This is a genomic window from Lactobacillus sp. UMNPBX16, assembly GCF_002553775.1.
Classification (GTDB): Bacteria; Bacillota; Bacilli; order Lactobacillales; family Lactobacillaceae; genus Lactobacillus; species Lactobacillus crispatus.
On sequence record NZ_PCYU01000027.1, the window covers coordinates 1 to 57671 of the forward strand.

General features: G+C 37.5%; 57 protein-coding genes, 1 other RNA gene and 2 pseudogenes (1 of these 60 running past the window's edge). 11 read left to right on the forward strand and 49 right to left on the reverse strand.

Features of this window, described 5'->3' with window-relative positions; genetic code table 11:
• The first annotated feature begins 156 nt into the window (after nucleotides 1–156).
• Nucleotides 157–1149 (forward strand): NAD(P)/FAD-dependent oxidoreductase, encoded by a 993-nt coding sequence (locus CP367_RS06525; RefSeq protein WP_089146248.1) that lies wholly within the window; start codon nucleotides 157–159, stop codon nucleotides 1147–1149.
• Nucleotides 1150–1158: 9 nt separating this feature from the next.
• Nucleotides 1159–1809, forward strand: a complete 651-nt coding sequence (locus tag CP367_RS06530) for a VTT domain-containing protein (protein WP_005724245.1) — start codon at nucleotides 1159–1161, stop codon at nucleotides 1807–1809.
• Between the two features lie 11 nt (nucleotides 1810–1820).
• Here CP367_RS06530 and CP367_RS06535 read toward each other — a convergent pair whose 3' ends face one another.
• From CP367_RS06535 to CP367_RS06555, 5 genes are read right to left on the reverse strand one after another with little or no spacing between them, the layout of a single operon-like run.
• On the reverse strand, nucleotides 1821–2429 hold the full coding sequence (locus CP367_RS06535) for a TIGR01906 family membrane protein (RefSeq protein ID WP_005721551.1): 609 nt from the start codon (nucleotides 2427–2429) through the stop codon (nucleotides 1821–1823).
• On the reverse strand, nucleotides 2426–3196 hold the full coding sequence (locus CP367_RS06540; RefSeq protein WP_005720504.1) for a TIGR01457 family HAD-type hydrolase: 771 nt from the start codon (nucleotides 3194–3196) through the stop codon (nucleotides 2426–2428). Before CP367_RS06540 ends, CP367_RS06535 begins: the two co-directional genes overlap by 4 nt.
• Nucleotides 3196–3786 carry a YutD family protein gene (locus CP367_RS06545; protein ID WP_005720505.1) on the reverse strand — a complete coding sequence of 197 codons (591 nt, stop codon included), beginning with the start codon at nucleotides 3784–3786 and terminating at the stop codon, nucleotides 3196–3198. Before CP367_RS06545 ends, CP367_RS06540 begins: the two co-directional genes overlap by 1 nt.
• On the reverse strand, nucleotides 3779–5161 hold the full coding sequence (locus CP367_RS06550; protein WP_089146247.1) for a bifunctional UDP-sugar hydrolase/5'-nucleotidase: 1383 nt from the start codon (nucleotides 5159–5161) through the stop codon (nucleotides 3779–3781). The genes CP367_RS06545 and CP367_RS06550 overlap by 8 nt, the downstream gene beginning before the upstream one ends.
• Before the next feature lie 15 nt (nucleotides 5162–5176).
• Complete coding sequence (locus tag CP367_RS06555; RefSeq protein ID WP_005720507.1) at nucleotides 5177–5497, reverse strand: hypothetical protein; 321 nt, start codon at nucleotides 5495–5497, stop codon at nucleotides 5177–5179.
• A 113-nt stretch (nucleotides 5498–5610) separates the two neighbouring features.
• On the opposite strand from CP367_RS06555, the gene CP367_RS06560 reads away from it, so the two are divergent.
• Nucleotides 5611–6981 (forward strand): glycerophosphodiester phosphodiesterase, encoded by a 1371-nt coding sequence (locus CP367_RS06560; RefSeq protein ID WP_089146246.1) that lies wholly within the window; start codon nucleotides 5611–5613, stop codon nucleotides 6979–6981.
• A 41-nt stretch (nucleotides 6982–7022) separates the two neighbouring features.
• Here the strand turns inward: CP367_RS06560 and CP367_RS06565 are convergent, their stop codons facing one another.
• A complete protein-coding gene (locus tag CP367_RS06565) occupies nucleotides 7023–8024 on the reverse strand; it encodes a substrate-binding domain-containing protein (protein WP_013085886.1) in 1002 nt (333 codons plus the stop codon).
• Nucleotides 8025–8174: 150 nt separating this feature from the next.
• Here CP367_RS06565 and CP367_RS06570 point away from each other — a divergent pair, with 150 nt between their 5' ends.
• Nucleotides 8175–9281 carry a Xaa-Pro peptidase family protein gene (locus CP367_RS06570; RefSeq protein ID WP_089147815.1) on the forward strand — a complete coding sequence of 369 codons (1107 nt, stop codon included), beginning with the start codon at nucleotides 8175–8177 and terminating at the stop codon, nucleotides 9279–9281.
• A gap of 58 nt (nucleotides 9282–9339) precedes the next feature.
• Here CP367_RS06570 and CP367_RS06575 read toward each other — a convergent pair whose 3' ends face one another.
• Complete coding sequence (locus tag CP367_RS06575; protein WP_005720511.1) at nucleotides 9340–9708, reverse strand: hypothetical protein; 369 nt, start codon at nucleotides 9706–9708, stop codon at nucleotides 9340–9342.
• A 17-nt stretch (nucleotides 9709–9725) separates the two neighbouring features.
• On the reverse strand, nucleotides 9726–10151 hold the full coding sequence (locus CP367_RS06580; RefSeq protein ID WP_005720512.1) for a DUF948 domain-containing protein: 426 nt from the start codon (nucleotides 10149–10151) through the stop codon (nucleotides 9726–9728).
• Nucleotides 10152–10259: 108 nt separating this feature from the next.
• Between CP367_RS06580 and CP367_RS06585 the strand changes: the two genes are divergently transcribed.
• Nucleotides 10260–11105 carry a mechanosensitive ion channel family protein gene (locus tag CP367_RS06585; RefSeq protein ID WP_065989992.1) on the forward strand — a complete coding sequence of 282 codons (846 nt, stop codon included), beginning with the start codon at nucleotides 10260–10262 and terminating at the stop codon, nucleotides 11103–11105.
• Nucleotides 11106–11160: 55 nt separating this feature from the next.
• On the opposite strand, the gene CP367_RS06590 is transcribed toward CP367_RS06585, so the two are convergent.
• A complete protein-coding gene (locus CP367_RS06590; RefSeq protein WP_089147816.1) occupies nucleotides 11161–11781 on the reverse strand; it encodes an XTP/dITP diphosphatase in 621 nt (206 codons plus the stop codon).
• The gene (murI, locus tag CP367_RS06595; RefSeq protein ID WP_065990000.1) at nucleotides 11781–12587 is read right to left on the reverse strand and encodes a glutamate racemase; all 807 of its coding nucleotides are present in this window, start codon (nucleotides 12585–12587) and stop codon (nucleotides 11781–11783) included. Before murI ends, CP367_RS06590 begins: the two co-directional genes overlap by 1 nt.
• A gap of 76 nt (nucleotides 12588–12663) precedes the next feature.
• Between murI and CP367_RS06600 the strand changes: the two genes are divergently transcribed.
• Entirely contained in the window at nucleotides 12664–13086 is a 423-nt protein-coding gene (locus tag CP367_RS06600; RefSeq protein ID WP_005720527.1) for a YslB family protein, read from the forward strand.
• Between the two features lie 86 nt (nucleotides 13087–13172).
• The gene (gene mscL / locus CP367_RS06605) at nucleotides 13173–13547 is read left to right on the forward strand and encodes a large-conductance mechanosensitive channel protein MscL (RefSeq protein WP_005720528.1); all 375 of its coding nucleotides are present in this window, start codon (nucleotides 13173–13175) and stop codon (nucleotides 13545–13547) included.
• 53 nt (nucleotides 13548–13600) lie between these two features.
• Here the strand turns inward: mscL and trxA are convergent, their stop codons facing one another.
• From trxA to CP367_RS06705, 20 genes are all read right to left on the reverse strand, one after another.
• Nucleotides 13601–13912, reverse strand: a complete 312-nt coding sequence (gene trxA, locus CP367_RS06610; RefSeq protein WP_005720529.1) for a thioredoxin — start codon at nucleotides 13910–13912, stop codon at nucleotides 13601–13603.
• Between the two features lie 82 nt (nucleotides 13913–13994).
• On the reverse strand, nucleotides 13995–16352 hold the full coding sequence (locus CP367_RS06615; RefSeq protein WP_005728601.1) for an endonuclease MutS2: 2358 nt from the start codon (nucleotides 16350–16352) through the stop codon (nucleotides 13995–13997).
• A gap of 57 nt (nucleotides 16353–16409) precedes the next feature.
• Nucleotides 16410–16721, reverse strand: coding sequence for a DUF1292 domain-containing protein (locus tag CP367_RS06620; protein WP_005720531.1), 312 nt, complete (start codon nucleotides 16719–16721; stop codon nucleotides 16410–16412).
• Nucleotide 16722: 1 nt separating this feature from the next.
• Nucleotides 16723–17151: a Holliday junction resolvase RuvX gene (gene ruvX / locus CP367_RS06625; RefSeq protein ID WP_005720532.1), complete on the reverse strand. Its 429-nt coding sequence runs from the start codon at nucleotides 17149–17151 to the stop codon at nucleotides 16723–16725.
• Nucleotides 17151–17408, reverse strand: a complete 258-nt coding sequence (locus tag CP367_RS06630; RefSeq protein WP_003549189.1) for an IreB family regulatory phosphoprotein — start codon at nucleotides 17406–17408, stop codon at nucleotides 17151–17153. The genes ruvX and CP367_RS06630 overlap by 1 nt, the downstream gene beginning before the upstream one ends.
• Nucleotides 17409–17468: 60 nt before the next feature.
• Entirely contained in the window at nucleotides 17469–20108 is a 2640-nt protein-coding gene (gene alaS / locus CP367_RS06635; protein WP_089147817.1) for an alanine--tRNA ligase, read from the reverse strand.
• A 242-nt stretch (nucleotides 20109–20350) separates the two neighbouring features.
• Nucleotides 20351–21712, reverse strand: coding sequence for a DEAD/DEAH box helicase (locus CP367_RS06640; protein WP_089147818.1), 1362 nt, complete (start codon nucleotides 21710–21712; stop codon nucleotides 20351–20353).
• Entirely contained in the window at nucleotides 21705–22661 is a 957-nt protein-coding gene (locus CP367_RS06645) for a bifunctional oligoribonuclease/PAP phosphatase NrnA (protein WP_023488881.1), read from the reverse strand. Before CP367_RS06645 ends, CP367_RS06640 begins: the two co-directional genes overlap by 8 nt.
• 63 nt (nucleotides 22662–22724) lie before the next feature.
• Nucleotides 22725–23843 (reverse strand): DNA polymerase IV, encoded by a 1119-nt coding sequence (gene dinB, locus CP367_RS06650; protein WP_173636644.1) that lies wholly within the window; start codon nucleotides 23841–23843, stop codon nucleotides 22725–22727.
• Nucleotides 23836–25287, reverse strand: coding sequence for a glucose-6-phosphate dehydrogenase (zwf, locus tag CP367_RS06655; protein WP_089147819.1), 1452 nt, complete (start codon nucleotides 25285–25287; stop codon nucleotides 23836–23838). The genes dinB and zwf overlap by 8 nt, the downstream gene beginning before the upstream one ends.
• A gap of 103 nt (nucleotides 25288–25390) precedes the next feature.
• Nucleotides 25391–25783, reverse strand: a complete 393-nt coding sequence (yajC, locus tag CP367_RS06660; protein WP_013085872.1) for a preprotein translocase subunit YajC — start codon at nucleotides 25781–25783, stop codon at nucleotides 25391–25393.
• 59 nt (nucleotides 25784–25842) lie between these two features.
• Entirely contained in the window at nucleotides 25843–26862 is a 1020-nt protein-coding gene (ruvB, locus tag CP367_RS06665) for a Holliday junction branch migration DNA helicase RuvB (protein WP_180707121.1), read from the reverse strand.
• Between the two features lie 39 nt (nucleotides 26863–26901).
• A complete protein-coding gene (gene ruvA, locus CP367_RS06670) occupies nucleotides 26902–27489 on the reverse strand; it encodes a Holliday junction branch migration protein RuvA (RefSeq protein WP_005720553.1) in 588 nt (195 codons plus the stop codon).
• Nucleotides 27489–29414: a DNA mismatch repair endonuclease MutL gene (mutL, locus tag CP367_RS06675; RefSeq protein ID WP_089147821.1), complete on the reverse strand. Its 1926-nt coding sequence runs from the start codon at nucleotides 29412–29414 to the stop codon at nucleotides 27489–27491. The genes ruvA and mutL overlap by 1 nt, the downstream gene beginning before the upstream one ends.
• Nucleotides 29414–31990 (reverse strand): DNA mismatch repair protein MutS, encoded by a 2577-nt coding sequence (gene mutS, locus CP367_RS06680; RefSeq protein WP_089147831.1) that lies wholly within the window; start codon nucleotides 31988–31990, stop codon nucleotides 29414–29416. Before mutS ends, mutL begins: the two co-directional genes overlap by 1 nt.
• A 258-nt stretch (nucleotides 31991–32248) precedes the next feature.
• Nucleotides 32249–33874 (reverse strand): chaperonin GroEL, encoded by a 1626-nt coding sequence (gene groL / locus CP367_RS06685; protein WP_005720558.1) that lies wholly within the window; start codon nucleotides 33872–33874, stop codon nucleotides 32249–32251.
• Between the two features lie 53 nt (nucleotides 33875–33927).
• Complete coding sequence (groES, locus tag CP367_RS06690; protein WP_005720560.1) at nucleotides 33928–34212, reverse strand: co-chaperone GroES; 285 nt, start codon at nucleotides 34210–34212, stop codon at nucleotides 33928–33930.
• Nucleotides 34213–34393: 181 nt separating this feature from the next.
• Nucleotides 34394–34909, reverse strand: a complete 516-nt coding sequence (locus tag CP367_RS06695) for a hypothetical protein (RefSeq protein WP_089147822.1) — start codon at nucleotides 34907–34909, stop codon at nucleotides 34394–34396.
• A 45-nt stretch (nucleotides 34910–34954) separates the two neighbouring features.
• Entirely contained in the window at nucleotides 34955–35923 is a 969-nt protein-coding gene (locus tag CP367_RS06700; RefSeq protein ID WP_005728606.1) for an NlpC/P60 family protein, read from the reverse strand.
• Between the two features lie 155 nt (nucleotides 35924–36078).
• Entirely contained in the window at nucleotides 36079–38028 is a 1950-nt protein-coding gene (locus tag CP367_RS06705; RefSeq protein ID WP_005720565.1) for a sucrose-specific PTS transporter subunit IIBC, read from the reverse strand.
• A gap of 211 nt (nucleotides 38029–38239) precedes the next feature.
• On the opposite strand from CP367_RS06705, the gene CP367_RS06710 reads away from it, so the two are divergent.
• Nucleotides 38240–39697, forward strand: a complete 1458-nt coding sequence (locus CP367_RS06710) for a sucrose-6-phosphate hydrolase (RefSeq protein ID WP_005720567.1) — start codon at nucleotides 38240–38242, stop codon at nucleotides 39695–39697.
• Between the two features lie 15 nt (nucleotides 39698–39712).
• On the forward strand, nucleotides 39713–40699 hold the full coding sequence (locus tag CP367_RS06715; RefSeq protein ID WP_089147823.1) for a LacI family DNA-binding transcriptional regulator: 987 nt from the start codon (nucleotides 39713–39715) through the stop codon (nucleotides 40697–40699).
• A 37-nt stretch (nucleotides 40700–40736) separates the two neighbouring features.
• On the opposite strand, the gene CP367_RS06720 is transcribed toward CP367_RS06715, so the two are convergent.
• Complete coding sequence (locus tag CP367_RS06720; protein WP_005720571.1) at nucleotides 40737–41372, reverse strand: redox-sensing transcriptional repressor Rex; 636 nt, start codon at nucleotides 41370–41372, stop codon at nucleotides 40737–40739.
• Between the two features lie 175 nt (nucleotides 41373–41547).
• Between CP367_RS06720 and CP367_RS06725 the strand changes: the two genes are divergently transcribed.
• Nucleotides 41548–43470 carry an ABC-F family ATP-binding cassette domain-containing protein gene (locus tag CP367_RS06725; protein WP_061204449.1) on the forward strand — a complete coding sequence of 641 codons (1923 nt, stop codon included), beginning with the start codon at nucleotides 41548–41550 and terminating at the stop codon, nucleotides 43468–43470.
• A 47-nt stretch (nucleotides 43471–43517) separates the two neighbouring features.
• Here CP367_RS06725 and CP367_RS06730 read toward each other — a convergent pair.
• Nucleotides 43518–44688 (reverse strand): annotated as a pseudogene (locus CP367_RS06730) (IS3 family transposase).
• Between the two features lie 266 nt (nucleotides 44689–44954).
• Here CP367_RS06730 and CP367_RS06735 point away from each other — a divergent pair.
• Nucleotides 44955–46181: an IS110 family transposase gene (locus tag CP367_RS06735; RefSeq protein ID WP_089147824.1), complete on the forward strand. Its 1227-nt coding sequence runs from the start codon at nucleotides 44955–44957 to the stop codon at nucleotides 46179–46181.
• Nucleotides 46182–46420: 239 nt separating this feature from the next.
• Here CP367_RS06735 and tsaD read toward each other — a convergent pair whose 3' ends face one another.
• The 17 genes and pseudogenes from tsaD to tadA form a co-directional block, all read right to left on the reverse strand.
• Nucleotides 46421–47470 (reverse strand): tRNA (adenosine(37)-N6)-threonylcarbamoyltransferase complex transferase subunit TsaD, encoded by a 1050-nt coding sequence (gene tsaD / locus CP367_RS06740; protein WP_089147825.1) that lies wholly within the window; start codon nucleotides 47468–47470, stop codon nucleotides 46421–46423.
• Nucleotides 47467–48039, reverse strand: coding sequence for a ribosomal protein S18-alanine N-acetyltransferase (gene rimI / locus CP367_RS06745; protein WP_089147826.1), 573 nt, complete (start codon nucleotides 48037–48039; stop codon nucleotides 47467–47469). The genes tsaD and rimI overlap by 4 nt, the downstream gene beginning before the upstream one ends.
• A complete protein-coding gene (tsaB, locus tag CP367_RS06750) occupies nucleotides 48023–48757 on the reverse strand; it encodes a tRNA (adenosine(37)-N6)-threonylcarbamoyltransferase complex dimerization subunit type 1 TsaB (protein ID WP_089147827.1) in 735 nt (244 codons plus the stop codon). The genes rimI and tsaB overlap by 17 nt, the downstream gene beginning before the upstream one ends.
• A gap of 29 nt (nucleotides 48758–48786) precedes the next feature.
• Nucleotides 48787–49305: a folate family ECF transporter S component gene (locus CP367_RS06755; protein ID WP_013085856.1), complete on the reverse strand. Its 519-nt coding sequence runs from the start codon at nucleotides 49303–49305 to the stop codon at nucleotides 48787–48789.
• A 55-nt stretch (nucleotides 49306–49360) separates the two neighbouring features.
• Entirely contained in the window at nucleotides 49361–50095 is a 735-nt protein-coding gene (locus CP367_RS06760) for an acyl-[acyl-carrier-protein] thioesterase (RefSeq protein WP_089147828.1), read from the reverse strand.
• 2 nt (nucleotides 50096–50097) lie between these two features.
• Nucleotides 50098–50949 (reverse strand): 16S rRNA (cytidine(1402)-2'-O)-methyltransferase, encoded by an 852-nt coding sequence (rsmI, locus tag CP367_RS06765; protein WP_013085854.1) that lies wholly within the window; start codon nucleotides 50947–50949, stop codon nucleotides 50098–50100.
• On the reverse strand, nucleotides 50949–51299 hold the full coding sequence (gene yabA / locus CP367_RS06770; protein ID WP_005721578.1) for a DNA replication initiation control protein YabA: 351 nt from the start codon (nucleotides 51297–51299) through the stop codon (nucleotides 50949–50951). The genes rsmI and yabA overlap by 1 nt, the downstream gene beginning before the upstream one ends.
• 9 nt (nucleotides 51300–51308) lie before the next feature.
• On the reverse strand, nucleotides 51309–52166 hold the full coding sequence (locus CP367_RS06775) for a DNA polymerase III subunit delta (protein WP_013085853.1): 858 nt from the start codon (nucleotides 52164–52166) through the stop codon (nucleotides 51309–51311).
• Nucleotides 52166–52486, reverse strand: coding sequence for a cyclic-di-AMP receptor (locus CP367_RS06780; protein ID WP_005728615.1), 321 nt, complete (start codon nucleotides 52484–52486; stop codon nucleotides 52166–52168). Before CP367_RS06780 ends, CP367_RS06775 begins: the two co-directional genes overlap by 1 nt.
• A 12-nt stretch (nucleotides 52487–52498) precedes the next feature.
• A complete protein-coding gene (gene tmk / locus CP367_RS06785; protein ID WP_005728616.1) occupies nucleotides 52499–53137 on the reverse strand; it encodes a dTMP kinase in 639 nt (212 codons plus the stop codon).
• 102 nt (nucleotides 53138–53239) lie between these two features.
• Nucleotides 53240–53479, reverse strand: coding sequence for a YaaL family protein (locus tag CP367_RS06790; protein ID WP_005720594.1), 240 nt, complete (start codon nucleotides 53477–53479; stop codon nucleotides 53240–53242).
• Nucleotides 53479–54078 carry a recombination mediator RecR gene (recR, locus tag CP367_RS06795; RefSeq protein ID WP_005728617.1) on the reverse strand — a complete coding sequence of 200 codons (600 nt, stop codon included), beginning with the start codon at nucleotides 54076–54078 and terminating at the stop codon, nucleotides 53479–53481. The genes CP367_RS06790 and recR overlap by 1 nt, the downstream gene beginning before the upstream one ends.
• The gene (locus CP367_RS06800) at nucleotides 54079–54414 is read right to left on the reverse strand and encodes a YbaB/EbfC family nucleoid-associated protein (protein ID WP_005720596.1); all 336 of its coding nucleotides are present in this window, start codon (nucleotides 54412–54414) and stop codon (nucleotides 54079–54081) included.
• 15 nt (nucleotides 54415–54429) lie between these two features.
• Nucleotides 54430–55118 (reverse strand): annotated as a pseudogene (locus CP367_RS11195) (GT-D fold domain-containing glycosyltransferase).
• A gap of 70 nt (nucleotides 55119–55188) precedes the next feature.
• Complete coding sequence (gene dnaX / locus CP367_RS06815) at nucleotides 55189–56994, reverse strand: DNA polymerase III subunit gamma/tau (RefSeq protein WP_089147829.1); 1806 nt, start codon at nucleotides 56992–56994, stop codon at nucleotides 55189–55191.
• A 56-nt stretch (nucleotides 56995–57050) separates the two neighbouring features.
• Nucleotides 57051–57148, reverse strand: an RNA gene (gene ffs / locus CP367_RS06820) — signal recognition particle sRNA small type.
• A 51-nt stretch (nucleotides 57149–57199) separates the two neighbouring features.
• A protein-coding gene (gene tadA, locus CP367_RS06825; RefSeq protein WP_005728621.1) for a tRNA adenosine(34) deaminase TadA crosses the window boundary here: on the reverse strand, nucleotides 57200–57671 show its 3' portion. It continues 29 nt past the right edge of the window; only the last 472 of its 501 coding nucleotides appear in the window; the start codon falls outside the window, past its right edge — the gene reads right to left on this strand; the stop codon is at nucleotides 57200–57202.

Here is a 57671-nt window from a genome sequence, read left to right on the forward strand (position 1 = left end):
CTCGAAGCGACTTTATTAATATATAATACTTGAATATTAATTGCAAGTATTTTTTTAATAAAGAATTATGCTCGCTCTTAAAAAGGCGACTTCAATAATATACCTTAAAATTCATTTTTTGACAAGCTTATTTTTAAATGAATATTTACAAAATTCATGTTAAAGTTGATACATCACTACTTTGAGGAGGTCATTAAAATTAAAAAATTTGATTTAACTATTATCGGTGGCGGACCTGTTGGCCTATTTGCCGCGCGATTTGCCCATCTTCATGGACTCAAGACCGTACTGTTTGATTCATTATCTGAAACAGGCGGACAGCCACAAATGCTTTATCCTTTTAAGAAAATCAAAGATATTCCTGCTTACGACTCTATTACAGGAACTGAACTAATCGACAATTTACGACATAATTTAACGGATACAACTATTTTTACTAACCATAAAGTTGAAAATGTCACTAAACAAAAAGACGGCTTTATTATCGATGATATAGTTGCATCCCGCAGCATATTGATTACCACTGGCGCCGGTGCCTTTAAACCTAAAGCTTTACCATTATCTATGGATGATGATACTCAAAAAAGGATTCATTACTTTATTAAAGATCCCCAAAAATTTGTCGGACAAACAGTTGGCGTCTTTGGTGGCGGCGATTCAGCATTAGACCTGGCACTAGAATTAGCTAATTATGCCAATGTCAAAATCATTCATCGCCGTAATCAATTTCGCGGTCTTGAATCTAATGTCAAAAAACTTAAGTCTTTAAAAAATGTTGAAATTTTAACTCCCTATCTTCCTAAACAAATCAATTTGGTTGATAATCAACTGAACGTTAATTTAAAAGAAATGGGAAAAGATAGTTTAACTAATATCAAGTTAGACCAAGCAGTCGTTGCATATGGCTTTAAAGCTAATAATCACTTTGTCAAAAAATGGGGAATCGATTTAGCTGGCGCACAAATTAAGGTGAATTCAACAATGCAAACTAATATCGCCAGTGTTTATGCAGCTGGCGATGTTGTTACCTATCCTGGACGCGTCCCTTTAATCGCTCTCGGTTTTGGCGAAGCCCAGATTGCAATCACCGCGATTATGCGTGATCTTTTCCCTGAAAAAACTTTGACAATTCATTCAACTAGTTTTTAGGAGTTCCAGATGAGTTTAATCGATTTTATTTTGCACATTGATGACCATTTAATCACGATTGTTAACCAATTCGGTGGTTGGTCCTATTTAATCTTATTCGCTATCATTTTTATTGAAACAGGCTTAGTCGTTTTTCCATTTCTTCCAGGCGATTCGTTGATTTTTGCTGCGAGTGCAATGGCTGCTAATCCTAAGTATGGCTTAAATATTTGGCTAGTTTATCTTATAGTAGCATTCGCCGCCATAATCGGTGACAGTATCAACTATGAAATTGGTGCCTGGTCAACTAGAGCTGGTGAAAAACATAGCTGGTTCAATAAATTAATTAATCAAAATAATCGGTTGGCCGCTGAAAAGTTCTTTGAGCGCCACGGACCAATTACGATCGTTATAGGTAGATTTATACCATTTATTCGTACTTTTGTCCCATTCATTTCCGGCGGCAGTAAGATGCATTATGGTAAATTTATCACCTACAACATCTTGGGTGGCTTGCTTTGGACAGGATTGTTCACAATCATCGGTTTCTTCTTTGGCAATATTCCATTTGTAAAGGACCATTTTTCAATGATCGTAATTGCTATCATTTTAGTATCAGTTGTGCCAATCGCAATTGTCGCAATCAAGAAAAAAATATCACTCAAAAAAGAGTTCCACTAAGGAACTCTTTTTTACTTACGTAATAATTTTTCAGCAAAATATAATTCATAAATAACCCCAGCAACGGCAAAACAAGAAGCAAAGAAGCCTTCCGTTAGCACATTGATAATTGGGTCAGTATTAGGATCAAACAGCCAATCACTATTGTTAAACAAAATATGGTGAAAAATCACAAAGAAACTGTCGAAATTGGTTACTGCAAATGGAAAAATAATAATTGGCAATAATAGCAAAATAAGGGCTACTGATTTATCCAAATTAAGCAGTAGCTTTTTCTTTTGTCGTTTAAAAACAAAGTGCACTATGATGCAGATAATAAAAACTAATAGAGTCAGAATAAATAAATGCTTACATTCCGCAAAATGTTCTGCCGCATTAGCAGATGTAGGGAAATTATCCATTTTAAGCTGCTTTTTAAAGGGCCAGAGCAAATAAAACATCAGCTGGTTATAATTATGCATTACCTTAAACAAAGACATGTGAACCGTCTCATATGTCTTTTGTACGATCATAAAAATAAACAATAATGGCCAACTAGCCACAATTGCCCCAATTACACTGCTAGAAACAGCAAACAAAAAATGATAAATCAGCGAAAAAATATTGTTTTTAGTAATCATAATTCAAATTCATCTAGGTTATTAACTAAAATTGTTGGTTGACGTTTATCTGCAATATCCACTTTGGTCGTCACACCTGTCAAAGTCAACAACTGATCTACTCCACTATTAAAGCCAGCTTTAATATCGGTATCGTAATTATCACCTACCAAAAGTGCCTCATCTTTGCTATAGCCAACTTTATCCAAAGCCATTTTTACAATAATTGATTCAGGCTTACCAATATACAGTGGCTCTACTCCACTTGCTGCAGCAACGAATGCACATTGTGAACCATTGCCTGGAATTAGCTCATCCTCTGCTGGTAAATTCATATCGGCATTAGTCCCAATAAAAGTGGCTCCACGTCTAATCGCCCGTGAAGCTACTCGTACTTTATGATAAGTCAGATCTGTATCCATACCGACAATTACATAATCGGGATTTTCTTCATTAAGCTCAAACTCTGGATGTTGCAATAATTCACGCCAGAGACCAATCTGCCCAATAATATACAAGCCGATCTTTTCCTTGTGTTCTCTTTGTAAAATATAGCTAGCTGTGGCCATACTTGGCGTATAAACATGGTCCGTATCAGTTTCGATACCGTGTCCCTTTAGTTTATCAACTACCATTTGCGGTGTTCTGGTCGTATTGTTGGTTAAAAACAAATAGTCTTTCCCTGCTTGAACTAAACGATGAACAAATCTTACTCCTGATTCAACTGTTTCCTTACCACGATAAACAGTTCCATCTAAGTCAATTAAAAATACCCGGTAATCTTTCACTAGTTTCCCTTTCTCTTTTTAATAATAAATGAATGATGCCGTCCAAATTCTTTTTTCACTGCAATTGATTGTTTTTTCTTAAATTTAGTTTGATGAACACGCCGCTTCTTAAACGGATTATTTTCATTTTTATTCTTCCGATAATTTCGACGTCGTGCATGATAACGCTCATTTTTACCAAAATCGCGCTCGCGTCGTTCACGTGATCGCCGTATTTTAGTACGTTGATGCTGATAATAATGTACTGGATGCGTTAATTCCAAGATAAAATAAGGTCCGCCGGGATTACAATATTCCGTTAAATAATCCACGATCGCCATTTCTTTTTTATCAATTGCGGTTCTAGCACCGTCTTTATAAAAGCCTTTCAAGCGTAAATGTTCACTAGAAACGTCCCCCACCAGATAATCATACTGGTCAAGATAAGGATCATATTTTTTACGCAAAGATTCTAAATCAAGTGCGTCTCGCTCATTGACAATGATGCTATAAAGCTGCGCACCAATCTTAATGCTCTTACCATCTTGCACCACGTCAGCAAGTGGGTGTCTAATTGGCTGTTCTTGTTCAAATTTATTTTCTTCAGTCATCTTTTTCACTTCTCGCTGTTAAAGGATATTTTTCAGCCAAATATTTACCAACAACTTCACGTAAAAATTGTGGGAATAAAAACTCATTTTCACCGACAATAGCCAAAGTTGGGAAAAATGGAACTAAGACATAATGATCCAAACAGGCAATTTTATATTCTTTTTGTGGATCAATTTCATGCCCATTGACGTAAACTACACGTCTACGCATATCAACCTTGATCCCTTTGTAATACATCTGACCAAAAATTTTTCCTCGAAAACTCATCCCTTGCAGTGGAAAATGGTCTAGGTAATGCCGATTCTTTTCAATTTCCATCACTAGTCGCCACAAATCATAACCTTTCAAGGTTGAACGAACAACGTGCATTGGATGCGGTAAGGCATTTTGTAAATCATATTGAGTAATTATTCCACTCTTAAACGGGGTCAAGAATAGGCCTGAGCTTAAAATGGCTAAATCTGTTTTAGCAAAATCAGCAATCGCATCAAGAGAAACTTGAACGGCTGCTACTTTATCATCCGCAAATTTTTCAGGTAAATTAGCCACTTTTCGTTCTGATAAAAGTCGCTTACCTTCATCATAGTAGCCCTGAATTACTGCCTTATCTTCCGGTTCTTCTGGCATCGAAGCAGTAGAAATAGTGCGAGGTACTACCTTAATCACGTGATGATCTTCAAGTTCTAGATGAATATCACCCACATAGTTTCCCCATTTACCTGTTTGCGTAATCCAAGTATGCCCCACTTTTTCACCATGTTCAATCAGATCATGGCTGTGGCCTCCTACAATTAAATTAATTTGAGGATAATGTTTAGCTAACCAGCGATCCATTTTTAATCCAACATGAGTCAATAAAATTAAGACATCATACTTGCCTTCAATTTGAGCTAATTCGTGATCCATACTGTCACCTAACATCTTGACATGCCAATGATTAGGACCATAAGTCATTGGATAAGCTGCAGTCAGGCCAATTAAAGCAATTCGCGTCTTTTTCTTAGTAGTTAAAAACATATGGCCGACTGCCCATTTAGGCATTGATTCATCTTCTTCACGCAAATTTGCTAAAACTGTCGGAAAGTCCGCATGATCAAATAAATGTTCCAATACCCAATGTGGATTAGAAATTCCCTCATTATTGCCAATCGTAATTGCATCATAGTTAAACCCATTCATCAATTTGATGTTGGCTTGACCTTCCGTAGCATCAGTTAAAGGATGAGACCGATCCATAAAGTCTCCTGCATCGAAAGTGTAGATATCATCAACCGATTGATCAACCTGCGCTTTTTTCAAGTAACGTCCGATTTTAGGGAAATGTTCAAAATGTGAATGAAGATCATTGGTATGTAAAATTCGCAGTTGTTCCATTTTTTATGCCACTTTCTAACCAATTCGATTGGCTTTTAAGATCATATTATATGCGTCTAAAATTTTTCCCTTGGGTTTATCCCATTCTACCCATTTTGGATTTTTCCAATCACTTTCATTAGTCAAAGTCTGCAAGTCATAAGTATCATTGATATATTTTTCATAAGCAATCAGTGCCTTAGTTCGAGGAATATTCAGCTGCAGTATTTTGACTTTTTTAATTAAGCCATGATCTGCAGCTAATTCTGCAATTCCATTTTGGTCAATATTAGAGATTTCATAATATCGACTGCCATCATTTCTGGTAACTTCTTCAATTAAGTCCAATTGTTCCATTAAATCTCATCCTTTAGATTTCAATCATACCGATTACTGATAAAAGAATAGTACTATAAATAGAAAAAAATGTGTAACCATGCTATTGTTAAGTATGCGATAGAGGTGTACACATGAAATTTAAAAGCCGACTCGTTTGGGTTCTTTTTTTTAGCTTAGTCTTTTTCATAAATAGTGGTTTTACAGTTGTAGGGCACCGTGGTGATCCCATCAAATATCCTGAAGAAACAATTCAGGCTGACGATTCCGCCTTTAATTCTGGTGCTGATTACGTTGAACTCGATCTCCAGCTCTCAAAGGATGGAGTTCCGGTCATTGCACATGATGATGACCTCTTCCGAGTTACTCATACACATGCAATTGTATCACAAAATAATTTTACAGCACTTAAACAACTGCAATATGACAATGGCGAACACGTTATGTCACTCAGTGAGCTTTTTAAGCATTATCAAAATAAACCAAACACTAAATTTGTCTTAGAGACTAAAATTGATCATGGATTAAATCCGTCCTATGAGTTAGAGGATAGAAGCGCACAAATAGTTAAAAAATACCATATGCAGAAAAGAATCATGATTCATTCATTTTCCGCTGCTAGTCTCTTTCACTTTAGAAAAATTATGCCTGAAGCTTATCTAATTTTGATCGTTGGCAGCCTGAAACGCATTAATTTCAGTAATTTACCTCAAGTTAATGCTATCAATGCTTCTTCTGATATTGTGCAAGAGCATCCCTTTTTAATTCACTGGCTTCACAAATTACATAAGCAACTGTTTGTCTGGGCCGAAATGGACGAATCGCCTGCCCTATGGCATTGGCTAATTAATCGGAATGTTGATGGCGTGGTTACCAACTATCCCGCTACTGGTTTTAAATATAAATTAGCCAAAAGTGGCACTAAAAAGTACGCTATTAATAGAACTGGAATTTATTTTGGTAAAACTAAAGCCGCTACAATGATGAATCCGTATGTTCGCATCAAAGAAAAGAAGTACGTGCAACCAGGTCAAAAAGTCAATGTCACTTATGGCGTCCGTGTAGATGATCGCTTATTTTATCAAATTGCTGAAAAAACTTTTATTTCGGCAGAATTCGTTAATTTTGACTTAACAAAGCGAGATATTGCTCCTTATCAAAATAAGAAAATTATCGCTAAACCTAACCAAAAAGTTACAATTTATCGTTATCCTGATAACCAAGCCAAAACGCAGCAAAAATTACCCGCAAATCAATTATTAAAAATTCAAAATTTTAATGGTAGTCCTAAAAACATGTGGATTTATACCAAACTAGGTTGGGTTAAGGCAAAAGATATCTTGTTCTATGGCTTCTTTAGTCAAGACGATTTCAGAGATTATCAGTCTTTACCACGGGTCAGTCAGTACACTAATCTCGTGCTTTTGCCCTATAATCCTAATCAAGCAATTGCGCCAACCACTTTTACACAAAAGCTTCAACAGATTAACAAAATTATCTACTAAAACAAAAAGACCAGTAAACTGGTCTTTTTTGCTTCACTTAATTATTGATTTAAAGTACTTTGCTTTTTAACTAATTCATATGGCAAAACAATATGAGTATCATCTACTTCTTCATTGTTCATCAACTTAGTCAACATTCTCATTGCTACGGCACCCATATCATAAAGTGGCTGCTTAATCGTAGTCAAAGCTGGACGAACAACAGAAGCTAACTGCGTAGCACTGGCGGTCACGATTTCCAAATCTTCTGGCACTTTCTTACCTGCATCCATCGCAGAATTCAAAATACCAACTGATGAAATATCGCGAGTAACAATTACACCATCAACGCCATCTTTAACTAATTGTGGGTATAAATTATAACCATCTGAATAGTCTTTAATATCAGTATAGATTCGAGGAGTGCCCAAATCATTTTCTTCCATGAATTCTTCATAAGCAGGGATTCTGTTTTCGCTGTTAACTACAGCATCTTGATCACCAACTACGATTCCCAAATGCTTCTTACCATCATGGTACATCAAATTTAATGCTTCAGTATCAGCCTTCTTATAGTCAATTGTGACAGAAGCAAAATCATCACGATTATCTTTAGTACCTGCTAAAACCACAGGAGTATCAGTCCGCTTAAAGGCATCAGCTGCTTCATCTGATAAACGGTTAGACATATAAATTACACCGTCAACTTGCTTATTCAGCAAACTTTGAATAACTTGGTCTTCCTTCATCAAGCGGTTTTCAATACTAGTAATAATGATGTTGTATTTATATAAAAGTGCAATATCATCAATACCCTTAGATAATTCTGCAAAGTATAAATTAGTTAAATCTGGGACAATTAACCCTACTGTAGTAGTCCGCTTAGAAGCTAAACCTTGAGCTACAGCGTTTGGTTGATAGTGCAGTCTTTTAATAACTTCGAGAACACGGTCACGTGTCTCTTTTCTAACATTACTATTACCATTCACAACACGAGAAACCGTAGCCATTGAAACCTTAGCTTCTCGAGCGACGTCATAGATTGTAACTTCTTGTTTATGCATCTCTTATCTCTCAGTCCTTCCAAAAAATTCTTCACTTAAAGATATCACGATGCTGCATAAAATGCAAACGTTTACAGATTTTCTTTCATTTTTTCATTAAGAAATCATGATATACTACAGTCAACATAATTTGCAAGAAAAGAGGACAATATGAACTTAGATAAATTACAACAATGGTTGCAAGACTCCAATAATGATCTTGCTTACATTTCTAATCCAATCACCATTTCCTACTTTACTGGTTACTCAATGGAACCACATGAGAGAATCTTTGCTTTAATTGTTTTAAAGGATGCAGAACCATTTATTTTCTGCCCGGCTTTAAACGTAGAAGAAGCAAAAGCATCTGCATGGGATGGCGATGTTATCGGCTATCTTGATTCTGAGAATCCTTGGAGCATCATCGCAGATAATGTCAAAAAGAGAACTCACGATACCCATAATTGGGCAATTGAAAAAGATGATTTGTCTGTTGCCCACTACCAGCTCTTACGTGGTGAATTTCCTAACGCTAGTTTCACTAACGATGTTTCACCTTTTATTGAAAAACTTCGTCTTTACAAGACACCTGAAGAAATCAAGAAGTTGCAAGGCGCTGGTGCAGAAGCAGACTTCGCTTTTAAGATTGGCTTTGACGCAATTAGAACTGGCGTCACCGAAAGAAGCATCGCTGGTCAAATTGATTACCAACTAAAAATTCAAAAAGGTGTTATGCATGAAAGTTTTGAAACCATCGTACAAGCTGGTAAAAACGCCGCTAATCCTCACCTTGGTCCAACTATGAACACTGTTCAACCAAATGAATTAGTTTTATTCGACTTAGGTACCATGCACGATGGTTACGCATCAGATTCTAGTCGAACTGTTGCTTACGGTGAACCTACTGCTAAGCAACGCGAAATTTATGAAGTTGATCGTGAAGCTCAACAAGCCGCAATCGAAGCTGCTAAGCCAGGAATCACCGCTGAAGAATTAGATAGCGTGGCTCGTGACATCATTACTAAGGCTGGCTATGGTGAATACTTCATTCACCGCCTAGGTCACGGCATTGGTAAAAACGTTCATGAATATCCATCAATCGTACAAGGTAACGACTTAGTTCTTGAAGAAGGAATGTGCTTCTCCATTGAACCAGGTATCTACATCCCTGGCTTTGCTGGTGTCAGAATTGAAGATTGTGGTGTCGTTACTAAGGACGGCTTTGAAACCTTTACTCACACTGACAAGGACTTAAAAGTTTTGCCACTTAAAGACTAATTTTGTCATAAAAAAGGAGCTGATCATCACGACCAGCTCCTTTTCTTTTTGACTTTAATTAAGCTTGTGGTTTTTCTGAAGTAGATGCTGCATCAGTATCATCTTTTTCAGCATTGTTCAAATCGTTAACTGACTCTTCAGCATTTTCACTGTCATCGTCATCTTTATTTGAGTCATCGATTACGATGTCGTCAAAATCCTTCAATTCTGAATCATCTTCAACATTCTTAGGGAATGATGCTAATTGATTCTTAACGATTTCAGTACCATTGTCATACTTCTTCTTCAAATCTTGAAGCTTGTCATTATCTTTAATCTTGTTCTTAACGTCATCAACTTGTTCATCACTAACAAGAAGTGAACCTGCGAGAAAACCTGCTGCACATCCTGCAACGGCACCTAATAAGAAACTTGCGAATTTTTTCATGGTGAATTCCTCCTTTATTAATTTTCACCTCTGCGACGCTTGCGTCTTGCAAATGCCGTCGCAGCTATTGAAGAAATAAGACCCGTACGGCTTAAATGATTGCTGCTAAAGCGTTTAGCGATCTTTTTAGATGAATCGTTTAATTCTGATACGCTTTCGCCTAAATCTGCAGCAGCTTTAACAACTGGATCTAACGTCTTCATTTTACCATTAACATCGGTCATTAGGTCATTAGTTTTATCTAACAAATCCGAAGTTTGATCCATCAAGCCATCCATATCTTCAGAAATTTTCTTCATTGACTCGTTAGTTGTTTGAATAGTTGCACTAGTTTCTTTCAACAACTTCGCGGTCCGAATTAGCATTGGAATCGTAAATAATACTAAAATTAAGAATGCAATCGCCGCAATTAAGCCTGCTAAAGCACCATAAGAAATTGTCATTTTCTACCTCCATCAACATCTAAAAAAAGTTTAGCATGAATATCCTTTATTCTCAATTAATGTCTTGTTATTCTTAATTATACCCGTAAGCAATAGAAAGGACACCAAATGAAGATTCCTACTCACATAAATATACAGAAAATTGAAATTGATTGGAGTAAAATTAGCCAAAATTTATTGTCAATTATTTGGCAATTAGCTATTACTTCACTCATTTTTTACCTTTTATCCCATTTTGGTCATAAAATAATTAATAATTACTTAGCCAAGCATAACACAGTTAAGAATAAAAGAACTCGAACTATCACAGCTTTGATTAACAGCGTTTTTCAATATACCCTTATCTTCTTCTATTTATTCGGTATTCTCTCTATTCTAGGTGTACCAGTTGGCACCTTGTTAGCCAGTGCTGGAATTTTTTCCCTAGCTTTAGGAATGGGCGCACAAGGCTTTGTTAGTGATTTGGTCAACGGTTTCTTTATTCTAAGTGAAGACCAATTTGATGTTGGAGATTTAGTTCAGATTGGCACTAATGTTGGTACCGTCGTGCAACTAGGCCTCAGAACTACTCGTCTCAAGGGTTCAGATGGCTCAATTATTTTCATCCCTAACCGCAACATTACCATTGTGCAAAACCTAGCCCATGGCGGTGTAGCACTAGACATTAATTTGGATCTTGATACCAAAAACGATATTGATGAAGTTAACAAGTTAATCAAAGAATGCAATCGCAAGATTCAGCCAGAAAAAAAGACGATTGTTTCTGGACCTACTATCGTTGGTGTGACTGAGCAAACAGGAAAGAAATTTGTTTATTCAATTCACTTTCAAGTTAAACCTGGTAAACAAGCCGCTGTGAGAAATTTGTATTTAAGTAAATATATTCAAATTTTACGAGAAAATAATATTGTTTTTGCAAGTACAGAACGACCTGCAAAAACTACTGCAAAATAAGTAAAAAATAGCTCAGTTCAAATCATACGAATGACCCGAACTGAGCTATTTTTATCTAATCAAATTGTTCTAACCAACTTGGCAATTCCTTCAATAACTTTTGTACAGCTCGCCCACGATGAGAGATCTCATTCTTTTCATCAGTAGTCATCTGTGCAAAAGTTTTTTCTTTTTCCGGAATATAAAACAATGGATCATAGCCAAAACCATCTTCACCACGTGGTGCGGCCAAAATACGACCACTGCAAGTACCTGACACAACCAAGTCTTTATCAAATTCACCTGGCATTGAAACCACAATCGTAGTCCAAAACTTGGCCGTTCTTTTTTCATCTGGCACACCGCCTAAATTAGCTAATAACTTTGCGTTATTCTTTGCATCATTATGAGCTTCGCCAGCATAGCGAGCACTTCTAACACCTGGTTCGCCATCCAAAGCATCAACCATTAAACCTGAATCATCGGCAATCGTAGGCAACTTGCTAAACTCAGCTAATTCATGGGCCTTAATCTTGGCATTAGCTTCAAACGTATGGCCACTTTCAATCGGATGAGGCGGATTGTCTAAGTCAGCATTCGTCTTAATCTCGACATTTACCCCAGCTTGTTTAAAGGCTTCTTTTAGTTCTTTTGCTTTACCTTGATTACCAGTCGCAAATAAAATTTCTTTAACCATTATTCATTCTCCGTATCCACATGCTTAGATGTTAAAGTTGCATCATCCATGAATGTCCTTGCTAAATGATCAAAACTAGTTGGATCGCCTGTAGTGTAATATTCATGACTGACTTTTTCATTACCATCACTAAACAAACCATCGCGCCGCATCACATTAAACGTATACTGTGCAACTTGATCTGCAGGATCCAAGATAGTAACATTTTTATCATTAATTGCTTCTTTAAATTCTTTCTGAATCAATGGATAATGCGTACAGCCCATAATTAAAGTGTCAAAGTCTTTTCCTTGTAAGGGGGTCAAACTCTCTTTAACTACTTTTAAGTTGGTTTCATGATCTTTTTGAGCCTCCACAAGTGGTGCAAGTTTAGGGGCAGCTAATTCCGTTACCTGAATTTCTGGATCACGGAAACGGATCTCTTTAGCATAAGCATGTGATTCTGCTGTTGCTTTAGTTGAAACTACCGCAACTTTTTTATTCTTAGTTGTCCGTGAAGCGGCCAAACTCCCCGACTGAATAACTCCGATAATTTGTGGATCGATTTCTGCTTGAATCGTACTCATAGCCATTGCTGTCGCAGTATTGCAGGCAAAAATTATCAGCTTAACATTTTTATCTAACAAAAATTGGACTGATTTTCTAACTAGTTCAATAATCTCTTCTTTAGTTCGATCGCCATACGGCATATGAGCGTTATCACCAATAAAAACAGTTGATTCATTAGGCAATTTTTCAATTACTTTTTTTGCAACAGATAGGCCACCTAGCCCTGAATCCAATAATCCAATCGGACGATTATCCATAATAAAACCCTCTTAAAATCAAAAATTTATTTTCTACTTCTACTAGTTTACGGTAAAATAAAAAAGAATAAAAGGGATGAACAAGTTTATGACAGAAAACACAGAAAACACAAACGAGCACGTATATTTTATTAACCAACTTTACCGCGATTTCCTTTTGCCAACTATTTTAGGCGATGATGACGCCTCAATCCTTTATTGGGCTGGCAAGAGAATCGCGCGAAAATATGATTTAAGTGATTATGATGATTTAGTTGAATTCTTCAACATGGCTGAATTTGGTAAGCTAGAAAAAGTTAAAGAAAGACGATCATTTACTACTTACGAATTAAGTGGCCAAACTGTCACTGATCGTTTGAATAGCGCCAGCAAGGAATTCTCCCTTGAAGGCGGAATGATCGCGGAAGCATTTCAAAAATCAACTGGTCGAACCACCGAATGTGAAATTAATATTTTAGATAAAGAAAAGAAAGTTCAATTTATCGCTCGCTTCGGTTAAAAGCAAATTGATAGACTATAAATAACCACTCATATATACTTTAGTTAAAATCGCATTTATATATATATTAGATATAGGAGTAGAGCATGATTAAAGAATTTAAAGAGTTTATTTCACGTGGCAATGTAATGGACATGGCAGTTGGTGTAATCATTGGTGCTGCCTTCACTGCTATCGTACAATCTTTAGTAAAAAACTTGATCAACCCCCTACTTGGGATCTTTGCCGGCAAAATTGATTTTTCTAACCTCGTTTTTAAGGTTGGGGATGCTACATTTAAATATGGCAGCTTCATCAATTCTGTCATTAACTTCTTGATCATTTCATTTGTGGTATTTTTAATGATCAAGGCTTTAAATAGAGTAATGCCCAAGAAAGAAAAAGAAGCTGGTCCAACTGAGGCCGACTATTTAGAAGAAATTCGTGACTTGCTAAAAAAGCAAGTAAATCAAAATAAGTGATATATCAAAAAAGCTTGAGGCAACATCGTCTCAAGCTTTTTTTGATTTTTAAATTAATCAGTATATTGATCCAAAATTTGGTTTAACTTTTCTTTTGGAGTGTAACCAGTAATTCGGTCTACAATATTGCCATCCTTCTTTACGATTAAAGTAGGAATAGCCATAATACCCAAATTCTTAGCTGTATCTTGATTTTGGTCAACATCCATCTTGTAGAAGTTAACGTCTTGACGTTCTTCAGATAATTGATCAATTACTGGTGATTGCATCTTACATGGACCACACCAAGTTGCCCAAAAGTCTACTAATGCTACACCATTCTTAGTTTCTTCTTCAAAATTTTGATCATTAATTGCTTCAACCATAATTATTACCTCACATTTTTTCAATTCATTTATTTATATTATAAGTATATTCTATTATACTTACTTTTTGCAAGTAAGACGCTTACTTTAATTGTACAATTGTTGCACCATTGCCACCTTCATTAGCTGGTGCATAATTAAAGTTCTTTACATGATTGCTGCTGCGGAGATATTGCCAAACACCTTTTCTAATCGCACCAGTACCAATACCGTGAATAATCGTAACCGTATCAAGTCCTGCCAGTAAAACAGAATCAATATATCGGTCCAAATTAGTCATTGCTTCATCATAGCGTTGGCCTCGCAAATCCAGCTCGCTATGAGCATTACTTCTTCTAACCGCACTGGTTGCTCTAACAGTTTGTCTAGGCTTAGTACTTTCGCCCTTTTCAATCCTCTCAATATCGCGATCACTAACCTTAACTTTGATAATTCCCATCTGAACCTCATATTCATGTTCAGATAACTTCTTAGTAATCGTACCTGTCTGACCATATGAGAGGACCTTTACTCGATCGCCTACACTTACATGGTGACGACGTTTTTCACGCTGTAAGACCTTATTATGAGCCAAATTATTAGCCTGACGCTCTAAACTGTTGAGTTCGCCTTTAGCTTCAATAATCTTATTTTCCTTGACGCCCATGTTCTTTTGTTTTTCAAGTTGGGCAATAATCTCATCAGCTTTTTTACGGCGTTTGGCAACAACTTCATTAGCTCGCTCTTGTGCAAAATCAAGCTGTTTTTGTACACGTTGGTTATACCAATCAAGTGCTTGTTGCAACTTTTGCTCTAATTTTTGGCTCCGATCCAAACTGGTTTGCAGACGATTACGAGCCACAGTAGCTGCCTTGGTTTGCGTATTCAACTTGGTGATCATCTTATTAATATCAGAATCTTCATCTGACATTAAGTTCTGGGCATTTTTGACAACATCTTCACGCATCCCTAGCTTGCGGGCAATGGCAAAGGCATTACTATGACCAGGAATACCAATCTGCAAATGATAAGTTGGCGACAAGGTCTTTAAGTCAAATTCCATTGAGGCATTAGTCGTCCGTGGCCGATTATAACCATAAAGCTTCAATTCAGGATAGTGCGTTGTCACCATGATCTTAGCATCTTTTTTACGCAAAAAGTCTAAGATACTAATTGCCAAACTAGCACCCTCTTCTGGATCAGTCCCTGCACCAATTTCATCAATTAAAACTAAGGTCTCAGAATCAACATTCTTCATGATCGCAATAATGTCATTGATATGTGATGAAAAAGTACTTAACGATTGTTCAATTGACTGTTCATCGCCAATATCAGCATAAACTTGCTTAAAGACGCCAACCTTGCTACCTTCTTCAGCCGGGATAAATAATCCAGACTGTGCCATCAATTGAAGCAATCCTGCTGTTTTTAAGGTAATTGTCTTACCACCGGTGTTAGGCCCCGTGATCAGCATAGTATCAAATTCACCACCTAAACGAATGTCATTAGGTACTACCTTTTCTGGGTCAATCAATGGGTGACGCGCTTTTAATAAGTTCAAAGAATGGTCTTGTGTCAGACGAGGCTCACTTGCCTTCATTTCTTTTGCTAACTTGGCTTTAGCCTGCAAGAAATCTAGTTCAGTTAATGCAGCCGCAATATTATTCAAACTAGTAATTTCTTCACGAGCCAAATTAGATAAGTGCTTCAAAATATTACGAATTTCTTGTTTTTCTTGAGCAATTAAATTCTGTTGGCGGTTATTAAGGTTTAAAACGGCTTCCGGCTCTATAAACAGTGTTTGACCACTGGCACTTTGATCATGAACTACCCCACCAAATTTTGCCCGATATTCTTGCTTAACTGGAATAACATAGCGGTCATCACGAATAGTCACAATTTGCTCAGATAAATACTTACTACTATTGCCCTTAGTATAAGCATCCATCTTATTCTTAATTTCCTCTTCATTAGAACGTATATCATGACGCAAACGAGCTAGTTCATGTGAGGCTGTATCTAATACCTCACCATCATAATCAACTGATTTCTTTAATTCTCTAAATAAAAGATCCGGCACATCTAATTGATCTAAAATTTCATCAATTGCAGTTAAATCCAGTTTGTTTGGATCTATTTCTGCCAAAAAGTCATTAATTTCATGAGCTAAACTTAATACTAATAATAAATTACCTAATTCCTTAGCATTTAAATTAGCTTTCACGCTTAAACGTTTAGTACTTGGACGTACGTCCTGAAAGTCCGTTAAAGGAAGTTGTCCCTTAATTCGTAGCAAATTAGTCAAAGCTAAAGTCTGCTTTAACTCATTTTGTACTTGTTCAAAATCACCACTAGGTAATAATTCCTCCGCTTCTTTTTTAGCGGGACCAGTAATCGCTAATTTACTCAAGCGCTTAGTAATTTCGCCAAATTCTAAAATCTCTAATATTTTCTTGTTCATTTTTATCTTTTTTCTAAAACTAACAAAAAGGACCAGCCACAGCCAGTCCTCTTTTTATTATTTACCACTCAAGCGGTCATCATCTAAGAAAGTATTTAAAACTCCCTGGACCATGTCCCACTCATCATCAGATTCAATCTCATGCAAATCGCTACTTGTTACATCGCCGGCATCATCGGCATCATAACTGAAAGCTTGCACCTCAATATCTTCATCATCGCCAACAGCGGCTGGATAAAGAAGCACGTAAGATTTGTCATAATCATCTGAATGAAAAGTAAATAATATCTCATACAATTCTTCATTACCTTGATCATCAATCAAAGTAATTTGACGATCTTGATCGTCACCATTAACTTGTGCTGCCATTTTAATCCTTTCGGTGTAAATCTAAATAATTTTGCAAGATGAGCACCGCTGCCATCTGATCAATTACTTGTTTACGCTTCTTGCGATCATGGATCCCTGCATCCTCAACAAGTACTCGTCGTGATTCAATTGTTGTCAATCTCTCATCAGAATAATGTACAGGTAAACCAAACTTTTCCTCTAGTCGTTTGCCGTATGCCTTACTTCTAGCTACGGAACTACCAGAAGTACCATCCATATTCTTAGGTAAACCTAATACGAAACCGTCAACTTCATATTGTCTGACTAGCTTCTTCAATGGACGCATACCAAAGTTATATCTGCTTTCATCAATCTGGATAGTCTCCAACTTCTGGGCAGTAATTCCTAGCTCATCGCTAATTGCTACTCCCACAGTTTTAGAACCTACATCTAAACCTAATAAACGCATTATTTATTCTTACCAAGATAACTCTTAACAAGTTCTTCAATAATCTCGTCACGTTCGTGCTTAAGAATCAAATTACGGGCATCGTTATGCCGTGGAATATAAGCAGGATCGCCAGAAAGTAAGTAACCTACAATCTGGTTAATAGGATTATAGCCCTTTTCTTCAAGCGCATTGTAAACATCTTGCAGAGTATCATAAACATTTTTTCCTTTGTTCTGATTAAAGTCAAAATGCATAGTCTTATCTAGCGAACTCATATTTATTCCTCCTGTCAACAATTTTACTTGAAAAAAAGCTTAAACACAATTAATTAATTCTTAGTTCTTAGAAATTTCGTCAATAACTGCCTTAATAGCATCATTCAAGCCTTCTGGATTCTTACCACCGGCTTGAGCCATGTTTGGACGGCCGCCACCGCCACCTCCAAAGATTGGGGCAGCGATCTTGATTAAGTTACCTGCTTTAAGGCCCTTGTCTAATGCCTTTTGGCCTAAGGCAATAATCATATTAGCCTTGCCAGCATTTTCAGCAGCTAAAACTAAAACATCAGACTTGTTGCCGCTCTTCCAGCTATCAGCAAGTTCACGCAAGTCATTCATCCCATTAACATCTGCAGTAGCAGCAATGACAGTCAAGTCACCAGCTTGTTTAACGTCATTAAAGATTTGACCAGCCTTAGCAGCATTGATCTTCTTGTTCAAAGTTTCAACTTGCTTTTGAGCATCGTGCAAATCACTTTCAAGTGAATCAATCTTATCGACAATGTTATCTGGCTTGGTTGCCTTAACTTCTTCTTGAATATCATCAAGTAAGTCTGAACGGTTTGCCAAGTATTCATAAGCCTTCTTAGAAGTTACAGCTTCAATTCTACGCATACCAGCACCGACAGCTGATTCTGAAGTAATCTTGAAGATTCCAATTTGGTTAGTATTGTCCACGTGAGTACCACCACAGAATTCACTTGAGAAGTCACCCATTTGAACAACACGAACCTTATCACCGTACTTGCTATCAAAGAGGGCTAAAGCACCCATCTTTTCACCCTCTTCAGGGGTAGTGATAGTAGTCTTAACTTGAATAGCTTCCCAAATCTTTTGGTTAACCAATTCTTCAACGGTCTTAAGCTCACGCTTGGTCATTGGTTCCATTGCAGTAAAGTCAAATCTTAAGTAGTCAGGATCAACTAATGAACCAGCTTGGTGAGTGTGTTCACCTAAGACTTGACGAAGAGCAGCGTGAAGAAGGTGAGTTGCTGAGTGAGAGTGACGTAACCCTTCACGACGTTCCTTATCTAACTTCAATACGTATTCTTGACCCTTTTCAACTGGCAAAATAAGGTCAACAAAGTGTAAGTTTTGGTCGTTAGGTGCGTGTTGGACGTCAGTAACTTCAGCTACTAATTCGCCATTTTGGTTATAAATCTTACCATGATCAGCAACTTGACCACCACGTTCTGCGTAAAATGGAGTCTTGTCAAAGACCAAAGTAGCATGTTCGCCATCGGCCTTATCAACCAACTTATCATCAACAACAATGTCAACTAGCTTTGCATGTGGTTCTTCGTAAGTATCACGTTCAAAGACTGACTTATCCTTAATGTTCATTAAAGTTACATCTTGACGTCCCATTGATTGAAGGTCACCACGAGCTTTACGTGCACGCTCTTTTTGAGCAGCCATTTCTGCGTCAAAGCCCTTCTTGTCAACCTTAAGGCCAGCATCTTGTGCTGATTCAAAAGTCAATTCATATGGGAAGCCGTAAGTATCGAACATCTTGAAGGCATCTTTACCTGAAATGGTCTTATCCTTAGAATTCTTTGCCTTGTCGATTAAGTCGTCAAGCAAAGTCAAACCAGTATCAAGAGTTGATTGAAATCTTTCTTCTTCGTTTTGGATAACGTTTTCGATAAAGCCGCGTTGATCCATAACTTCTGGGTAGTGACTTTCCATGATTTTTCCAACAACTGGAACCAACTTGTAAAGGAAGGCACCCTTAATTCCTAAGCGTTGACCATTCAAGTCTGCGCGACGGATCAAACGACGAAGAACATAACCACGGCCCGAGTTTGAAGGAAGCGCACCATCAGCAATCGCAAAACTTACGGCACGAACGTGGTCAGCGATAATCTTGAAAGCAGTAGTGTCTTCCTTGTTAACGCCGTACTTCTTGTCATCAGTCATTTCTTCAGTGGCGTGAATAATTGGCAAGAACAAGTCGGTTTCGAAGTTTGTTGGAGCATCTTGCAAAATTGAAAGAACACGTTCTAGTCCCATACCAGTATCGATGTTCTTATGTGGTTGATCGACATATTTGCCATTTGGCAAGTGGTTGTATTGTGAAAATACGATGTTCCAAATTTCAAGGTAACGGGCATTTTCACCACCAGGAAAGTTTTCTGGATCGTCTTCAGCTACGTCGTTGTTTTCTTGACCACGGTCATAGAAGATTTCAGTATCTGGACCACATGGACCTTCACCAATATCCCAGAAGTTGTCTTCTAATTTAACAATATGGTCAGCTGGCATCCCTGCCTTTACCCAAACATTAAATGAGTCTTCATCTTTTGGATAAACAGTACAGTAAAGCTTTTCCTTTGGCAAGCCAAGCCAATCAGGACTAGTTAAGAATTCCCATGCCCAAGGAATAGCTTCATCTCTAAAGTAGTCACCAACTGAGAAGTTACCAAGCATTTCAAAGAAAGTTTGGTGACGTGCAGTCTTACCAACATTTTCAATATCGTTGGTTCTGATTGACTTTTGAGATGAAGTAATTCTGTGATTCTTTGGTACAACTGAGCCATCAAAGTACTTCTTCATGGTAGCAACACCTGAGTTAATCCAAAGAAGAGTTGGGTCATCTTGTGGGATTAATGATGCACTTGGCATAATCATGTGACCATGATCCTTGAAGAAGTCTAAAAACATTTGGCGAAACTCTGAACTATTTAGTTTCTTCATTAAAATAAATCTCCCTAAAAATAAATAAAAAACACTATTGCTTTCTTCAAGGACGCTCCACGCGCGGTACCACCTTGATTGCAACAGTGTTTGTTACCTCTTGATATTCTTAATTATGAAACTTAAAGGAGCATTTTTTGACTATTATTAAGCCATTCTCATCTAACTGGCTCTCTCTTTGAAATAATTGATCAAAAAACATATCTTAAGCTGAAATAATTGTACTACAAAATCCGCTTCTGTCAAAGCCCTTGTTCACGCTTGCGCTTTCTTAAACGTTTTGCCTTACGAACCTCATGACGCTGTTCCAACTTACGTTTTTGACGATTATCCTCTTGAATCGCACGCTTAATCTTCTTCTTGTAACCTGGCTTACGCTTTCTCTTCTCTTTTTTAACGTAACCCACCAGCTTGGTATCAAGCTTACGATTCTTGCTTTGACGATTTTCACGACTGCGATAGTGTTTACGTGGCATTAATTCACCATTTTTAATTTCAACGAAGTCAAAATGAACACCCATCTTTTCCAATTCTTCAATTCGGTTCATTTCTTCTTCACGAATTAAAGTTATCGCATGACCAGATAAGCCATTACGCCCCGTCCGGCCAATCCGGTGAATCACGAACTCAATATCACGTGGTATTTCATAATTGACAACCAGACTAACACCATCAATATCTAAGCCACGAGCAGCTAGGTCACTAGCTACCACATATTGATACTGTCCTTGCTCAACCTGACGCAGAGTACGCTTTCTTTCACGTTCAGTTACCCCACCGTGAATTTTAGCTACCTTCAAACCCTGATCTTGCAAATAATTAGTCAACTCATCGACCTTTTGCTTAGTGTTAGCAAAAACCAACGCCAAATATGGTTGTCCCATAGTTAACAATTTGTACAAGACATTCTTGCGATCCTTTGAGCCAATATCAAGCAAATCGTTTTTAATCGTTGGCGCAATAACACTAGGATTATCAATAACGATCTCATCAGGATGAGCCATATATTTGCGTAAAAAGTTAGACAATTTAACTGGAATAGTTGCTGAAAAGGCAGCAATTTGGACATCCTTCGGCAATTTAGCAGCAACTTGATCAATGTCGTTCAAAAAGCCCATGTCCAAGGTCATGTCAGCTTCGTCGATAACAAAAGTTTTTACTTGATCAACTGCAAAAACCTTCTTTTGAACAAAGTCTAACAAACGTCCTGGAGTTGCAATCACCAATTGTGGAGTATTATTTTGATACTTTTCTAATTGACGTTCACGATCAGTTCCGCCCGCAAGATGTGCAATTGAAAAATGCATCCCTGCCGCATCACGGAGCTGCCGTGCTACTTGATAAAGCTGATCGGCTAATTCACGACTAGGCAAAGTAACGATTGCTTGAACATAGCGTTTATCTTCTTCAATTTCATTAAAAATTGGTACTAAATAAGCATGCGTTTTTCCTGAACCAGTTGCTGCTTGCACTACTACACTCAAGTCAGACAACATAGCAGGAATAACTTTCTCCTGCACCTTAGTTGGCTTTTCAAAATGGATCTTCTTTAAACCAGCCTGAATAGTTGGTTTAATTCTTGAATCTATAAAAATATTATTCATGATCTTCTTTAAACTTCTTAGTTACTTCAACGACTTCCGCAAATACCTGCTTTACTTCGTCCATATCCTTAGCGTTAGCACCACTAGCTAATGCATGACCACCACCATCATGCTTAGCAGCTAATTCATTGATTACAGGACCCTTTGAACGGTAATGTACGCGGAAAGTACCATCTGGTTTTTCAACAAAAACATTCCAAGCAAGCACATCTTTAATACGTCCTGGAGTAGATACAGCAACATTTGCTTGATCATCAGTCAAACCTAACTTCTTCAAGTCTGACTGCATCAAAATTGTATAAGCTGCACCAACGGGATCAATTTCCATCTTGTCCATTGCCAAGGCTTGCAATTTTGCCTCATCAAAAGTTACATCAGCAATATTACGAGCGATTTCAGTAATGTTAATTCCAGTAGAAGCTAATTGAGCAGCCACCTTAAAAGTATGCTCTGAAGTTTCTGGATACATGAAACGACCGGTATCGCCTACAATTCCAGCATAAAGTGGGTAAGCAACTTCCTTGGTAATCTTAAAGCCCTCTTCATTCAAGAAGTCTACAATGATTTGGCATGCTGCTGGAGCATCTGGATCTACGTAACTCATATCAGCATATGGATCAACATCTGGGTGGTGGTCAATCTTAATTAAAAAGTCACCCTTATCATACAACTTATTAGAAATTCTTGGTGTATTAGCGGTATCAGTAGTAATTACCAAAGCACCTTCGTAATCAGTTGCCTTGACTTGATCCATGTGGTTAATCCAAGCTAAGTCGCCTTCATCGTTTTCCCCAGCACAAAGAATGCGCTTGTCCGGGAATTTTTCCATTAATGCTCTAGCTAAACCAGCTTGTGAACCAATTGCGTCTGGATCAGGACTAGTGTGGCGGTGCAAGATAATTGTAGGATATTGCAAGATTTTTTCATAAATGTCATCAAAACTACTCATTTTTAATCTCCTCATCTTGTAAAAATATCTGTATCTAGTTTACCAGAAAAATAGCTTTATTTATTAGTCGAACAAACTGATTGATTGATATTTTTTCTTTTCAAAGTCAGTTACAGTGACTCCCAATAAACGAATTCCATCATCTAAAAAGGAACTTGTTGCTTCGAACAAGTCACGAGCCACATCATAAAAATCTAAGTGACTATCAGAAGGTGTTTTCAACTTTTTTCTCTTGGTTACCGTATCAAAATTATTATTTCTTACTTTAATAACAACAGTACCTGCCTTAAAATTGCGTTTTTTTAATGCTGCTTCCAAATGATTGCAATAGTTACGAATATTGGTTAGGGCTTCATCCTCAGTATAAATTGCAGGCTCGTAAGTCCGCTCCATGCCAATTGATTTTCGATTAGCCTCTGAGTCTGTAACAACAGGTCTTAAATCTATTCCACGTGCATGTTGGGCTAAAATATACCCCATTTTCTTAAATTTTTTAATTAAGGTTAAAACCTCAACTTTTTGTAAATCTGCCCCAGTATAAACACCCATCTGATGCAGCTCTTCTTGCGTCTTCGGTCCAATACCAGGAAACTTCTCAATCTTTTGCATTGCTAAAAAGTTCTGCACTTCACTAGGCAAAATTACGGTTCGACCAAACGGTTTGGCGTATTCTGATCCCATTTTAGCTAAAAACTTATTATAGGAAACGCCAAAAGACGAGTTTAAGCCTACTTCTTGCCGAATCCTTTTCTGTAAATCTAAAGCAATTTGAACTGCAGACTCCTGCTCTATCTTTGGATGTGTCACGTCTAGATAAGCTTCATCTAAAGCCACTGATTCAACCTGATCTGTCACATCATGCATAAAAGAATGGATTTTAGCTGACACTGCACGATATTTATCAAATCGTGGTCTAGTAAAAACTATTAGCTCCTTGGGAACCAAACGTACTGCTTGAATTGCGGCCATAGCTGAGTGAACGCCATACTTACGAGCTACATAATTGCAAGTAGCCACTACTCCATGTCCACCATTTTGTCGTGGATCTTGCCCAACAATCAATGCCTTATTTTTCCATTCGGGATGCTCCTGCATTTCAACCGAAGCGTAAAAAGCATCCATGTCCAGATGAATAATCCGACGATGGATGTCATTTTGCGGTAATAAATTTTCTTTATTCATAAATCCAATGTTCAGTTGGTGACTCAAAGATTGTATTAGCTTCCTTTGGCCCCATTCTGTATGGCAAATATTGTGCAATGGCTGGATTGCCTGCTTCATTTTCCTTCTGCCAAGCATCTTCAACTGCATCGATAAATTCCCAATAACGCTTCAATTCGCTCCAGTGCGTAAAGTTAGTTGAATCATTGACAAAAACATCATGAAGCAATCTTTCATAACCATCAGGTACCTTAGCCATTTCGGCTTTTGAAAATTCATAAGTTAAGTTTTCACGGCGAATTCCTGGTTGGTCAATTCGTTTGCCATTAATAGTAAAGTAAATTTCACTAGTTGGGTCAATCACGATCGTAATATTGTTAGAATGATCTTGCCCATATGGATTATTAATATGCTTTAAAACAATGTCAATCCGGTTCTTCTTTTCTTTGAATTCCTTACCCGTTCTAAAGTAAATTGGTACGCCAGCAATTGGTCCCTCATTAAACTTAACTTTACCTGCAACGAAGGTTTCAGTAGTTGACTCTGGATCAACATTTGGCTCTTGCTTATAAGCAAAAGTAGTATCACTACCCAAATATTGACCACGAACAAAGTATTTCTTGACATCATCTGGCGTAGGAATAATTAAACTCTTAAGCAAATCTTGCTTGGCTTGGTGAACACTAGCAGAAGAAAGATCCTTCGGTTCTGGCATTGCTAGCAGAGTAATAATTTGAAAAATATGGTTTTGTACCATATCACGTAAAGCACCTGAAGTATCATAGTAACCTCCACGTGCTTCCACGCCAAGACGTTCTGCCAAGGTAACTTGGATATTCTTAATATACTTGCTGCACCAAATATTTTGAACCATTGGGTTAGTAAAACGCATTGGCATGATATTTTGAACCATTTCTTTACCTAAATAGTGGTCAATTCTAAAAATATCATTTTCATCAAATGAAGCCGTGATTTGCTTATTTAATTCCTCTGCTGAAGCCAAATCATGACCAAATGGCTTTTCAACTACAATTCGATTAAAGCCACTACCAGTCAAGTCTTGGTCATTAATATGCGTTGCTATTGTGCCAAAGAATCTTGGTGCCATAGCCATGTAGAAGAGACGATTGCCTTGTGCACTATAACGATCATCGAGCTCTTGTGCCAAGTTTTTCAAAATCTCATAGTGTTCCACATTAGTTACATCATGTGATTGATAATAAAAATGACTTGCAAAAGCTTTCAACTCATTTTCATCAACAGTATCGTGCGTTTCATGAATAGCATCACTAACCTGCTCACGCAAATACTCATGTGACCAAGGACGACGAGCAGTTCCAATTACTGCAAAGTTGTCGTGAATTAAGCCTTGTTCATACAAATTAAACAAAGCTGGATAAAGCTTGCGATGAGCCAAATCACCACTACCACCAAAAATAATCATTACAACGGGAATATTCTTCATTTCAGATCCCTTTCTTTGAACTAAAATTGTCACTTCTATTTTACAACAAGGATTTTTTTAGCAAAACAAAAAGCGCCTAAAATGACGCTCTTAAGTAATATGATTACTTATCCTCTTTTTTAGTTTCGTCTGCTTTTTCTTCCGGCTTTTCTGCTGGAGCTTCAGCCTTAGTTTCAGCTGCAGGAGTTGCTGGTGCAGCAACTGGAATCACACGACGGACAGCCATTCTTTCAAAAGTTAAGTAAATGCCATCTGCATCAACCACGATAGTCTTATCACTGTTGATCTTGTCAACCTTACCATGCAAACCATCAACTAAGATGACTTCGTCACCCTTCTTCAATTTGTCCATCATTTGCATTCTTTGTTGTTGTTGCTTCTTTTGAGGACGAATCATACCAAAGTAAGTGAAAGCGATCAAAATAATAAATAAACCGATCATCATCCAGTTGCTACTTGCTGCAGCACCGGCATTTGCTAAAAATAAAATGTTCAAAATTTCCACCTCATTAAAATTATTTTCTAGATATTATAACCATTATACAGAAAATGGGACTATTTATCACCTGGAATTGGTAATCCTAACTGTAAATATGCTTTATCCGTCACCATTCTGCCACGCGGCGTGAGTAAAATAAAACCATGCTGCAACAAATATGGCTCATATAGTGACTCAATCGTTTCCATATCTTCACCAACATTAGCTGCCAAAGTCCGAATACCAACAGGACCACCATTATATCCTTCGATCATCGTTCTCAATAATCTGCGGTCTGTCTGATCAAGTCCCTCATCGTCAACCTGCAATTGTTTTAACGCGCCTTCAGTAGTCTCGAGCGAAATTGTTTTTTCTCCCTTAACTTCCGCAAAATCACGCACCCGCTTAAGTAAGCGATTGGCAACACGAGGTGTACCACGCGAGCGTCGTGCCAATTCATGGGCCGCCTCAGGCGCAATTGAAGTGTGAAAAACATCACTTGAACGCAAAACAATTTGTTCTAGCTCATCGATAGTGTAATACTGCATGTGCTCTACGATGCCAAAGCGATCACGCAAAGGTGCTGACAATTGCCCAGCCAAAGTCGTTGCCCCAATTAGAGTAAATGGTGGCAGCGGCACGTGAACTGCATGAGTAGTCTGCCCCTCGCCAATCACAATATCGATATAGTAGTCTTCCATTGCAGAGTAGAGTACTTCTTCTACTGGTTTAGCTAAACGGTGAATTTCATCAATGAACAAAACATCCCCAGGATCTAAGTCGGACAAAAGTGCCACCAAGTCGCCTGACTTTTCAATGGCCGGACCACTTGTACTCTTTAAATGAACTCCCAATTCATTGGCAATTACGAAAGCCAAAGTTGTCTTTCCTAACCCCGGTGGTCCATAAAGCAAAACGTGATCTAATGCTTCATCACGTTGGCGCGCCGCCTTAATATAAATGCTCATTTCTTTTTTGACCCGCTTTTGACCTAAGTACTGGTCGAGCGTTTGCGGCCGCAAAGAAAGTTCCATTTGTTGTTCTTCAGGATTCTCAATATCACCTGAAGTTACTTGATCTTTTGCCACCAGTTTCACTTCCTTAAAAAATAATCATCTGTTCTATTATACCAAGATCTACTTTTTAAGCAGTAATGCTAAGCCCTTTTTAATATATTGATCTGCAGTATTTGCAGCAACTTTCTCCAGTTTAGGCGTGATCCGATCCACTTCTTTTTGGGTATAACCCAAAGCAATTAAAGCAAGCAGTGCATCATTTAATGCTGGCGGCACATTCTCACCATTGTCTGGACGATCAAGCCGAGCAACATAATCACCTAATTTACCCTTCAAATCAAGCACAATTTGTGAAGCCGTCTTTTTACCCACACCTGGAAAACGAGTTAGGTACTTAACTTCACCTTGTTCAATCGCTTCCGCCAAAGAATTACTATCCTCAGCTGCCATGATTGCCATTGCACTCTTAGGACCAATCCCGCTAACACTAAGTAGTTTTAAGAACAAGCCCTTATCATCTTGACTTTGAAAACCATATAAAGTAATGCCAGTATCACGCACCACTTGCTCAATAAAGACCTTAGCTTTTTGGCCTTGAGTATAGGCAAAAGGTGTAGGACTATAGACCTTGTAGCCAACGCCCCCGACATCAACTACAACATAGCTTGGTGTAACCACAGTAATCACACCTTCAAAATATTCGTACATTATTCATCCTTCTTAAACATTTTTCTCAATTCATTTTGGCTCATTCTAACCAAAATTATCCGTCCATCTGCATCATGATATGGATCAGTACACTTGCGTAAATCAAGTAAAATTTGCTCAGCTTCAGCTGCAGATAATTTAATCTTGCCAGTAATTTCTCGCTTAGCTTGCATTGCTGCTATCCGGCTAAACAGGTTCTTTGCCTTTCCTTTATCCACATTCAAATAACCATCTAAAATCTTCCGAATTGAATCTTCGACATTATCGTGAATCCAAGTTGGATACGAACGAACAATAAAACTATTTTGTCCAAAATCTTCCAAATAGATTCCAACCTGCTTAATCTGTTCTACTTGATCCTTAATTTGCATAAAATCAAGATTACCAAATTCTAAAATAATTGGTGTTAACAAACCTTGTTGTACTACTTTTTTGGCAGTTATCATGTGAAAAATTTGCTCAAATTTTAACCTTCGTCTAGCAGCAACCTGATCAATTAAAAATAGGTCGCCATTATGTTGGGCAAGTAAATAAGTATCGGTCTGTCCAACATAAACCAAGCGAGGCAGATTATTAGCTAAAGTTTCATCCCCACTTGAAATGACTTCCTGATTAGTCCTAGTTGTAGGAAATGGCGTTAGTGCTTGCTGCAGAGCAACATTTTGTTTCCAAGTCTTAGTAACGATATATTGATCATCTTCACGTGGCTGATTAAGATCAACATATTTCTTTTCACTATCCTGCTTTACCGCCTCATTTTGAATATTATCTTCTGAATCATCAGATTCAATCGTTAAAAATTTTGGCTTTTCTTGTTCGCGAATTTCCGGTTCTTTTTTACGAGCTGTATTTACAACATCTTGATTTAAGTTAAAACTAAGCTGATCAACTAGCGTATCACGTTTATTTTCCAAATTAGCAAAAGCGCTAATTTGTTCAACTTTTTCCACAAGTGTATTACTAATTGCACTGGTGATTAAACGACCCAGTTCTTTTTCCTTGGATAAACGAACTTCCTGCTTAGTGGGATGCACGTTAACGTCCACTAACAAAGGATCTACTTTAATTGCTAACACAATAATCGGATAATGCCGCGCTGCTAATTTTGAGCCATAGCCATCCAGAATCGCAGTATTTAATTGAAAATTTTTAATATAGCGGCCGTTTAAGAGAATCGAAATAAAATTGCGTGTAGAACGTGTTAATTCCGGTTTAGACATCAGACCTGTAATCTTAAAATCGCTGTCTTTTGCCTCAAATTTTTCCATTTTTTCTGCGATATGACGGCCATACACGTTGGCAACTGTTTGCTTTAAATTATTATTTCCTGGCGTTCTTAATAAAATTTTGCCAGTATTTGACAAAGTGAAAGACACATGTGGATAACCTAACGCAAGTCGATTAATAATATCCACAATCTTCATAATTTCAGTTCTTGGACTACGCAAATACTTTAATCTGGCTGGCGTGTTAAAGAACAAATCCTTGACTGTAATTTTTGTTCCCTTACGAGCCGCTGCATCTTCTTGGCCTTTTTTATTGCCTCCACTATAGTTAGCTCGAATACCAATTGCGTTTTCAGTTGCAGTCAGAATTTCCACATGGCTAACAGCAGAAATCGAAGCTAATGCTTCTCCGCGGAAGCCTAAAGTGGAAACTTTAAATAAATCGTGTTCATTGGCAATCTTGCTTGTCGCATGTCGGGTAAAGGCTAGATCAACTTGATCACGTGCAATCCCCGTCCCATTGTCTTGAACTACAATCTGTTTCAAACCAGTATCTACAAAATCAACGCGAATTCGAGTAGCACCAGCATCTAACGAGTTTTCTACTAATTCCTTAACTACGCTAGCTGGGCGCTCAATTACTTCTCCGGCTGCAATCTGATTAGTTAAAGTTTCCGATAACTCATGAATTTTGCTCATTAATCGTCATCCTTTAAATCTTTTTGCCAATCAGCTACCATTTGCATAACCTGCAACGGTGTCTTATCTGCTAAATAAAGATTAGAAATATCATCAAGTATATCTTGTTGTGCATCAGTTATTGCGGGCTTGTCATTTTGTGTTTCAGTTTCTTCAACACTGTTTTCCACAGGCTCTGCAAATAAATCTAATTGCTGCGAAACTGGTGCTAGTTCACTGCCTTGTGCTTCAAGCCGCTTTAATAATTTAGTTGCCTCTCGCAAAACGTTGCGCGGCAAACCTGCTAATTGAGCTACATGAATTCCGTAACTTTGATCAGCAGGTCCAGGTAGGATTTTATGCAAGAAGATTAACTTGCCATTTTCTTCGGTAGCACCAACGTGAATATTTTTCAGATGATCCAGAGTCTCATCCATCACTGTCAATTCATGATAGTGCGTAGCAAATAATGCCTTAGCACCCACTTTGTCGTGTAAGTACTTAACAATTGCACCAGCTAAAGCCATTCCATCGTAAGTAGCCGTACCACGACCAATTTCGTCAAAGAGAACCAAACTGCGCTTAGTAGCATACTGCAAGGCTTCATTAGCTTCACTCATCTCTACCATAAAGGTACTTTGACCTGAAATTAAGTCATCAGCTGCTCCGATTCTTGTAAAAATTTGATCAAAAATTGGCAAATCAGCACTATCAGCTGGCACAAAGGAACCTACTTGAGCCATGATCGCAATCAAAGCCATTTGTCTCATATAGGTACTCTTACCAGACATGTTAGGACCTGTAATTAAATAAATGTTGGTTCCTTCATCCATTTTGACATCGTTAGGAATATATGAACCAGCCGTCATTACTTTTTCCACAACTGGATGACGGCCGTTAGTCACATTAATATCTTGATTATCTGCGTGAAAAGTTGGCCGGCAATAATTATTTTGTTCAGCTACTGTCGCAAAACCACAATAAACATCCAGCGCTGCTAGTTGCCCACCTAATTTTTGTAAAGCAGGGATATACTTCTTAACGTCCTCACGCAGCTTAACAAATAAATCATATTCCAAGTCAGTTGACCGTGTCTGTGCCTCAAGAATTAGATTCTCATGTTCCTTGAGTTCCGGTGTGATATAACGCTCAGCGTTAGTCAAAGTTTGTTTACGCGTATAACGATCAAGTGGCACCTTAGACTTGTTACCGTTAGAAACCTGAATATAATAGCCAAAGACCTTGTTATAACCGACCTTTAAGTTATCAATACCTGTCTTTTGCCGCTCATCTGCTTCCATCTCAGCCAACCATTTTTTTCCATTGTTCATGGCATCCCGATAGCGATCAAGCTGCGGATCAACCCCACCTTGAATCAGGCCACCTTCAGTAGTCAACACAGGTGGATCCTTCACGATAGTGGAAGTAATCATTTCGGCAACGCCCTTTAATGGATCAATTTTTTTAGCAAAATCGACCAAGATATCTGAATCTGATTGCTCTAAAGCATCTAAAATAACTGGAACGGCCTGCAAAGAACGTGATAATTGTAGTAATTCGCGCGCATTAACGTTACCAAAAGCAATTCGACCAGTTAAACGTTCCAAGTCGTAAACACCCTTTAAGGCATCAACTGCATTTTCTCGTGTAAAGTAGCCATCAAGCAAGGCCTGCACCATTTCTTCACGATGGTTAATTTCATCCATGTTTAATAATGGACGAGCTAGCCACTGCTTAAGCAAGCGTCCACCCATGGCAGTGTGTGTTTTATCCAAAACCCAGAAAAGTGAACCCATTTTTTTGCCAGTTTTGGCAGAAGCAACCAATTCCAAATTATTCTGCACAGTATGTGACATCTGCAAATATTGATTTACTTCATAGCTTTTGGCAATCTGCAAGTGCGCTAAACTTCTCTTTTGAGTTGAAAGCAAATAGCCAACTAACTGACGGGTAGCCTCTTTTTCAGCCCCATTAGTCAAATTCTGTTCAACATAAGAAATTTCAGCATGTTCACCTTCAATTGGTGTAGGTGCTGAAACCGTAATATTTGCCTTGTGCATAAAGTCCTTGTTTTGTTCAGATAATGACCCGTTATACACAACTTCACGAGTACGAAGTGACAAGAGCTCATTGGAAACAGCATCGAAACTCTTTAAATGAGTAGCATAAATTTCACCAGTGGATAAATCACTGTAGGCTAAACCAAAGCCACTCTTAGTGGTAATTACTGATGTTAAGTAATTTGAATCTTTAGCATCATTTGGGCCTTCATTCATCATGGTTCCCGGCGTCACTAATTGAATAATTCCCCGTTTAACCATGCCTTTGGCCTTTTTAGGATCCTCAAGTTGTTCACAAAGTGCTACTTTATAACCCTTTTCAACTAAAGTATTTACATAAGTATCCACAGCCATATGAGGCACACCTGCCATTGGAATTGGATTCTTAGTTCTATTTGATCGGTGCGTTAAAGTCAATTCAAGAATCTGTGCACCTTTAACTGCGTCATCTTCAAACAGTTCGTAAAAGTCTCCGACGCGATAAAAAAGAAAGGCATCAGGATATTGTTTTTTAATTTCGTAATATTGCTCCATCATTGGAGTTGTTTTTTCCGTCATTTATGTCTCTTTCCTATTTCGTATTTTAGATAGAGTTACGTACAATATTATACGCTACAAAAAGAAAAACTTCGAAGCTGAACTGATTGTTTAACTTCGAAGTCATTTTAATTATATTTGTTTTTGAACTAGAGTGAGAGTTTGTGCATAAGTTTAGTGCTAAAGCACTGTAAATGAACTTGATTACTTCGTAATCAAGAATTATATATCTAAATGCTAAAGCATTAAGATATATAATTACATACCCATTCCTGGTGCACCAGCTTGTGGAGCTGGGTTAGCTGGCTTTTCTTCAGGAATTTCTGCAACAACAGCTTCAGTAGTAAGCAGAAGAGCGGCAATTGAAGCAGCATTTTGCAAAGCGGTTCTGGTTACCTTGGTTGGGTCAATGATACCAGCATCTACCATGTTTTCCCAAGTATCAGTAGCAGCATTGTAGCCAATTTCGTTTTCTTGCTTGAGTAAGTGGTTCAAAACAACTTCACCATTCTTACCTGCGTTTTCAGCAATTTGACGAACTGGTGCTGACAAAGCTCTTAATACGATTTGGATACCAGTATTTTCATCTGCAGTATCAGCCTTAAGATCATTGATAGCCTTCTCAACGTCTACTAAAGCAGTACCACCACCAGCAACGTAACCTTCATCAACAGCGGCACGAGTTGAGTTCAAAGCGTCTTCAATTCTGTAACGACGTTCCTTCAATTCGGTTTCAGTAGCAGCACCTACGTGGATAACAGCTACACCACCAGTTAACTTAGCAAGACGTTCTTGAAGCTTCTTCTTGTCAAAGTCTGAAGTTGATTCTTCAATTTGCTTTCTGATTGAATCTTCACGTTCTTGAATAGCATCCTTTGAACCAGCACCGTCAACAATAGTAGTTGAGTCCTTGGTTACAGTTACACGACGAGCTTGACCTAATTGATCAATCTTAGTGTCCTTTAATTCAAGACCTAAGTCATCAGTAATCACAGTACCACCAGTCAAAGCAGCAATATCTTGTAACTGAGCCTTACGACGGTCACCAAAGCCAGGAGCCTTAACAGCTACAACGTTGAAGGTACCACGAATCTTGTTCAATACAAGTGTTGGAAGAGCTTCACCAGTAACGTCATCAGCAATGATCAATAATGACTTACCTTGTTGAACAATTTCTTGAAGAAGTGGCAAGATATCTTGAATGTTTGAGATCTTCTTGTCAGTGATCAAAATGTAAGGATTATCAAGATCTGCTTCCATCTTATCGTTGTCAGTTACCATGTATTGTGATAAGTAACCACGATCAAATTGCATACCTTCAACTACTGAAAGTTCAGTATTGATACCACGTGAATCTTCAATAGTGATAACGCCATCGTGACCAACCTTTTCCATAGCGTCAGCGATTAAGTTACCAACTTCCTTTGAAGATGATGAAACTGCAGCTACGTTAGCAATTTGGTCTCTTGATTCAACCTTGTGGCTAATCTTGTGCAATTCATTAACAGCAGCTTCAGTAGCTTTTTCAATACCACGACGAATGCCAACTGGGTTAGCACCAGCAGTTACGTTCTTCATACCTTCATTAGTAATTGCTTGAGTCAAAACAGTTGCGGTAGTAGTACCGTCACCAGCAATATCATTAGTCTTTTGAGCAGCTTCAGCAACAAGTTTAGCACCCATGTTTTCGTAGTGGTCCTTTAACTCGATGGATTTTGCAATGGTAACACCATCGTTAGTGATGTCAGGGTTGCCGTAACTTTGTTCCAAAACAACGTTTCTACCCTTAGGACCAATAGTAGTCTTAACAGTATCAGCTAACTTATTAACACCCTTTAAAAGAGAACGTCTTGCATTTTCTGAGAATTTAATATCTTTTGCCATATATTATCTATGCTCCTTAATTTACTTAATTATCGTTGGAAATTTTAACTAAATTACTTAGCAATAGCTAAAATGTCTTTTTCGTGAAGGACTAAGTACTTTTCACCTTCGTATTCAACGTCAGTGCCTGAGTATTTATCGTAAAGAACTACGTCACCCTTCTTAACAGCCATTGGAATCTTTTCACCGTTTGATGCGTAAGCACCTTCACCAACAGCTACAACTTCGCCTTCAGTTGGCTTCTTCTTAGCATTTGATGCTAAAACGATGCCACCAACAGTTTCTTCTTCTTCTTTCTTAACTTTAACGATCACGCGATCACCAATTGGTTGTAACACGTTTAGTCCCCCTTATGTTTAATTTTCTTCATTATATTTTTTATTACTTTATTAATCATTAGCACTCTTATTTGCTAAGTGCTAACTTACAAATATGATAATAAACTGTTTTGTGAAAAAAAGCAAGAAAAAATTAGCACTTTTTTCAATTGAGTGCTAATTTTGATTTTTCTTAACTTTTTTAACTAATTACAGTAATCAAACCATCAATAATGCCGTAAGTTAATCCCATTACATAGTACTTCTTATAAGCATCCCAGAAATCATGGCATTCTTTCTTATCTTTACCATCAATAAAAAAATATTTACCACTTTTTCTGCTGCTAAAAGTCTTAACCAAAGCATAGAAAACAGCAACTAGCGCCATAATAATGAAGAGAATGATTGGGAAGAAGTAGCCAATAATATTTTGTAAGTTATATGCTACACCTGCTGCAATTACCACTAATAGATAAATTACAGCAACTAGTTGATTGCAGATCAAACGTGGCATTTTTACTTTAACCGACAATAACAGCGATAAAAGTAGCGGCAAGCTTAAGATAATTATTAAAACTAACACGTAAATATTATTGATCTCTTTTAATTGAGACGCAAAAGTATGATCAAGCTTACCCCAGAAAATACTTAGAATACCTACTACCCAATAGACAGCCGTCATAATCCAGACATGTTTAAGCGTGCTGTTCTTTTTCATTCTTATTATCCTTTATTGATTAGCAAAATTATAGCATAGAGCATACTATTTAACGGGGCGAGCATAAGTGATTCGACCTTTGGCCAGCTTATCGCTCAGTGAGCTACCTAAACTAGAGCGGTGCACATCATCTACACCTAAGTTGCCGCCCTCTTCAATAATTTGCGTGTCCCAACCATCATATTTGCCATCAACAATTGCTGCATGTCCGTTTTGACCAACACCATTGCCAGTATTAACAATCACAATATCACCTGGGCGAATATTCTTGGCAGAAATTTTCTTCAAATAGCCATGAGTACTTTTAGCATCTCGTTCCATTGGCAGAGTAAAAAATGGAGCATTTCCTACACGATATCCTGCTCTCTTCATTACGATCCACACAAATCCTGAACAATCAGTTGAACCGTTTTTATTAGGATGACGCCAACTGCCAAAATTAGTTCGGTATGCACCTGTTCCATAAGTGAAATAGCCTAATAATTTACGAGCATTCTTAATCACTCTATTATGATATCCTGAATCATCGAACATCGCTGGAGATGGATCCTCATTAATATTGTCATACCAAGCTATGTCAAAATTCACATCATCAGAGCTTAATTCTGTTGACTGATCTGAATCATCATTCACATCATCTTGTGCCTGATATGCCTCAAGCTTTGCTTTTTCTTGAGCATAATTTAAAACATTATTTTGTTTAATGTATGCGTTAGGACCGATCTTATAATAAGCAGTACCATTAATCGTCTTAGTTCCTTGCACATTAATGAACTTGCCTTCATATAGTTGTGATTCAATTACTGGAACATTACCGGTTTGTATCTGACCACGTGTCTTAAAACTGGTCCTCTTACCATTACTCTTATACACATTAGAAGTAGTTTTAACTACATAATCTGTCTTAGGATTAGGCACTGTTATCGCTGCCTTTATTTTAGAGCTAGTTAGATTAATGCTAAAGACAGTTAATCCAGTTACTAATACTCCAATAACTCCACTTTTTAACTTCATAAAACATACCCTCACTTTGTTTTTCTTTATAGAGAACATTTTACTCAAACTTAAAATTGAAGTGCAACACTTAGTACTAAAAAACGCCAAGAAACAATCTTTCTTAGCGTCTTTTATTCTAATTGTTTTAATTTTTTCTAGAGGAGTAGAAGAAACTAATTGTGTGCAGTAACAGCAATCAACTTGTCGCCGTGCTTGTCACCCGCATCAGTAATTCTTGAAACATTTGCATAGTTGGCAGTGTTAGTAATTACTACCATGACAGTAGTATCATAGCCTGCCTTCTTCACAGCATCTAAGTCAACTGTGCCGAGCTTATCGCCCTTGTTAACTCTTTGACCTTGCTTAACGAAACTTTCGAAGTGCTCGCCCTTAAGGTTTACAGTATCAAGACCAATGTGAATCAATACTTCTGCACCATCGTCTGACTTAATGCCATAAGCATGCTTAGTTTCATAAGCAATAGTCACAGTACCAGTAACTGGTGAATAGATCGTACCATCACTTGGAATAACGGCTGCACCATCACCCATTAACTTAGCAGAGAATACTTGATCATTAACTTTAGTTAAACTCTCAGGAGTACCATCAACTGGTGAAGCAATAACTTCATCCTTTAATGCCATTTGTTCCTTACCAAGCTTTTCAGCCTTTTGAGTTTCTTCAGCATAATCAGTTGCGTCGTTTACTGGAACATCTTGTTCAGCAACTTCTTCCTTCAAATGACCCTTACCATAAACATAAGTAAGGATGAAGGCAACAGCAAAACTAATTAATACGGAAACAACCCACATTGGAATAGTCTTAGGATAAATTGAAAGGAAGCCTAAGAAACCAGCTGAACCAAGAGCGGCTGCAGTAACATGCATCAAGCCCGCAAAAGCAGCAGCTACACCTGAACCAATTAAGGCACAGAAGAATGGGAATTTATACTTCAAGTTAACACCGAAAAGTGCTGGTTCAGTAATACCAAGAAGTGCTGAAACACCTGATGAACTAGCCAAGCCCTTCATCTTCTTGTTCTTAGTTAAGAAGTAAACAGCGAAAGTTGCGGCACCTTGAGCTACGTTAGCCATACATGCGGTAACAAAGATAAAGTCACCAGAGCTGGCTGGATTCTTAGCAAAGGCTGCTAAAAGCTGAGTTTCAACCGCTGGAAAACTTTGATGAAGCCCAGTAGTAACAATAGCTGAATAGGTAAGACCAAAGACACCCATCCCAAAGGCACCAGTAGTGTCATATAGCCAAACGATAGCATTGGTAATACCATCTGATACGCCTTTGAAGACTGGCCCAATAATTGTAAAAGTCAAAAAGCCAGTAATCATAATTGAAAGAAGTGGCGTAAAGGTAAAGTCAACAGCTGATGGCAAGTGCTTGTGGAAGTACTTTTCCAAAATTGACAATACCCAAACAGCTACTAAAACTGGAATAACCTGGTATTGATAGTTAGTTTGCGCAACATGCAAGCCAAAAATGTCCCAGAAGTGATTTGCACCAAGGAGTCCAGGTGTCGTCATAATCATTCCGATTGTAGCACCCAAGAATTGGTTAGCACCGAACCGTTTAGCTGCCGACATTCCGACTAGAATTGGCATAAAAATAAACGGAGCTGCTGACATAACTTGAATCATACTTGAAATACCAGCAACATTCGGTACCATCTGAACAACTGACTTTGGTCCAAACAGACCTGGTGAAGTCAAGAAGTTGTTCAAAGCCATCAACAAACCACCAGCAACTAAGGCTGGAATGATTGGAACAAAGATGTCAGACAAAAGTTTAATGAAATCCATTACTGGATTCTTCTTTTTACCTTCAGCTGCAACCTTCTTTAAGTCATCAGTTGATAATTCTTTTAAACCAGTGATTTTAATGAACTCATCGTAAACGTCATTAACATCCCCTGGCCCAATAATTACTTGATATTGACCATTGGTTTTAAAAGTACCCTTAACATCTGGATCATTATCCAATGCTTTTTGGTCGACTTTTGAATCATCTTTTAATACTAAACGCAGACGAGTAGCACAGTGGGCACCGGCAATAATATTGTCACGGCCGACGTCTTTAATTACTCGTTCAGCCACTTTTCTGTGGTCCATATTGATTCCTCCTATGTAAACGTTTTATTCTCAATTCACTAATTATGATAACGCATTCAAAAAATATGTCAATCGTTTGACATAAAATTCTTTATTTCTTTTATTTACTTATGAATTACTAAGTATTTTTCTTTCTGTTAAACGTTTGACATATTTTTCAGACTAACTTAAAATACATGTAAAAAGACAACGCTTTCATGGAGGCATATTTATGGAATGGACAAGAGAAAAACGTTACTTACCTTATCAAGATTGGGACGCTGATACATTAATGCATTTGCAAGCACAAGCCGCAAACTCACCTTACCAAATGCGCTATCATTTGCATCCTATTTCTGGCTTAATTAATGACCCTAATGGATTTTCCTACTTTGATGGTGCTTACCACCTCTTCTATCAATCATATCCATTCGGCGCAGTTCACGGTCTAAAGTCATGGTGGCACTTCAAATCAACTGACATGGTTCACTGGGAAAACTTAGGCTTAGGTATTGAACCAGACACAATGGCTGATTCACATGGAGCTTATTCTGGCTCTGCTCGCGAAATCGATGGTAAGCTTTTCATCATGTATACCGGTAACCACCGCGATGAAAATTGGGTACGTACTCCTTATCAAATCGGTGCTTGGATGGATAAAAATAATAAAGTTTCAGACAAAACCATCCTATTTAAGAATCCAGATCACATCACCGAACATTTTCGCGATCCCCAAATTATCAAAGAAAATGACACTTACTACGCAATTTTAGGTGCCCAAGATAAAAAGGAAAAACACGGTCACATTGACGTTTGGAAGTCTCAGGATCTAAAGAACTGGGAAGAATTGGGCTTCTTAGACTTTACCAACGAAGACATGGGCTACATGATCGAGTGTCCCAACATCGTCCGTGTTGATGGCAAAGTCGTGGTCATTTTCTGTCCTCAGGGTTTAGACAAAAAAGTAGCAGCTTATGATGACATTTACCCAAATATGTACGTTATTGCTGATGATATTGACTGGGAAAATCATAAGTTAATTAATCCAGGTAAATTACACAATTTGGATCACGGGTTCGATGTTTATGCCACTCAGGCCTTTAACGCCCCAGATGGTAATGCCTACGAAGTCAGTTGGGTTGGCTTGCCTGACACTACTTACCCTACTGATGATGAAAACTGGGCTAACTGCTTGAGTCAAGTGAAGGAACTCCACCTAAAGAGTGACAAGTTAATTCAAACGCCAGTTAAGGCAATAAGCAGTATCCGCAAAAACGAAGCAAGCATATCTAATCAAGTAGTCAGCGATCAAGCCGGCCAACAATTTGAACTTGAATTAACAATTAAGGCTAACCAAAGTGGCACTTTACATTTAGCTGCAAATAATGACTTAAGTAACAGTTTACAGCTCAATTTCGATACCAAAAATGGTAAATTAGTATTAGATCGTGCTCATGCTGGGCAAAAAGTAGCAGTTGATTATGGCGAAAGTCGAGCTATTACGCTTTCACCAAATCATGACCTCAAGCTTGATATCTTTGTTGATCATTCATTAATCGAAGTATTCGTTAATGATGGTGAAAAGGTATTGACTGGACGCTACTTTGCCGATCAGACCAACAAAAAAATTGCGTTTGCTCAAGACATTGACTACACTGGCAAGCTTTGGCAAATGCAAACAATTCTTTAAACATCAGGTGATACTATGGCAGCAAAATTAAGCGACGTTGCCAAAAAAGCCGGTTGCTCTGTAACTACCGTTTCGCGGGTAATCAACAACCATGGCTATTTAAGTCAAAAAACTAAAGATAAAGTTTTTGCCGCAATGCGGGAATTAAATTATCGTCCCAATTCTATTGCCCGCTCATTACAAGGAAAGAAAATGAAATTAGTCGGTTTGATTTTTCCTGAGATCACTAATCCTTTTTTTGCGGAATTAGTACAGGATATCGAAACCACTTTATTCCAACAAAACTATAAAGTAATCCTATGCAATGCAGGACAAAACAAAGAAAAAGAACGCGAATATCTGCGCATGCTTCAGGCTAATCAAGTTGATGGCATTATCGCTGGTGCGCACAATCTAGGTATCAATGAATACCAACAACTAGGTTTGCCAATTGTCTCTTTCGACCGAAAGCTATCTGATAATGTTCCAATTGTTAGTTGTGATAATTATCAAGGCATCAAGTTGGCAGTACATGACTTGGTTCAAACTGGTTGTCACAAAATTTACTTTCTGGGCAATGAACACAGAAAAGGTAATCCGACTGACGAACGACTAGCAGCTTATCTTGATGAAGCAAAGGAATGTCACTTTTCAGCCCACATTCGTTCAGTTGCTTTTTCTGATTCTTCCAACATTAAAAATATGAAAATTCATGACATGTTAGTCAATGATCATCCTGATGGCGTCGTCTGCACAGATGATTTAACTGCAGTTTTAGTTTTACAAGAAGCAAAAAAATTAGGCATTAAAGTGCCTAAGGAATTAAAAGTGATTGGTTTTGACGGAACAAAGCAAATTCAAACTTACCATTCGGAACTATCCACAATTGCTCAGCCAATTCATGATATTGCAACTTTATTGGTTAAGTTATTGCTTACCCGAATTTCCAATCCCGACGAAAAATTGCGCCAAAAGAATTATATTTTGCCTGTCAAATTAATCAAGAGTGAAACAACTGCATGAAAAAAAGCCGAAAATCGGCTTTTTCTTTTACTCAAATTTAGTTTTCTTTGTCACTATCTAAGAAATAGATCAACGTTTGCAATTCGGTTGCTAAGTCTACATTTTGTACTCGCACATCAGCTGGAGCTGATAAACGAATCGGAGTAAAGTTCATAATTCCCTTTACACCCGCATCAACCATTTCATCTGTAGTTTTCTGAGCAGCTGTTGAAGGAACTGTCAAAATTGCAATTGTAATCTGTTGATCACTTAGTTGTTGCTTTAAGTCGTCCATGTCATAAACGGGGACACCACTTAAGATACGACCAGTAATCTCCTTATTGATATCAAAAGCACAGGAAATTCGAATATTATTACTGCGCTTAAAGTTGTAATTAAGCAGCGCCCGTCCCAGATTACCTACACCTATTAAAGCAACATTAGTTAAAGTATCTTGATTCAAAATTTTCTTGAAGAAGCTCAATAAATTCTTTACATCATATCCATAGCCACGTTTTCCCAACGCACCAAAGTATGAAAAATCTCTTCTAATTGAAGCACTATCTACTTGAACTGCCTCTGACAGCTCAGTTGAAGAAACCTTATCTTTGCCTTCTTCATTTAAAATAATCAAATAACGGTAATATAATGGTAATCTTTTTGCCGTTGCTTTTGGGATTTTTATTTTTTCCATATAGGAACCCTCCAAACTTAAATGTTTGTGAATGTACAATCAAGCACTTCTATCATACCTGCTATGATAGTACTTATGCAAGTATCTTTTTCACAAATTATCATTTTTTTCACATATTTAACTTAAAAACAAACAATTTGCGCTATATGGTAGAATAGTGGTTAGGTGAAAAATTATGATTATTGCACAAGGACACGATTTAGAACAACAATTTGGGGCCAACACATTATTCAAAAATGTTAATTTTTCAATCGATTCCAATGCCAGAATCGGATTGGTTGGCCCTAACGGGGTTGGTAAAACCACCCTGTTAAAAATAATGACTGGTGAGCAAGAACCAACTCACGGCGAATTTACAGTTAATAAAGGCATTGATGTTGGTTATATCGCTCAGGAAAATGCATTAGATGAAAATAAAACCATTTGGGATGAAATGGAAACCGTTTTCGCTCCTTTAATAAGGGAAGGAAAAAGCTTAGTCCAACTACAAGAAAAAATTGCAGATCATCCTGAAGATCAAGAATTGCTTAAGCAATACGATCAAAAGCAATTCAACTTTGAACAAAAAGGCGGCTATACTTATCAATCTGATATTAAAAGTATCTTGAATGGCTTTAAGTTTCCTGAAGACACTTGGCAAAAGAAGATTGGTAGTTTATCCGGTGGTGAAAAAACACGGTTAGCTTTCGTTAAATTACTTTTACGCAAACCTGCTCTGTTGTTATTGGACGAGCCAACTAACTACTTAGATTTAGATACCCTAGATTGGTTGGAAGGATTTTTAAAGAATTACAGTGGTGCAATCCTCGTGGTTTCCCACGACCAATATTTCTTAGATCATTTAGCAACCCAAATTTTTGAACTAGAATTTGGTAAATTAACTGCTTTTAAGGGCAACTATTCAGCCTATGTCATGCAGCGCGAGCAACGTGATAAGGACCAAGAAGCCGCTTATGAAAAGCAACAAGCTGAAATCAAAAAAGATGAAGAATTTATCCAAAAAAACTTGGTTCGAGCAACTACCACTAAGCGTGCACAAAGTCGGCGTAAAAAACTAGAAAAAATTGAGCGGATTACTCCACCTAAACATAAAAATAAGGTACGGATTCATTTTTCAAGCGATCATCCTTCTGGCAAGGAAGTATTAATTTTCAACGATTTGACGATTGGTTATCCCGATAAAACCATGGTTAAAGATATTTCCTTCCAGATTAATAAAGGAGATCGCGTCGCGATTATTGGACCAAATGGAATCGGTAAATCTACTCTGCTTAAGACTATTATGAAGCAATTAACGCCCAAGAGTGGCTCAATTAAGTATGGCGCATCCCTTGAGATTGGTTATTACGACCAAGAATTACAAGGACTAGATCCATCTAAGACTGTATTGGATACTGTTTGGGATCGTCACAAAACCATGCCTGAACGCGATGTACGGTCAATCTTAGCCAGCTTTTTATTCACAGCTAAAGACATTGATAAAACGGTAGGTCAATTATCTGGTGGACAAAAAGCACGGTTAACTTTAACTGTTTTATCACTTGAACATGATAACTTCTTACTGATGGATGAACCAACTAACCACTTAGATATCGAAGCAAAAGAAGTACTAGAAAAAGCTTTAAAAGACTTTGATGGTACCCTGCTCTTTGTTTCCCACGACCGTTACTTTATCAATCAACTAGCTAATAAGATTGTTTTAGTTCGCGATGGGCATGCTAAAGTCTACGATGGCAATTATTCTTATTATCTTGATGAGAAGGCAAAACAAGCAGCTATGGCTGAAAATAGTGCCGCTGAGACAGAAGTCGAGCCAAGCAAACAAATTAGCCAGCAAAAACTTTCTTACCAAGAGCAAAAGCAACGTGATTCTCAAAAGAGAAAGTTGCAGCGTGCAATTGATAATGCAGAAAAACAAATTGAACAGCTTGAAGAACGAGAGCAAGAAATCCAAACCGAAATGGCCAATCCAGAAATTGCTTCAAGCTTTGATAAATTGGGGCCACTGCAAGAACAACTTTCTGATGTACAACAGAAATTAGATGAAGCAAATTCTGCCTGGGAAAAGGCAATCGAAGAAATGGACAATTTTGAATAAAAGTATAATAAGTAAGTTCTATGTACTGAGACGTAAAAAGTAGACAATTAAAATATTGGATTAATACAGGCTTGACTTCGATACTCTTTCGGGGTTAAGCCTTTTAATCTGCTCTTTATCCTTTCGTTGTTACAGTATTCGATATATTCCTCGATTGCTTGAGTTAATTCTTGAAGATTATGATACTTGTATTCTTGATCATAGAACATTTCAGTTTTGAGCAGGCCAAAGAAGTTCTCCATTAGCCCATCATCCATGGAGTTGCCCTTTCTGGACATGCTTTGAGTAATACCATGGAGTTTTAAAGCTCGCTGATAACGAGGGCTTTGATACTGACAGCCCTGATCAGTATGAAAAATGCAGTTATTAAGAGCTGTTTCTTTGGCAAAAGCCTTGTCAAGCATTGTCATTACTAAATCCATATCTGGATGTTTGGAGATAGTATAAGAAACTATATCGCCACCGCAGCCGTCTAGAATAGGCGATAAATAAAGCTTTTCATTATTAAGATGAAATTCAGTGATATCAGTATACCATTTTGTGTTAGGCAGGGCTGCGAAGAAATCACGATGAATTAAATTTGTAGCTATTTTGCCAATAGTACCTTTATAGCTTGAATATTTGCGCTTATTGCGCCTGATGCCTTTAAGACCTAATTTATGCATCCAATAGCGAACGGTTTTCTCCGTAACTTTCCAGCCCTCTCTGATTAACTGCAAAGCTACTCTGCGATATCCATAGCGGCCTTGATGATGATTAAAAATCTCATGGATTCTAGCAATAAGCTTTGACCGTTTAGGCTTGACGGGCTGTCGTTTGATAATCTTGTAGTATGAGCTTCCGGCAATTATAGGTAGCTCAGGGTGCTCTGCAATCGCAGCTAATACATAATTTAAACTAACTTTGAATTCTTGCCTTAGATCCGTAATCACCCTAGCTATTTCTTCTGATCTTCTTGATCCAAGGCACTTAGTTTTTTACGTATTCGTTCACAATACGCAATCGCAAGTTTTCTTCTTTCAGCTGCTGGATCTCTTTGGAATAGCTTTGGTTTTTAGTAGTTAAAATTTCTATTCCATGCATATCAATTAATCTAAGCATATAGTCTAAATTAGCTAGATTCATTCTGTACGCTTTAGCCAATTGACTGATTGAGATATTTTCATCTTTCCATTTATGATAAATTTCTATTTTTTGTTCTTTATTAAATTTAGACATAGTAAACATTCTAAGCTAAATAGTGAATTAGTTATCCGACGGGATAATTGATTCACTATTTTTATTCTTTTGTAGAATTAAAGTAGTAGTAAAACGATATGCCCTGAGGTCTTTAGACACTTGATGTCGCATAATAAACTGGCAGTTTTGCTTGAGTTTTCAGGAGTCTCTTCGAAGAATGTGGACACTTAGATGTCGAGTTTAGAAAATTAGATCTGATTTCTTAAGTAAATACGTTTTACTACTTGAGCTTAGGGGGTTATATTATGCAAGTTACTTTTGGAATTGATGTAAGCAAGTCGAATTCTACTGTTTGCGAACTAATTGGTGAAAGTAAAAATGAACTTACTATTACCAATGATCGTCCTGGTTTTATTCAATTACTTCATGAGCTGGCTGCTTTTTCTAAACATCCACAAATTATTTTTGAAGCTACCGGTGTTTATTCACGCAGACTGCAGGCTTTTCTTGAAGACTACGGCTATGAATATGTAATTCTTAATCCTCTTAAAGCTAAAAAAGAAATGGATATGGGACTACGTCATAATAAGACTGATAAAACTGATGCTTATCATTTAGCCTTAATTCAAAGACTATATCATCATCCAATTAATCAACTTCAATCTCAAACTTATAAGCAGCTTAATGCTTTGAGTCGTTTCTATGACCAGTTAACAGCTGACCTAGTAATGGCTAAAAATAGACTTCATCAAGCTTTACAATCGACTTTTCCTGAAATTGAAAATCTATTTTCTTCTGCTAAAGGTAAAAATTACTGGCAAATAGTTGTGCGATATCCTCATTGTGACTTAGTAAGAAGAGAAGATAAAAAACAGCTTATTAACTGGTTAATGAGCTTAAAGGGGATTGCTTTTAAACACGCTCTAAGGACTGCAGATAAATTAATTGAATTAACTTATCAAGCTTATCCAGTTGTATCTTGCTCTAGCATAGAAGTCGAGCAAGTGCAGTATTATGCACACAGATTGCTTAATTTAAGTGATCAAAGAGAAAATTTAATCGCAAGAATGGTTAAGTTAGCGAAGTCTTTGCCTAATCATGATTTAGAAAACCTAGAAAGCATTCCAGGCTTTGCACAGACCACTGCTGTCAGAGTTTTAGCAGAGTTAGGAGATTTACGCAGATTTAGTAATCCTAATAAAATCAATGCTTTTATCGGAATTGATCCAGGCAGATATCAGTCAGGAGAAATGGACTCTAATTTAAGTATTACTAAACATGGCAATGCAGTCGCACGTAAGTTGCTTTATCGAGCTATTGGACAAATTGATAATGCAGCTAAGACAAATCCGTGTCATATAGCAGATTATTATGAAAGCAAAAAGCTATCCTCTCAAACCAAAGGGTTCAAAAAGATAGCTATTGCTTCAATTCATAAACTAATCAGAACCATTTATGCTCTGATTATCAATGATCAACCATATGATTACAACGTAGCCACACATAATCAAAAAGACTTTAGTTGTAATTAATTGATCAAGTACATTATAACGCTAAGCCCAAAAATCAGATATGGATCTGGGCTTATTTGTCGTGTCTAACTAAAAAAATAAATCGACACTAAAAGATGTTTAAGTTGAAATTTAAACAAAAAATGAAGCCAAACTTCTTATTATGCTTGACTTTACGTAGAAAAAGACCTAAAAGCGTCTAACTTTTAGGTCTCAGTTCATATCAATCAAAGATAAACATTTTTTAACAATATATCCAATTATTCCAACATGCTCTTAGCATATGGCAATTCCAATGATGGATCAGCATTCAAAGTCAAATCCGCAAATTGACCATTATTATAAAGATTATATGCAGCAGCACCAATCATTGCAGCATTATCACCACACAACTTAATATCCGGCAAGATCACCTTAGGTTGGTCTGCTTTAGGCAATTTAGCAATTTCTGCACTCATGCGATCACGTAAGCCATGGTTGGCAGCTACCCCACCACCCATGATAAAGGTCTTGGGCTTATATTGCTTAATTGCGCGAATTGTTTTATGAGCCAAAACATCAATTACTGCTGCTTGAAAACTTGCAGCCAGATCATACTTATTCAACTTTTCATGAATCTGATCAGCATGATGACAAGTGTTAATAAAAGCTGACTTTAAACCTGAGAATGAGAAGTCATAGTCATCATCTTCCATCATTGCTCGTGGGAAGTTAAAGGTATCCTTGCCTTCATGAGCCCAGGCATCGATAGTTTTACCTGCTGGATAGTTTACCCCAAGAACACGACCAATCTTATCGTATGCTTCACCAGCAGCATCATCGCGCGTATCACCGATAATTTCAAAATGAACAGGATCCTTAAGTAAAACTATTTCAGTATGTCCACCTGAAACCTGTAATGCAAGAGCTGGATATTCAATCTCGTCTTTTAGTTGAGCTGCCATAATGTGCCCCATAATATGATCAACACCAATCAAAGGAATACCCGTTGCCATTGAAGCAGCCTTAGCTGCACTTACACCAATTAAAAGAGCACCAACTAAGCCAGGGCCATAAGTCACAGCAATTGCATCGATATCTTTCCAAGTACAATTAGCTTCAGCCAAAGCTTCTTTAGTAATCTGACTAACCACTTCAATATGATGACGACTAGCAACTTCAGGGACTACACCACCAAAGCGTTGATGACTCTTAATCTGCGTTGCTACAATTAAACTTTCAATTTCACGTCCATTTTTGATAACAGCTGTGGAAGTTTCATCACATGAACTTTCATAAGCTAAAATGCGAATATCTTTTTTCTCACTCAAAACGTAAACTTCTTTCTTCTAATTTGATGTGGTTTTAACCATAAAACCATGTTCATAGCATCGGTATGAGTATCATGGTAATAGTTTTTACGAATGAAGGTACCTTCAAAACCTAAGGAACGATATAGCTTTTGGGCAATCTCATTATCTACTCTTACCTCTAGACTAACGCAATCACTGTCATTTTCACGCGCCCGATCAATAATCAATTGCATTAAGTAACGACCAATATGCATATTTTGAAAAGCCGGCGCTACTGCAACATTAGTAATATGCGTCTCTTCTGGAGTAAAACGCGCACCAATAAATGCAACTAGCATCGATTCATAATACACTACCAAATAAAGACAATTATGCCGCTTCTCTAGTTCTCGCTCAAATGAAAACTTATTCCACGGTGTCCGACCTGAATAAACTTGCTCCTCTAATACAAGCAGGTCAGGAATATTGTCATCTGTAGCTTGCATAATTTGTAGTCTCTTACCGTTTACATTCGCAATAAACGGGGTAAAACTCATATCAATCCGATTTAACTGTTGATGGAAAAATTGATTAAACTTCTTCAACATAATGACTATCTGGCTCGAATGGTTTGCCTGTCTTTTTATGCCAGTCTACTTCAGCCTGAGTTCGACGCAAGTAACGTGGCAATAATTTATCTGGATCAACTGGAACCGCATTTTCAGCTAATTGTCCAATTAGCCCAGCATGGATGACATTCTCTTCTTCAGTTCCATAAATATATGGAATATTCAAAGCTTTAAATTTTTCATCTTGCTTTTCAAGACCTGAGCCCACAAAAACAATTTTCTTAACTTCATGCTTGACCGCATAATCTTGAATCGCCTTAATTAAAACGTCGATATTGTAATGACCGTCTGGAATGACATTCTCTGGTACAGCACCGCTTAAATAACCGGCCGCAAAATAATTGTCATTTCTTGCATCTAAACCAGTAATTACCAAAGCGTCTTCTTGAACGCCTTTAGCCAAAGCTTGTAAAGTTGAGATTCCTACAACCTCTTTATCTAAAATGCTGGCAAACATCTTAACAGTAGTGATTCCAATTCTTAGTCCAGTATAAGAACCTGGCCCAATAGCAACTGCAAAACGATCAATATCTTTTAAGCTTAAATCATTATCTTTTAAAATTTCATCAATCAAAGGATCAAGATGTTCGCTATGATTACGCTCATCTCGTTCATTTTTCTCAACAATAATTTGTTGACCATCATTCAAGGCCACGCTCAAATGATTAGTAGCTGTCGAAACACTTAAAATTTTCATTTTATATATTTTTCTCTTTTCGCTTTAAATCACTTTTTTATTTTAACACGAGAAACGGCTTGTAAAACAAAGTAGCTGATAACCATTTGAATCCAAGGAACGATCGTCTCCTTAGGTAAACGTTGGATCAAAGCCGCATTGAAATTCATACCATACATAATATGTAGCCATAAGGTATTCATGCCAATATTGACAATTACAGTCACCAGAATAGTAGAAGCAATGATCCGCCAAATTTTAACTGGCTTATTATATAAAAACAGGGCGTAGATAAATGGGCCTGCCATTGCTGTTAAAGTAAAACCAATGAAAAAGCCACCTTGATTGCCAAAAAGTGCAGATGAAATTAAATCACTAATTCCGCCGCCAATGGTTCCCCAGAGTGGACCAAAAAGATATCCTAGTAAAACGCTTCCGATAAAACCCAGTCCTACTTTAACCATGACTGGACCAAAAGAAAATTGACTTAGAATAATTTTCATTGCAACAACAATACCTAAAAAGACTAGTTGCTGTAAATCCGTTCGTAAAATTTTCTTTGTATTCATTCGACCGATTCCTCCTACTAATTAAAAAAGCATGACTAATAGCGTCATGTTATTACTATATCTTACGCCAACTTAATTCACAGACGGCCTTAACTGTCCCATCTTCTGCTTCAATTGCATGATATGTAGTAACAATATCATCTTGAACCAAGTCCATGCAAGAATTTATACTCTCACCATAATGAACTTCTTTATCAAATTTAATATCAATTGCTGTAACGATATGTTCTTTTAAAAAGTTACGATCCAACATATCAACAAACCAACTGAAATAATGACTATTAGTTACATGATGATTAGTATCTAAGTCATCGTAACGAGCACGGTATGAACGCTTTTGCTCGTATTCGGTTTGCGGACGCAATCTTGGAAAACGTGGCATCTTTTTAAGTAGTGGTGCACCCCAATCTTCCATCATTTTAGTATCGGCTGGCACCATATGCCGTTTCTTCAAGTCAAGCATTACCCACTGACTTTTTACAGTTACTAATGGCTTGCCGTCTGCCGTACTAACGCCAAAATCACGATATTCAAAAAAGCGGTTATAGCCACTAGCTTCAGTACTCAAGATAACTTGATCACCGGGTTTAGGTAGGTCACTAATCTCAAAATGATATTGCGTTACGACCCAGCCGAGACCGCGCTTGACCAAATCATCAGTCCCGGCACCGCCTTGACTTAATTGATGCTCAGAAACCTGCATCATTAACTCAACTAGTGCTGGTAATTTTAAACGCCGATTTTCGTCACAATCTTTAAATTCAATTTGATATTCTTCGGTATACTTCATAATTAATCCTGGTGATATTGATCATACAATTCATTCTTAGAAACATGATGTTGCTTGGCTACCTGTTTAATTGCATCTTTCTTGGATTCACCTTTTTCAACCAAGTCATTAACTAAGTCAATTAATTCTGTCCAAGATAGTTGCTGAGGAGCTTCTGTATTAGGTGAAACTAGAATCACAAATTCCCCGCGTGGAGCATTCTCACTGAAGTAATTCGTGACTTCTTCCACACTACCCCGGATAAACTCTTCGTGGATTTTGGTCAATTCACGTGCAGCAACAATTTGACGATCTTTTGGTAGCACACTAGCCAATGTTTTGAGGGTTTTTGCTAGACGGTGCGGGGCTTCATAAAAAATTGATGTTGCTCTATTATCGCGCATCTGTGCAAAATATGTCTTCTGTTCCGACGATTTTCTTGGTAAAAAGCCATAATAAGTAAATGGCTGATTAAAACCGGAAGCAATCAAAGCAGTTGAAAAAGCATTTGGACCAGGAAGTGGTACAACCGGAATATCATGCTTAATGCATTCTTGCACCAACACATAACCTGGATCAGAAATCACTGGCATCCCCGCATCACTAATCTCGGCAATCACAGCCCCTTCCTTCATCAACTTGATCAATTCCGGCGCCCGCTCTTTGGAATTATACTTATGAAAAGAGATCATTTTATTATGAACCCCAATTTTTTCCAGTAAAATCCCACTAGTTCTTGTATCTTCTGCGGCTACATAATCTGCATCGGTTAAAACTTTTTTAGCACGAATAGTAATATCTTCCAAGTTACCAATCGGAGTTGGCACTAAATAAAGCTTTCCTTCATCTTTTGCATAACTGCTTTGACGTTTCATTATCTACCGTCCTTTTTCTTGCCCTTTTTTTCGCCAAAATTGTCCAAAATATCAAGACAAAACATACAATCTGCACTTGGATCACGATGCGAGCCATAGTACATATTGCAAATGTGGTACCCTGAATCATAAATCTTCTTCAATGATTCCAAGCCACTCTGTGTTTTAGTCTCAGGTGCAGGCTGATTTGCCGTTAACTTGTCCAGCTTCTCATGGAGTAATTGATTTTCTACCTTCAACTCCGTGTTTTCTTTTAATGTTTCTAAAATATCATTTTCCAAGCTGGCAATCGTCTTGGTCATATTTTCTGTTGTTTCTTCAATCTTTTTCAGTTTTGAATATGGATCCAATCTAAACACCTACTTCCATTTTAAGGCGAGATAATCTAACGCATTTTGTAAATTTACGTTACTCAAACGCATTTTGTCTATTTCAATTAAATTCTTAAGCATTGTCGCCGCCATTATTCTTTTAGCAGGATTACGCAAATCTTGCTCGGCCAATAATTTTAACTGAAGCAAGATGTAACCCTGCTCTGACACTAGCTTAGCATCAGCAGCTAGCTTGTGTGCACTGACAAGTGCTAAGCTGTTGTGTTCCAGCATTTCTTGATAAAAATATTTAATTGCCTGATTCCATTTATCAAGATTACCCAGTTCCTCAATCTCTGCTTTTGAAAAACCATTCTCCAGTAAGACTGCAGTCCTACCACTAGCCCTCTCACCATTGTCAAAATTAATGATCTGGGTCCGTGAACGCACCGTTGGTAAAATCTGATCACTATTGTTAGTAATCAAAATCGTAACTACTGGCGCTACTGGTTCTTCTAGTAAGTTTAATAAGCCGTTTGCTGCAGCTAAAGTTAACTTTTGTGCTTCATTAATAAAGAAGAAACGGCGAGTACTTTCAACTGGGCTTTTGGCTAATTCTTCTTTTAAGGGACGAATTTGATCAATCCCTAGAGTCTGTTTTCCATCAGGCGCTACTAGCAATACATCTGGGTGGTTACCTGACAAAATTTGCCGACAATTTTGACAGCTGCCATCCGGCTTATTTTCACCAGTACAATTAAACAAACAAGCTAGCCAGTATGCAGTATTCAATGCCCGTGCCTCATCGCTATCAACAAAAAGATAACTATGAGCTAACTTTTTTTGGTCATATGCTCTTTTTAAAAATTGGGTTTGCTTTTTCCCAACATTACTAAGATCAATCATCAGAAGCGTTTAAACTCATCAACTGGAACAACAAAACAAGTTGCACCACCGACTGTCACTTTCAAAGGCTGTGTAATTTCATACCCAGTTGAAACCATATGTGGTGTTGCAATTTCCTCTCTTGCTCGGGACTGTTCCTTAATAATCTTTAATACATCGTCTACTTTATCGTCATCACAACCTACTAAAAAGGTAGTATTTCCTTGACTTAAAAAACCACCTGAAGTTGCTAACTTAGTAGCACGAAAATCATTTTGAACAAAGGCCCGTTGTAAATCATTAGAGTCTTCTTTTTGCACAATTGCAATTACTAACTTCATCTAAATCAATCCTTAAAATAACTCTGGCATTCTTTGCTTTAATGTTGCAATAACTTGAGCAACTACCTGATCAATTGGCTGCGTAGCATCAACAGTTACGAAGCGTTCAGGATACGTCTCTTTTACCTTGAGAAAACCGGCATAAACCTTTTTATGAAAGGCAAGATTCTCTTGTTCCAAACGATCTTCCTGACCCGGACGCAGCTTTTCAATTCGTTTTAACCCTACTTCAGGATCAAGATCTAAGAAAAAAGTAAGATCAGGATCTAATTTATCCGTTGCAAAATCATTAATTTGCTTAACTTCCTGAATTCCTAAATCACGTCCCGCTCCTTGATAAGCTAAAGAACTATCGACATAGCGATCTGAAAATACGACTTTGCCTTCCTTTAAAGCTGGACGAATAATCTCTTCCACATGCTGACTACGTGATGCAGCATATAAAAGCGCTTCGGTCTTATTGTCCATCTTGTCGTTAGCAGGATCTAAAATAATGTCGCGAATTTTTTCTGCAATTTTTGAACCGCCTGGTTCACGCGTCACAAGATATTGTGTCTTAAGCTCTGAACCAATTTGGTTCAATACTTCTTTTAAAACTGTACTTTTCCCGGCGCCATCAGGGCCTTCAAAACTAACAAAATAACCTCTCATAAAATCCTCCATATGTCTATTCTACAGAAGTTTCATAGAGATTAACAGTCCTACTATTTTTTATTTATTCAAAATAAAAAAAGACCAATATTCGGTCTTTTTCTACTGGGTAATAGCATTAGTAATACCACTAAATCTTGTGCCTCGATGACGAGCTTCATTATACAAAAAAGTATACTTTGCCTTTAAGATTCGATTTTGCACATAATTATCTTCGGATAAATCTAAAGTTGTTTGATCGAGATCTTGCTCTAATGCAATTTGATTTTGTAGCTTTTCAATCTCGGCTACCAACTTTTGATCACCCATTGCTTTGATCTTTGCTTGCTTTTTATTAGCCATTATAATGCCGTTCTTCCTTGCACTGCGCGCTTTAAAGTAATGGAATTAGCATATTCAATGTCACTACCAACTGACAAACCAGCGGCCAATCTGGTTACCTTAATACCAGCTGGCTTAATTAATTTGCTGATATACATCGCAGTTGATTCGCCTTCTGGAGTTGAATTAAGCGCCAAAATCACTTCTTTAACAGCATCATTTTTTTGCAAACGCGTAATTAAAGACTTGATATTGATCTCTTCTGGTCCAATTCCATCCATTGGTGAAAGAACACCATGAAGCACGTGATAAAGTCCGTCATATTCGCCCATTTCCTCAAAAGCCATCAAATCCTTTGGTTGTTCAACTACCATAATAGTTGTTTGATCGCGATTAGGATTAGAGCAAATATCACAGACATCTTTTTCGGTAATATTGCCACAGATCGGACATTGATGAATGTCTTTTTTTACTTGAACTAAAGACTTAGCAAAATCATCGACATCCTGATCAGGCATATCCATCGTATAAAAAGCCAACCGAGTCGCCGTTTTTTCACCGATTCCAGGTAGCTTCATATAAGCATCAATTAAATGAGCAATTGGTAATGGATATTGCAATTACATCAAACCTTTCGTGTATTTACCTAAGCTTGCCTGAGTTGCCTCATCAATTTTGGCCAAGCCCTTGTTAACCGCATCAATTACCAAATCTTGTAACATATCTGGGTCGTCTGGATCAATTGCTTCCTTATCAATCTTGATGTCCTTCAACTTGCGGTCACCAGTAAAGGTAGCTACTACTAAATCATCGGCAGACTTACCAGTAAATTCTTGAGCAGTAATGTTTTCCTGCTCTTCTGCCATTTGTGCTTGCAACTTCTTAGCTTGCTTCATCATTTGTTGCATGTTCATGCCGCCCATGCCCATACCACCAAAATTAGGTCTTCTACTCATAATTTTTCTCCTTTATTATTCTATTATACTAATAATCTGCTTATCAAAATTGTCGTCTTTCTCTAGTTTAACTTGTTTATCATCAAAATTAAACTCAGCAGTATGCTTATGCGGTATCTTCACCTTATTAGTTACGCCCATTTTCATCCATTCATATTCTGAATCGATGTGCCCTATATCAATCATTTGATTATTAAGCTGAGCTATCAAATCAGCCACAATCACTTTTGCAGTAGGACTTAACATCAGTAAAATCAACCTATTAGCTGCATTTTTAATAATTTCATCTTCAATAACTTTTTTGCGACTATATGCATTAGTTGGCGGACAAATGAGTCTACTAATTGATCTAGCATTAGAAAACAAGTCATGCCTTCGCCTGAGCGACTATATTTACCTTCTACAATTAAAAGATCATGATCCTGCCAAAGCTGTTTCATTTTAGCAAAATAATCTTTAGCGTGACTTTTATCTACTAAATCAATATATGGCCGTGAAAAGAAAGTAGAAACGTATACATTGTATTGCAATTCAACTTCTCTTAACAAGTCATGATTATTCGGGAAGAAACTATTTCGATAAAAATTACGGCAATAATCATTATAGCGATCTAACTTTTCAAAAACATCAGATAATCCTACTAATAAACGGCGATTGCTGCCTTCTAACAGGAGCTCTTTTAGCGAACCAGCTAGAATTATGATCTTCTAGTAAGATCTGTAATGTTGTTTCTTTATTTAAAACTTTAATATTATAATCATTGCTCATAGTACTTTAGTCTTTAATATTGACTGCATCCCCAAAAAGATCCTTTGCCTTATTAATCACTTCTGGATCAACTTCTGGTTCATCTGACTTTTCTTCTTGAATCTCAATCTGTTGCTTTTTCTTAGCAAGTAGCTCATCCTTATGGCTTTCAACAAATTCTTTTCTAACTGCCAGCCAATCGTTATCTGGCACCAAAACAATGCCGTAAGAATGTTTAGCAAACTTTTCAATATAGTCCGTTAAGCGCCATAACAGATCATTATCTGCGCTCGCATTTTCAAACCATAAAGTATATTTGCATTTCATGACAACTTGTTCAGGACTAGCAGCCACTGGTTCTAATACATCAAGCAGTGCTTTTTCAGAGACAGCTAAAACAGATTGTAAATCAGGCCAGACATTCTTAATTGTCTCTAAATCGTTTCGAGTAGCATTTTCAAGAACATGATATACTTGTTTGCGATTTTCTGCCGTAGTTTTTTTGACTTTTCTAACCGGCTTTTTAGTTTGCTTCTCTTTTGGTTTAACAGCAGGGTTAGGAGCCACTTTAGGTACCGCAGTATCCAAGTGAAATACCTGATTTGTTGATAAACTTGGCTTATTGGATACTTCACTAAGTTTTTGTGTTAAATCAACGACTTGCTTCTTCAGCGCTGCTAGTTCAGCCTGCAAATCAGTATTACCTTGTGCAGGTTGAGCTGGTGTTGTCTTAGCTGGGGCAGCGCTTGTCTGCACTGGTGCAGTACTACTTGCTTCTACTAAGAACACTTCCAGTGGTATCTGTTGCTGATTAGTATAGCGTAAATCATTCAAGGCATTATTAGCCAAATTAATCAGTCGATAATAACTATCTGTAGAAACGCTCTTTATTTTTTCAATAAAGTCTTTTGTTAAAAAAGTTTCCTGTTTATTTTCATCGGTTTTGACGATTAATAAACTCTTAGTAGTTAGATCGATGATTTCATCTAAAATGTTTTTTGAACTAGCTCCTTTAGCCAACTCATCTTGTGTAAGCTGCAAGGCTTGACCTGCATCCTGATTTAACAAAGCTAAAAGAATTTTTTCAATATTTTCTCGATCTGCAAAGCCTGTAATCTGCAAAGCATCATCATAGTTGACGCTTTCCTTCTCGTAACTCAACAGTTGATCCAAAATGCTAAGAGCATCCCGCATCCCACCATCGGCTACTTGAGCAATGACTGCTAAAGCTTTATCTTCATATTTAATATTTTCTTGATCAAGAATGTATTTCATTCTCTTCTCAAGGTCTTCTTTGGAAATTCGCTTAAAATTATAGCGCTGCGTTCTAGAAATAATTGTCGCAGGCACTTTTTGCAATTCAGTCGTTGCTAAAATAAATACTACATGCTCTGGTGGCTCTTCTAATGTCTTCAGCAAAGCATTAAAAGCTCCCATCGACAACATATGAACTTCGTCGATGATATATACCTTGTATTTACCTTCCGTTGGAGCATATTTTACCTTATCGCGAATTTCACGAATTTCATCAACCCCATTATTTGAAGCGGCATCAATTTCCATGATATCTGGCATTGAACCTTGATCAGCTGCAATACAGTTAGCACACTCATTGCATGGTTCACCATCTTGCAAATTAGTACAATTCAATGCCTTAGCAAAAATCTTAGCACAAGATGTTTTACCAGTTCCGCGGGGTCCTGCGAAAAGAAACGCATGGGAAACCTTACCACGTTTAATCGCATTTTTTAAGGTATCGGTAATCGCTTCTTGACCAATCACACTGTCAAAAGTCCGCGGCCGCCACTTACGATATAGCGCTTGATAAGCCATAAATTCTCTTTCCTAAGTAAAAAAGCTCCTAGCTCTCGAAGAGCTAAGAGCTGTTAATATTCTAACAAAAAAGGCACATGCCTGAACAACCTTAGTGCTGCTACCTTCCGGTCCTGACACAATTCAGAGGTCAAACATTGCCCAACAACTATGTTAACGTATTTCAGTAAATATTACCAGCATCTTGTTTTAAAAATTACTGATTTTATACTTCTTTTTGAGCTAATTTAGCTGCTTTTTGTTTCTCACGAATCGCTCTGAAAAAATCTTTTAGCATTTGTGCACATTGATCACGATACAGTCCACGAATTGCATGCGGATGATGATTAAATTTTTCTACGCTAAATAAATCCACAACTGATCCACAAGCTCCGGCTTTTGGATCAAGTGCACCGAAATAAACGTCTTTTATTCTAGAATTAATAATTGCCCCTGCACACATCGGGCATGGTTCCAAAGTCACGAATAAGCTGCAGTCAATTAAGCGCCACATGCCTAACTTACTGCAAGCTTCTTTAATCGCAATCATTTCTGCATGTTGGGTAGCATCTTCATCAAGTTCACGCCTGTTATATCCAGTACCAACTACGCGGCCATCAGGATCAACAACAACTGCCCCTATCGGCACCTCTCCTTGCTTTTCAGCTTCTTTTGCCTGGTCAATGGCTAATTGCATG

Coding starts and splice junctions, on each gene's coding strand:
- CP367_RS06525 (WP_089146248.1), top strand. CDS start 157: ATGTTAAAGTTGATACATCACTACTTTGAGGAGGTCATTAAAATTAAA.
- CP367_RS06530 (WP_005724245.1), top strand. CDS start 1,159: ATGAGTTTAATCGATTTTATTTTGCACATTGATGACCATTTAATCACG.
- CP367_RS06535 (WP_005721551.1), bottom strand. CDS start 2,429: ATGATTACTAAAAACAATATTTTTTCGCTGATTTATCATTTTTTGTTT.
- CP367_RS06545 (WP_005720505.1), bottom strand. CDS start 3,786: ATGACTGAAGAAAATAAATTTGAACAAGAACAGCCAATTAGACACCCA.
- CP367_RS06550 (WP_089146247.1), bottom strand. CDS start 5,161: ATGGAACAACTGCGAATTTTACATACCAATGATCTTCATTCACATTTT.
- CP367_RS06555 (WP_005720507.1), bottom strand. CDS start 5,497: ATGGAACAATTGGACTTAATTGAAGAAGTTACCAGAAATGATGGCAGT.
- CP367_RS06560 (WP_089146246.1), top strand. CDS start 5,611: ATGAAATTTAAAAGCCGACTCGTTTGGGTTCTTTTTTTTAGCTTAGTC.
- CP367_RS06565 (WP_013085886.1), bottom strand. CDS start 8,024: ATGCATAAACAAGAAGTTACAATCTATGACGTCGCTCGAGAAGCTAAG.
- CP367_RS06570 (WP_089147815.1), top strand. CDS start 8,175: ATGAACTTAGATAAATTACAACAATGGTTGCAAGACTCCAATAATGAT.
- CP367_RS06575 (WP_005720511.1), bottom strand. CDS start 9,708: ATGAAAAAATTCGCAAGTTTCTTATTAGGTGCCGTTGCAGGATGTGCA.
- CP367_RS06580 (WP_005720512.1), bottom strand. CDS start 10,151: ATGACAATTTCTTATGGTGCTTTAGCAGGCTTAATTGCGGCGATTGCA.
- CP367_RS06585 (WP_065989992.1), top strand. CDS start 10,260: ATGAAGATTCCTACTCACATAAATATACAGAAAATTGAAATTGATTGG.
- CP367_RS06590 (WP_089147816.1), bottom strand. CDS start 11,781: ATGGTTAAAGAAATTTTATTTGCGACTGGTAATCAAGGTAAAGCAAAA.
- murI (WP_065990000.1), bottom strand. CDS start 12,587: ATGGATAATCGTCCGATTGGATTATTGGATTCAGGGCTAGGTGGCCTA.
- CP367_RS06600 (WP_005720527.1), top strand. CDS start 12,664: ATGAACAAGTTTATGACAGAAAACACAGAAAACACAAACGAGCACGTA.
- mscL (WP_005720528.1), top strand. CDS start 13,173: ATGATTAAAGAATTTAAAGAGTTTATTTCACGTGGCAATGTAATGGAC.
- trxA (WP_005720529.1), bottom strand. CDS start 13,912: ATGGTTGAAGCAATTAATGATCAAAATTTTGAAGAAGAAACTAAGAAT.
- CP367_RS06615 (WP_005728601.1), bottom strand. CDS start 16,352: ATGAACAAGAAAATATTAGAGATTTTAGAATTTGGCGAAATTACTAAG.
- CP367_RS06620 (WP_005720531.1), bottom strand. CDS start 16,721: ATGGCAGCACAAGTTAATGGTGACGATCAAGATCGTCAAATTACTTTG.
- ruvX (WP_005720532.1), bottom strand. CDS start 17,151: ATGCGTTTATTAGGTTTAGATGTAGGTTCTAAAACTGTGGGAGTAGCA.
- CP367_RS06630 (WP_003549189.1), bottom strand. CDS start 17,408: ATGAGTTCGCTAGATAAGACTATGCATTTTGACTTTAATCAGAACAAA.
- alaS (WP_089147817.1), bottom strand. CDS start 20,108: ATGAAGAAACTAAATAGTTCAGAGTTTCGCCAAATGTTTTTAGACTTC.
- CP367_RS06640 (WP_089147818.1), bottom strand. CDS start 21,712: ATGAATAATATTTTTATAGATTCAAGAATTAAACCAACTATTCAGGCT.
- CP367_RS06645 (WP_023488881.1), bottom strand. CDS start 22,661: ATGAGTAGTTTTGATGACATTTATGAAAAAATCTTGCAATATCCTACA.
- dinB (WP_173636644.1), bottom strand. CDS start 23,843: ATGAATAAAGAAAATTTATTACCGCAAAATGACATCCATCGTCGGATT.
- zwf (WP_089147819.1), bottom strand. CDS start 25,287: ATGAAGAATATTCCCGTTGTAATGATTATTTTTGGTGGTAGTGGTGAT.
- ruvA (WP_005720553.1), bottom strand. CDS start 27,489: ATGTACGAATATTTTGAAGGTGTGATTACTGTGGTTACACCAAGCTAT.
- mutL (WP_089147821.1), bottom strand. CDS start 29,414: ATGAGCAAAATTCATGAGTTATCGGAAACTTTAACTAATCAGATTGCA.
- mutS (WP_089147831.1), bottom strand. CDS start 31,990: ATGATGGAGCAATATTACGAAATTAAAAAACAATATCCTGATGCCTTT.
- groL (WP_005720558.1), bottom strand. CDS start 33,874: ATGGCAAAAGATATTAAATTCTCAGAAAATGCAAGACGTTCTCTTTTA.
- CP367_RS06695 (WP_089147822.1), bottom strand. CDS start 34,909: ATGAAAAAGAACAGCACGCTTAAACATGTCTGGATTATGACGGCTGTC.
- CP367_RS06700 (WP_005728606.1), bottom strand. CDS start 35,923: ATGAAGTTAAAAAGTGGAGTTATTGGAGTATTAGTAACTGGATTAACT.
- CP367_RS06705 (WP_005720565.1), bottom strand. CDS start 38,028: ATGGACCACAGAAAAGTGGCTGAACGAGTAATTAAAGACGTCGGCCGT.
- CP367_RS06710 (WP_005720567.1), top strand. CDS start 38,240: ATGGAATGGACAAGAGAAAAACGTTACTTACCTTATCAAGATTGGGAC.
- CP367_RS06715 (WP_089147823.1), top strand. CDS start 39,713: ATGGCAGCAAAATTAAGCGACGTTGCCAAAAAAGCCGGTTGCTCTGTA.
- CP367_RS06720 (WP_005720571.1), bottom strand. CDS start 41,372: ATGGAAAAAATAAAAATCCCAAAAGCAACGGCAAAAAGATTACCATTA.
- CP367_RS06725 (WP_061204449.1), top strand. CDS start 41,548: ATGATTATTGCACAAGGACACGATTTAGAACAACAATTTGGGGCCAAC.
- CP367_RS06735 (WP_089147824.1), top strand. CDS start 44,955: ATGCAAGTTACTTTTGGAATTGATGTAAGCAAGTCGAATTCTACTGTT.
- rimI (WP_089147826.1), bottom strand. CDS start 48,039: ATGTTGAAGAAGTTTAATCAATTTTTCCATCAACAGTTAAATCGGATT.
- tsaB (WP_089147827.1), bottom strand. CDS start 48,757: ATGAAAATTTTAAGTGTTTCGACAGCTACTAATCATTTGAGCGTGGCC.
- CP367_RS06755 (WP_013085856.1), bottom strand. CDS start 49,305: ATGAATACAAAGAAAATTTTACGAACGGATTTACAGCAACTAGTCTTT.
- CP367_RS06760 (WP_089147828.1), bottom strand. CDS start 50,095: ATGAAGTATACCGAAGAATATCAAATTGAATTTAAAGATTGTGACGAA.
- rsmI (WP_013085854.1), bottom strand. CDS start 50,949: ATGAAACGTCAAAGCAGTTATGCAAAAGATGAAGGAAAGCTTTATTTA.
- CP367_RS06775 (WP_013085853.1), bottom strand. CDS start 52,166: ATGATTGATCTTAGTAATGTTGGGAAAAAGCAAACCCAATTTTTAAAA.
- CP367_RS06780 (WP_005728615.1), bottom strand. CDS start 52,486: ATGAAGTTAGTAATTGCAATTGTGCAAAAAGAAGACTCTAATGATTTA.
- tmk (WP_005728616.1), bottom strand. CDS start 53,137: ATGAGAGGTTATTTTGTTAGTTTTGAAGGCCCTGATGGCGCCGGGAAA.
- CP367_RS06790 (WP_005720594.1), bottom strand. CDS start 53,479: ATGGCTAATAAAAAGCAAGCAAAGATCAAAGCAATGGGTGATCAAAAG.
- CP367_RS06800 (WP_005720596.1), bottom strand. CDS start 54,414: ATGAGTAGAAGACCTAATTTTGGTGGTATGGGCATGGGCGGCATGAAC.
- dnaX (WP_089147829.1), bottom strand. CDS start 56,994: ATGGCTTATCAAGCGCTATATCGTAAGTGGCGGCCGCGGACTTTTGAC.